At 60.3% G+C, this 55,188-nt stretch carries 61 protein-coding genes (2 of these 61 cut by a window edge); 23 read left to right on the top strand and 38 right to left on the bottom strand.

The features are described from left to right. Positions 1–228 carry the 3' end of a Crp/Fnr family transcriptional regulator gene (locus tag ROH8110_RS00605; RefSeq protein WP_085816905.1) on the top strand. 462 nt of this gene lie to the left of the window's left edge, so only the last 228 of its 690 coding nucleotides appear in the window; its start codon lies beyond the left edge, outside the window; it ends in the stop codon at positions 226–228. Between the two features lie 11 nt (positions 229–239). Here the strand turns inward: ROH8110_RS00605 and ROH8110_RS00600 are convergent, their stop codons facing one another. Continuing rightward, positions 240–455 carry a DUF1858 domain-containing protein gene (locus ROH8110_RS00600; protein WP_085815867.1) on the bottom strand — a complete coding sequence of 72 codons (216 nt, stop codon included), beginning with the start codon at positions 453–455 and terminating at the stop codon, positions 240–242. A 126-nt stretch (positions 456–581) separates the two neighbouring features. Between ROH8110_RS00600 and ROH8110_RS00595 the strand changes: the two genes are divergently transcribed. The 8 genes from ROH8110_RS00595 to hemN are packed head-to-tail and all read left to right on the top strand — an operon-like array spanning position 582 to position 7,621. After that, on the top strand, positions 582–1,034 hold the full coding sequence (locus tag ROH8110_RS00595; protein ID WP_085816904.1) for a c-type cytochrome: 453 nt from the start codon (positions 582–584) through the stop codon (positions 1,032–1,034). A gap of 12 nt (positions 1,035–1,046) precedes the next feature. Next, the gene (locus tag ROH8110_RS00590) at positions 1,047–2,390 is read left to right on the top strand and encodes a cbb3-type cytochrome c oxidase subunit I (RefSeq protein ID WP_085815866.1); all 1,344 of its coding nucleotides are present in this window, start codon (positions 1,047–1,049) and stop codon (positions 2,388–2,390) included. 3 nt (positions 2,391–2,393) lie between these two features. Beyond that, complete coding sequence (locus tag ROH8110_RS00585; RefSeq protein WP_085815865.1) at positions 2,394–3,188, top strand: CbbQ/NirQ/NorQ/GpvN family protein; 795 nt, start codon at positions 2,394–2,396, stop codon at positions 3,186–3,188. 4 nt (positions 3,189–3,192) lie between these two features. After that, complete coding sequence (locus ROH8110_RS00580; RefSeq protein WP_085815864.1) at positions 3,193–5,082, top strand: nitric oxide reductase activation protein NorD; 1,890 nt, start codon at positions 3,193–3,195, stop codon at positions 5,080–5,082. Between the two features lies 1 nt (position 5,083). Beyond that, complete coding sequence (locus tag ROH8110_RS00575; RefSeq protein WP_085815863.1) at positions 5,084–5,293, top strand: hypothetical protein; 210 nt, start codon at positions 5,084–5,086, stop codon at positions 5,291–5,293. Beyond that, entirely contained in the window at positions 5,290–5,514 is a 225-nt protein-coding gene (locus tag ROH8110_RS00570) for an NnrT protein (protein ID WP_085815862.1), read from the top strand. The genes ROH8110_RS00575 and ROH8110_RS00570 overlap by 4 nt, the downstream gene beginning before the upstream one ends. 4 nt (positions 5,515–5,518) lie before the next feature. Next, positions 5,519–6,211 carry an NnrU family protein gene (locus ROH8110_RS00565; RefSeq protein WP_085815861.1) on the top strand — a complete coding sequence of 231 codons (693 nt, stop codon included), beginning with the start codon at positions 5,519–5,521 and terminating at the stop codon, positions 6,209–6,211. A gap of 54 nt (positions 6,212–6,265) precedes the next feature. Continuing rightward, positions 6,266–7,621 carry an oxygen-independent coproporphyrinogen III oxidase gene (hemN, locus tag ROH8110_RS00560; protein ID WP_085815860.1) on the top strand — a complete coding sequence of 452 codons (1,356 nt, stop codon included), beginning with the start codon at positions 6,266–6,268 and terminating at the stop codon, positions 7,619–7,621. A gap of 66 nt (positions 7,622–7,687) precedes the next feature. On the opposite strand, the gene ROH8110_RS00555 is transcribed toward hemN, so the two are convergent. Both ROH8110_RS00555 and nirK read right to left on the bottom strand, forming a co-directional pair. Beyond that, positions 7,688–8,494, bottom strand: coding sequence for an SUMF1/EgtB/PvdO family nonheme iron enzyme (locus ROH8110_RS00555; RefSeq protein WP_085815859.1), 807 nt, complete (start codon positions 8,492–8,494; stop codon positions 7,688–7,690). Between the two features lie 76 nt (positions 8,495–8,570). Further along, positions 8,571–9,692: a copper-containing nitrite reductase gene (gene nirK, locus ROH8110_RS00550; protein WP_085816903.1), complete on the bottom strand. Its 1,122-nt coding sequence runs from the start codon at positions 9,690–9,692 to the stop codon at positions 8,571–8,573. Between the two features lie 246 nt (positions 9,693–9,938). Between nirK and ROH8110_RS00545 the strand changes: the two genes are divergently transcribed. From ROH8110_RS00545 to ROH8110_RS00510, 8 genes are all read left to right on the top strand, one after another. Continuing rightward, the gene (locus tag ROH8110_RS00545; protein ID WP_085815858.1) at positions 9,939–10,988 is read left to right on the top strand and encodes a dipeptidase; all 1,050 of its coding nucleotides are present in this window, start codon (positions 9,939–9,941) and stop codon (positions 10,986–10,988) included. A 22-nt stretch (positions 10,989–11,010) separates the two neighbouring features. Then, on the top strand, positions 11,011–12,606 hold the full coding sequence (locus tag ROH8110_RS00540; RefSeq protein WP_085815857.1) for an ABC transporter substrate-binding protein: 1,596 nt from the start codon (positions 11,011–11,013) through the stop codon (positions 12,604–12,606). Then, positions 12,607–13,662, top strand: coding sequence for an ABC transporter permease (locus ROH8110_RS00535; protein WP_085815856.1), 1,056 nt, complete (start codon positions 12,607–12,609; stop codon positions 13,660–13,662). Next, the gene (locus ROH8110_RS00530) at positions 13,659–14,573 is read left to right on the top strand and encodes an ABC transporter permease (protein ID WP_085815855.1); all 915 of its coding nucleotides are present in this window, start codon (positions 13,659–13,661) and stop codon (positions 14,571–14,573) included. Before ROH8110_RS00535 ends, ROH8110_RS00530 begins: the two co-directional genes overlap by 4 nt. Further along, positions 14,570–15,433 (top strand): ABC transporter ATP-binding protein, encoded by an 864-nt coding sequence (locus ROH8110_RS00525; protein ID WP_085815854.1) that lies wholly within the window; start codon positions 14,570–14,572, stop codon positions 15,431–15,433. Before ROH8110_RS00530 ends, ROH8110_RS00525 begins: the two co-directional genes overlap by 4 nt. Further along, positions 15,430–16,182, top strand: coding sequence for an ABC transporter ATP-binding protein (locus ROH8110_RS00520; RefSeq protein ID WP_085815853.1), 753 nt, complete (start codon positions 15,430–15,432; stop codon positions 16,180–16,182). Before ROH8110_RS00525 ends, ROH8110_RS00520 begins: the two co-directional genes overlap by 4 nt. 236 nt (positions 16,183–16,418) lie before the next feature. Next, positions 16,419–17,975, top strand: coding sequence for a hypothetical protein (locus tag ROH8110_RS00515; protein WP_085815852.1), 1,557 nt, complete (start codon positions 16,419–16,421; stop codon positions 17,973–17,975). Positions 17,976–17,979: 4 nt separating this feature from the next. Then, positions 17,980–19,047, top strand: coding sequence for a glycosyltransferase family 2 protein (locus ROH8110_RS00510; RefSeq protein WP_085815851.1), 1,068 nt, complete (start codon positions 17,980–17,982; stop codon positions 19,045–19,047). A gap of 14 nt (positions 19,048–19,061) precedes the next feature. Here ROH8110_RS00510 and ROH8110_RS00505 read toward each other — a convergent pair whose 3' ends face one another. From ROH8110_RS00505 to ROH8110_RS00480, 6 genes are all read right to left on the bottom strand, one after another. Continuing rightward, the gene (locus tag ROH8110_RS00505) at positions 19,062–19,991 is read right to left on the bottom strand and encodes a lysylphosphatidylglycerol synthase transmembrane domain-containing protein (RefSeq protein WP_085815850.1); all 930 of its coding nucleotides are present in this window, start codon (positions 19,989–19,991) and stop codon (positions 19,062–19,064) included. Next, entirely contained in the window at positions 19,981–20,679 is a 699-nt protein-coding gene (locus tag ROH8110_RS00500; protein ID WP_085815849.1) for a hypothetical protein, read from the bottom strand. Before ROH8110_RS00500 ends, ROH8110_RS00505 begins: the two co-directional genes overlap by 11 nt. A 279-nt stretch (positions 20,680–20,958) precedes the next feature. Further along, positions 20,959–21,288, bottom strand: a complete 330-nt coding sequence (locus tag ROH8110_RS00495) for an AtuA-related protein (protein WP_085815848.1) — start codon at positions 21,286–21,288, stop codon at positions 20,959–20,961. After that, positions 21,275–22,618 carry an acyclic terpene utilization AtuA family protein gene (locus ROH8110_RS00490; protein ID WP_085815847.1) on the bottom strand — a complete coding sequence of 448 codons (1,344 nt, stop codon included), beginning with the start codon at positions 22,616–22,618 and terminating at the stop codon, positions 21,275–21,277. Before ROH8110_RS00490 ends, ROH8110_RS00495 begins: the two co-directional genes overlap by 14 nt. After that, positions 22,615–24,474, bottom strand: a complete 1,860-nt coding sequence (locus ROH8110_RS00485) for a TRAP transporter permease (protein ID WP_085815846.1) — start codon at positions 24,472–24,474, stop codon at positions 22,615–22,617. The genes ROH8110_RS00490 and ROH8110_RS00485 overlap by 4 nt, the downstream gene beginning before the upstream one ends. A 9-nt stretch (positions 24,475–24,483) precedes the next feature. Beyond that, entirely contained in the window at positions 24,484–25,446 is a 963-nt protein-coding gene (locus ROH8110_RS00480) for a TAXI family TRAP transporter solute-binding subunit (RefSeq protein WP_085815845.1), read from the bottom strand. 92 nt (positions 25,447–25,538) lie between these two features. On the opposite strand from ROH8110_RS00480, the gene ROH8110_RS00475 reads away from it, so the two are divergent. After that, complete coding sequence (locus ROH8110_RS00475; RefSeq protein WP_085815844.1) at positions 25,539–26,462, top strand: LysR family transcriptional regulator; 924 nt, start codon at positions 25,539–25,541, stop codon at positions 26,460–26,462. 254 nt (positions 26,463–26,716) lie between these two features. Here the strand turns inward: ROH8110_RS00475 and ROH8110_RS00470 are convergent, their stop codons facing one another. Beyond that, positions 26,717–27,667: a hypothetical protein gene (locus ROH8110_RS00470; protein WP_085815843.1), complete on the bottom strand. Its 951-nt coding sequence runs from the start codon at positions 27,665–27,667 to the stop codon at positions 26,717–26,719. A gap of 10 nt (positions 27,668–27,677) precedes the next feature. Next, entirely contained in the window at positions 27,678–28,619 is a 942-nt protein-coding gene (locus ROH8110_RS00465) for a class I SAM-dependent methyltransferase (RefSeq protein ID WP_085815842.1), read from the bottom strand. A 195-nt stretch (positions 28,620–28,814) separates the two neighbouring features. On the opposite strand from ROH8110_RS00465, the gene ROH8110_RS00460 reads away from it, so the two are divergent. Beyond that, a complete protein-coding gene (locus ROH8110_RS00460; RefSeq protein WP_139837366.1) occupies positions 28,815–29,426 on the top strand; it encodes a sulfotransferase family protein in 612 nt (203 codons plus the stop codon). 191 nt (positions 29,427–29,617) lie between these two features. Here ROH8110_RS00460 and ROH8110_RS18800 read toward each other — a convergent pair whose 3' ends face one another. Further along, positions 29,618–29,821 carry a hypothetical protein gene (locus ROH8110_RS18800; RefSeq protein WP_211330755.1) on the bottom strand — a complete coding sequence of 68 codons (204 nt, stop codon included), beginning with the start codon at positions 29,819–29,821 and terminating at the stop codon, positions 29,618–29,620. Positions 29,822–30,283: 462 nt separating this feature from the next. On the opposite strand from ROH8110_RS18800, the gene ROH8110_RS00450 reads away from it, so the two are divergent. The 3 genes from ROH8110_RS00450 (at position 30,284) to ROH8110_RS00440 (ending at position 32,876) form a co-directional block, all read left to right on the top strand. Next, positions 30,284–30,580, top strand: coding sequence for a hypothetical protein (locus ROH8110_RS00450; protein ID WP_085815839.1), 297 nt, complete (start codon positions 30,284–30,286; stop codon positions 30,578–30,580). Between the two features lie 265 nt (positions 30,581–30,845). Further along, positions 30,846–31,277 (top strand): hypothetical protein, encoded by a 432-nt coding sequence (locus ROH8110_RS00445; protein ID WP_121143641.1) that lies wholly within the window; start codon positions 30,846–30,848, stop codon positions 31,275–31,277. 132 nt (positions 31,278–31,409) lie between these two features. Next, positions 31,410–32,876: a site-specific integrase gene (locus ROH8110_RS00440; RefSeq protein WP_085815837.1), complete on the top strand. Its 1,467-nt coding sequence runs from the start codon at positions 31,410–31,412 to the stop codon at positions 32,874–32,876. Here ROH8110_RS00440 and ROH8110_RS18400 read toward each other — a convergent pair. The 25 genes from ROH8110_RS18400 to ROH8110_RS00310 all read right to left on the bottom strand — a co-directional run bounded on the left by ROH8110_RS18400 (position 32,851) and on the right by ROH8110_RS00310 (position 54,498). Continuing rightward, entirely contained in the window at positions 32,851–33,048 is a 198-nt protein-coding gene (locus tag ROH8110_RS18400) for a hypothetical protein (RefSeq protein WP_139837365.1), read from the bottom strand. The genes ROH8110_RS00440 and ROH8110_RS18400 overlap by 26 nt on opposite strands. A 66-nt stretch (positions 33,049–33,114) precedes the next feature. Beyond that, positions 33,115–34,020 (bottom strand): metallophosphoesterase, encoded by a 906-nt coding sequence (locus ROH8110_RS00435; protein ID WP_170156465.1) that lies wholly within the window; start codon positions 34,018–34,020, stop codon positions 33,115–33,117. 153 nt (positions 34,021–34,173) lie between these two features. Continuing rightward, positions 34,174–34,404: a hypothetical protein gene (locus ROH8110_RS00430; RefSeq protein ID WP_085815835.1), complete on the bottom strand. Its 231-nt coding sequence runs from the start codon at positions 34,402–34,404 to the stop codon at positions 34,174–34,176. Next, entirely contained in the window at positions 34,404–34,730 is a 327-nt protein-coding gene (locus ROH8110_RS00425; RefSeq protein WP_085815834.1) for a hypothetical protein, read from the bottom strand. The genes ROH8110_RS00430 and ROH8110_RS00425 overlap by 1 nt, the downstream gene beginning before the upstream one ends. 90 nt (positions 34,731–34,820) lie before the next feature. After that, complete coding sequence (locus tag ROH8110_RS00420) at positions 34,821–35,180, bottom strand: hypothetical protein (protein ID WP_085815833.1); 360 nt, start codon at positions 35,178–35,180, stop codon at positions 34,821–34,823. Then, positions 35,177–35,734 (bottom strand): N-acetylmuramoyl-L-alanine amidase, encoded by a 558-nt coding sequence (locus ROH8110_RS00415; RefSeq protein WP_121143642.1) that lies wholly within the window; start codon positions 35,732–35,734, stop codon positions 35,177–35,179. Before ROH8110_RS00415 ends, ROH8110_RS00420 begins: the two co-directional genes overlap by 4 nt. A gap of 55 nt (positions 35,735–35,789) precedes the next feature. Then, the gene (locus ROH8110_RS18395) at positions 35,790–38,261 is read right to left on the bottom strand and encodes a carbohydrate binding domain-containing protein (protein ID WP_139837363.1); all 2,472 of its coding nucleotides are present in this window, start codon (positions 38,259–38,261) and stop codon (positions 35,790–35,792) included. Next, positions 38,258–39,922: a hypothetical protein gene (locus tag ROH8110_RS00400; protein WP_085815830.1), complete on the bottom strand. Its 1,665-nt coding sequence runs from the start codon at positions 39,920–39,922 to the stop codon at positions 38,258–38,260. Before ROH8110_RS00400 ends, ROH8110_RS18395 begins: the two co-directional genes overlap by 4 nt. Then, a complete protein-coding gene (locus tag ROH8110_RS00395; RefSeq protein ID WP_085815829.1) occupies positions 39,919–40,434 on the bottom strand; it encodes a ComEA family DNA-binding protein in 516 nt (171 codons plus the stop codon). The genes ROH8110_RS00400 and ROH8110_RS00395 overlap by 4 nt, the downstream gene beginning before the upstream one ends. Positions 40,435–40,442: 8 nt before the next feature. Then, on the bottom strand, positions 40,443–41,852 hold the full coding sequence (locus ROH8110_RS18390) for a glycine-rich domain-containing protein (protein ID WP_139837362.1): 1,410 nt from the start codon (positions 41,850–41,852) through the stop codon (positions 40,443–40,445). Beyond that, a complete protein-coding gene (locus ROH8110_RS00380; RefSeq protein ID WP_085815826.1) occupies positions 41,849–43,372 on the bottom strand; it encodes a phage tail tape measure protein in 1,524 nt (507 codons plus the stop codon). The genes ROH8110_RS18390 and ROH8110_RS00380 overlap by 4 nt, the downstream gene beginning before the upstream one ends. 4 nt (positions 43,373–43,376) lie before the next feature. After that, positions 43,377–43,574 (bottom strand): hypothetical protein, encoded by a 198-nt coding sequence (locus ROH8110_RS00375; RefSeq protein WP_085815825.1) that lies wholly within the window; start codon positions 43,572–43,574, stop codon positions 43,377–43,379. Positions 43,575–43,618: 44 nt separating this feature from the next. Beyond that, the gene (locus tag ROH8110_RS00370) at positions 43,619–44,050 is read right to left on the bottom strand and encodes a hypothetical protein (RefSeq protein ID WP_085815824.1); all 432 of its coding nucleotides are present in this window, start codon (positions 44,048–44,050) and stop codon (positions 43,619–43,621) included. Next, entirely contained in the window at positions 44,047–44,802 is a 756-nt protein-coding gene (locus ROH8110_RS00365; RefSeq protein ID WP_085815823.1) for a phage tail tube protein, read from the bottom strand. Before ROH8110_RS00365 ends, ROH8110_RS00370 begins: the two co-directional genes overlap by 4 nt. Before the next feature lie 63 nt (positions 44,803–44,865). Further along, positions 44,866–45,462, bottom strand: coding sequence for a hypothetical protein (locus tag ROH8110_RS00360; RefSeq protein ID WP_085815822.1), 597 nt, complete (start codon positions 45,460–45,462; stop codon positions 44,866–44,868). Positions 45,463–45,524: 62 nt separating this feature from the next. Continuing rightward, the gene (locus tag ROH8110_RS00355) at positions 45,525–45,947 is read right to left on the bottom strand and encodes a hypothetical protein (protein WP_085815821.1); all 423 of its coding nucleotides are present in this window, start codon (positions 45,945–45,947) and stop codon (positions 45,525–45,527) included. Further along, positions 45,940–46,410, bottom strand: coding sequence for a hypothetical protein (locus ROH8110_RS00350; RefSeq protein ID WP_211330757.1), 471 nt, complete (start codon positions 46,408–46,410; stop codon positions 45,940–45,942). The genes ROH8110_RS00355 and ROH8110_RS00350 overlap by 8 nt, the downstream gene beginning before the upstream one ends. A gap of 29 nt (positions 46,411–46,439) precedes the next feature. Continuing rightward, a complete protein-coding gene (locus ROH8110_RS00345; RefSeq protein WP_085815819.1) occupies positions 46,440–47,012 on the bottom strand; it encodes a head-tail joining protein in 573 nt (190 codons plus the stop codon). Between the two features lie 69 nt (positions 47,013–47,081). Continuing rightward, positions 47,082–48,080 carry a major capsid protein gene (locus ROH8110_RS00340; protein WP_085815818.1) on the bottom strand — a complete coding sequence of 333 codons (999 nt, stop codon included), beginning with the start codon at positions 48,078–48,080 and terminating at the stop codon, positions 47,082–47,084. Positions 48,081–48,091: 11 nt separating this feature from the next. Then, positions 48,092–49,105 carry a head maturation protease, ClpP-related gene (locus ROH8110_RS00335; RefSeq protein WP_170156466.1) on the bottom strand — a complete coding sequence of 338 codons (1,014 nt, stop codon included), beginning with the start codon at positions 49,103–49,105 and terminating at the stop codon, positions 48,092–48,094. A gap of 65 nt (positions 49,106–49,170) precedes the next feature. After that, complete coding sequence (locus ROH8110_RS00330; RefSeq protein WP_170156467.1) at positions 49,171–50,790, bottom strand: phage portal protein; 1,620 nt, start codon at positions 50,788–50,790, stop codon at positions 49,171–49,173. A gap of 1 nt (position 50,791) precedes the next feature. Beyond that, on the bottom strand, positions 50,792–51,049 hold the full coding sequence (locus ROH8110_RS00325; RefSeq protein ID WP_085815815.1) for a hypothetical protein: 258 nt from the start codon (positions 51,047–51,049) through the stop codon (positions 50,792–50,794). Positions 51,050–51,107: 58 nt separating this feature from the next. Then, positions 51,108–53,150, bottom strand: a complete 2,043-nt coding sequence (locus tag ROH8110_RS00320; protein ID WP_085815814.1) for a terminase gpA endonuclease subunit — start codon at positions 53,148–53,150, stop codon at positions 51,108–51,110. Beyond that, a complete protein-coding gene (locus tag ROH8110_RS00315; RefSeq protein ID WP_085815813.1) occupies positions 53,101–53,688 on the bottom strand; it encodes a hypothetical protein in 588 nt (195 codons plus the stop codon). The genes ROH8110_RS00320 and ROH8110_RS00315 overlap by 50 nt, the downstream gene beginning before the upstream one ends. A 240-nt stretch (positions 53,689–53,928) precedes the next feature. Continuing rightward, positions 53,929–54,498 carry a hypothetical protein gene (locus ROH8110_RS00310; RefSeq protein WP_085815812.1) on the bottom strand — a complete coding sequence of 190 codons (570 nt, stop codon included), beginning with the start codon at positions 54,496–54,498 and terminating at the stop codon, positions 53,929–53,931. 124 nt (positions 54,499–54,622) lie between these two features. Between ROH8110_RS00310 and ROH8110_RS00305 the strand changes: the two genes are divergently transcribed. Then, positions 54,623–55,138, top strand: coding sequence for a hypothetical protein (locus ROH8110_RS00305; RefSeq protein WP_085815811.1), 516 nt, complete (start codon positions 54,623–54,625; stop codon positions 55,136–55,138). Here ROH8110_RS00305 and ROH8110_RS18385 read toward each other — a convergent pair whose 3' ends face one another. Next, a protein-coding gene (locus tag ROH8110_RS18385) for a hypothetical protein (protein ID WP_139837361.1) crosses the window boundary here: on the bottom strand, positions 55,139–55,188 show its final stretch. 292 nt of this gene lie beyond the right edge of the window; 50 of the gene's 342 nt are visible here — the last part of the coding sequence; its start codon lies beyond the right edge, outside the window; its stop codon occupies positions 55,139–55,141.

The following is a 55,188-nucleotide window of genomic DNA, read 5'->3' as shown; positions in this document are numbered from 1 at the left end:
GCCTCGGCGGTGCTGCGGCTGGTCAATCAGAGCGGGCGCAAGACCGGCGAGGGAATCGAGATCGCCTTTCCGGTGACGCGGCAGAACATCTCGGACATGACCGGCACGACCCTGCATACGGTGAGCCGCCTGCTGTCGGCCTGGGAGAAAAGCGGGATCGTGCGCTCGACCCGCAAGCATGTGGTCGTGACCGACCCTCACCGGCTGGTGCTGCTGAGCGACGTTTAGCGGACGGCGTGCTAGGACGGCGCGGCCTTGTCGGCCAGCAGGGCGTCGCGGAAATCATCCTCATCGAGATCGTATTCGATACAGGCATCGGTGATCGCGTGGAATGGCGCGATCGGGCAGCCGGGGCAGAGCATGCGTTGTTCGATGAACACCCGCATCAGCTCGGGCCATTGGGCGAAGAGCTCCGATAGCGGCAGGTCGGGATTGTCGAAGTCGCGGCGTTTCATGTCTCTCTCCAGTCGGCCCGACCATTCTGGGCGCGCGTTTCGTCGCCTTCTTTGCGATTGCGCAACAAGCGGCGTCGCGGCGGCGGCTATCCAGAGTGCATTCAAAACGAATGTCAGGACCGCGAAATGTCAGAACTACTTACGAAATCGCGGGCCAGGAACGTGTTCTACGGGGGATCTATTTTCTTCGTTGTCGTGTTCGTGGCCCTGACGGCGCAGAGTCACCGTCACATCACGCAGAGCTCGACCGCGGGCATGGAACTGAGCGATGAGGTTGTCCTCGGCAAGCATGTCTGGGAACGCCATTCCTGCATCAACTGTCACACGCTGCATGGCGAGGGCGCCTATTTCGCCCCGGAGCTGGGCAACGTGATGACCCGCTGGGGCGCGCAGGACGACCCCGAGATGGCCTATGAAATCCTGAACGGATGGATGCAGGCGCAGCCTTCGGGAATCGAGGGCCGCCGCCAGATGCCGCATTTCGAGATCACCGAGGAGGAAATGCGGGCGCTGTCCGAATTCCTTCGCTGGGCCGATCAGACCGACACCCAGAACTGGCCGCCCAACGACGCCGGCTGAGGAGAGAACAAGATGAAATACCAATCCCAAAAGGTGGCCTACGCCTACTTCCTCGTGGCCATGGGCCTGTTTGCCATTCAGGTCATGGGCGGGCTTCTGGCCGGCTGGATCTATGTGGCGCCCAATACGCTGTCGGAGCTTCTGCCCTTCAACATCATCCGCATGATCCACACCAATGCGCTGATCGTCTGGCTGCTGCTGGGCTTCTTCGGCGCGGCCTATTACCTCGTGCCCGAGGAATCCGAGCGCGAGATCTTTTCGGTCAAGCTGGCCTATATCCAGCTGGCGATCCTGGTGGTCGGCACGCTTGGGGCGGTCGGTTCCTACCTCGTCGGCATTCACGGCGGGCGCGAATTCCTGGAACAGCCGCTCTGGGTCAAGTTCGGCATCCTGGTGGCGGCGGTGATCTTCCTTGTGAACATCTCGCTCACGGTGCTGGCCGGGCGCAAGACGGCGATCACCAATATCCTGCTGATGGGGCTGTGGCTGTTGTGCCTGCTCTGGGTGTTCGCCTTCATCAACCCCGACAACCTGTCCTTGGACAAGATGTACTGGTGGATGGTCGTGCATCTCTGGGTCGAGGCGACCTGGGAGCTGGTGATGGCCGCGATCCTGGGCTTCCTGATGCTGAAGCTGACCGGTGTGGACCGCGAGGTGATCGAGAAATGGCTTTACGTCATCGTCGCCACCGCGCTGTTTTCCGGCATCCTCGGGACCGGGCACCATTTCTACTGGATCGGCACGCCGGGCTACTGGCAGTGGGTCGGGTCGATCTTCTCGACCTTCGAGGTGATCCCGTTCTTCGCGATGATGTCCTTTGCTTTCCTGATGGTCTGGAAGGGGCGCAAGAACCACCCAAACAAGGCCGCGCTTCTGTGGTCGCTGGGCGCGTCGACGGTGGCGTTCTTCGGGGCGGGTGTCTGGGGTTTCCTGCACACGCTGCACGGGGTCAATTTCTATACCCACGGCACGCAGATCACCGCCGCGCACGGGCACCTTTCCTTCTACGGGGCCTATGTGGCGCTGAACCTGGCGATGTTCACCTATGCGATGCCGCAGCTGCGCGGGCGCGCGCCGTATAACCAGGTGCTCAACATGGCCTCGTTCTGGCTGATGACGGGTGGGATGGCGTTCATGACCTTCACGCTGACCTTCGCCGGCACGATCCAGACCCACATGCAGCGGATCGTGGGGGACTATTACATGGATGTGCAGGATCAGCTGGGCCTGTTCTACCTGATGCGTTTCGGCTCGGGTGTGGCGGTCGTGCTGGGTGCGCTGCTGTTCATCTACGCCATGCTGGTTGTGCGCCGCGAGGTCGTCCAGCCCGGCCCGATGACCGTTCCGGGAGAATAAGCCATGACCATCATGACCAAACCCGACCTGCCCTTCTACCGGCCCGTCGCGGATGAATGCGATCTCTTCCGCACCGCGCATGAAAACGGTTTGCCCCTTCTTCTGAAGGGGCCGACCGGCTGCGGCAAAACCCGCTTTGTCGAGCATATGGCCGCAAAGCTGGGCCTGCCGCTCCATACAGTGGCCTGCCATGACGACCTGTCGGCGGCGGACCTGATCGGGCGCTACCTGCTGAAGGGTGGCGAGACCGTGTGGGTCGACGGGCCGCTGACGCGGGCGGTGCGCGAGGGCGGTATCTGTTACCTCGACGAGGTGGTGGAGGCGCGCAAGGACGTGACCGTCGTGCTGCACCCGCTGACCGATGACCGGCGGCGGCTGATGATGGACCGCACCGGCGAGGAGCTGGTGGCGCCCAAGGGCTTCATGCTGGTGGCCAGCTACAACCCCGGCTACCAGAACATCCTCAAGAAGCTGAAGCCCTCGACGCGGCAGCGGTTCCTGTCGATCGGCTTCGATTTCCCGCAACCGGGTGTGGAAACCGCCGTCGTGGCGCGCGAAAGCGGGCTGGACGAGGCGCGCAGCGCCGCGCTGGTGCGGCTGGCGGGGCATATCCGCAGGCTGTCGGGCATGGACCTGGAGGAAGGTATCTCGACCCGGCTGCTGATCTATGCGGCGACGATGATCGCGCGCGGCACCAAGGTCGATCGCGCCATCGAAGCGGCGATCATCGAGCCCCTGAGCGACGAGCCGGACGTGCAGCAGGCGCTGCGCGATCTTGCGGCCAGCGTATACGGGTGACGGCATGATCCATCTGCTTGACCTGATGGAGCCGGAGGAAACCGTCGGCAACCTCTGGCATGACATGGCGACCCGGCGCGCGCGCGGCGATGGTGAGGGAGATGAGGACCGAGCCATCGCCTTCGCCGAGATCCGCGCGAGTGCGGCCACGCTTTTCCGCGCGCTTGGCGGCGCGGCGGGGACAGAGATCGTCCCCGCCCCGGCGGCCGCTTCAGATCACCGGCCCGACCGGCTGCGCCGGATCGGCACGCCGCGCGAGATGCTGCATGTGGCGGATTTCGACGGCGAGAAGCTGCGCCTGCCGCCGGTGATGGATGCCTTCCCCAGCCGCGAGATGAACCGCGCGGCCTATCTGTGGCTGGCGGCGCTGGCGGCCTGTGTCGAAATCCCGGCGCGGCACGACGATCCGCTGGCCGCCGACCGGGCCGAGATCGCCGCCATCGCCGAAGCGGCGGATATCGCCTATGACGCCTGTCCGGGCTTGCGCGCGCCTTATGAGGCGCTGTGCCGTCATGTGGCCGGGAACCGGGCGCGCAGCGGATTGCCCGCCTGCGAGCGCGGTGTCGAGCGGCTGATCCTTGACCAGCTCAACGGTCTGAGCCCGGCCGAGGAATGCCTGACCTGCCCTGCCCCGCGCGGTTATCGAACCTATGCGCCCGTGCCGATCTGGCTGCGCCTGCGCACCCGCGAAAGCGGCGCCGGTGCCGCGCCCGATGGTGACGAGCCCGCCGCGAACCAACCGGCCTTCGCCGCGCGGACGCGCAAGGAAGCGCGGCGCGAGGAGCGCGACCAGGCCAATCGCAATGACAGTTTTATAGTCCACCGTTTCGAATCGATCATGTCCTGGGCCGAGAGCCTCAATATCAACCGGATGGTGGATGACGACGATCAGGACAACGCCCAGAAGGCCGCCGAGGATCAGGATCACATCTCGCTCAGCCAGCATTTCAAACGCGCCGCGACGCGCCTGCGCCTGTCGCTGGACCTGTCGCCGCAGGATGCCGAGCACGAGCGGGTTGCGGGCAAGTTCACCTATCCCGAATGGAACCGGCGCAGCGGCGATTACATGCCGGATCACACGCGAGTCCTCGAGATCGAGGCGAAACCGGCCGCGCAATACCGGCCCGACCCGCGATTGGTGGAACGTGTGAAGCGCCAATTCGCGCCGCTGCATCCGCGCCGGGTGATCCTGCCCCGGCAACTGGATGGTGACGATCTGGACCTCGATGCGGTGATCGCATCGCGCAGCGACCTGGCCGCCGGGCATGAGGGCAGCGACCGGGTCTGGCAGGCGGGACGCCCGGTGGCGCGCGACCTGTCGGTGGCGATCCTGCTGGACAGTTCGCGTTCGACCGAGGCGGCGCTGGGCGATCACACCGTGATCGGCGCGGCGCGCGAGGCGCTTTCGGCGCTGGCGGCGGGAATCGACACGGCGGGCGACCGGCTGGCGATCTGGAGCTTTTCGTCGCTGCGCCGCGACCGGGTATTCCTCCAGCGCGCCAAGGCGTTCGACGAGCCGATGTCGCCCGACGTGACCGCACGGATCGGCGGGTTCAGGCCGGGGCATTACACGCGACTCGGCGCGGCGATCCGGCATGTCTCGGCACAATTGGCCGACGAGGGCGCGACGCGCCGCCTGCTATTGGTGCTGACCGACGGCAAGCCCAACGACCTTGACCATTACGAGGGCGTTCACGGGATCGAGGACAGCCGCATGGCGGTGCGCGAGGCGCGCGCGCTGGGACAGGCGATTCACGGGGTGATCGTGGATGCGGACGGACAGGACTGGTTCGCGCGCATCTTCGGACGCGCCGGGTTCACCCTGCTGCCCGATCCCGACCGCCTGCCACGGGCCTTGCCCGAGATTTATCAGACCCTGACAACGGAGACCTGACATGCGTAGAGTTTTTTCACCTGCCCGCCTCGCCCGGCTTGGCCCGCTTGCGACCCTGGTCGTGCTCTTGTCCGGCCAGATCGCGGCGGCGACGTTCGAGAGGCCGATACCGCAACCCCAGACCGACAGTGCCGAAGCCTGGTATTTCATCGCCTCGCTGATGCTGGTGGTGGCGCTGGCGATCGTGCAGGTTCTGGTGAACCGGCGATGAAATCCCGGCCATCGTTGCGCCTCTATGCTGCCCTCTACCCTTTCGGCGCGGGGGCGATGGGCGTGAACCTGTTCTTTGCCACGCTGATCGGCAGCTGGCTGGGTTGGCCGGTGCTGACGCCCTGGCAGGCCGCCGCCGGAGGATTGGTGATCGGCCTGCCCGCGACATGGGCGTTCGCCTGTCATATCGTGAAGCTGATGAATCAGGCCGAGGACAGGTGAGCGCATGGGCGGATGGGGCGAATACGGGCTGGCCATGGGGCTGTTCATCGCCAGTCATTTCCTGCCGCGCATCGGCGGGCTGCGCGAGCGGCTGATCGGTGCGGTCGGGCGGCAGATGTATTTCTCGGTTTACGGTATGCTGTCGCTCTTGCTGCTGGCTTGGGTGATCGTGGCCGCCGGGCGCGCGCCTTATGTCGAGCTGTGGACACAGATGCCGTGGATGCGCTGGCTGCCCAACCTCGCGATGCCCCTGGCCGGGCTGCTGGTGATTTGCGGCGCGGGCGTGAACAACCCCTGGACACTGGGCGGGCGCGGCGACGTGAAGAGCGCCACAGGCGGCGCACCGGGATTCGCGGCGCTGTCGCGCCATCCGCTTCTGGTGGCTCTGGGGCTTTGGGCGGCCTCTCATGCCGTGGTGAACGGCGATCTGGCGCATCTGACGCTGTTCGGGGGATTCGCAGCGCTGGCCCTTGGGGCGATACCGCTGTTTGACATGCGCGCAGCGCGGGCGCTTGGCGGTCAGGCGCCCGCGTTCTTTGAGCGCACGGCGATCCTGTCGCCCGCACCGCTGGCGAATCGGGGCTGGTGGCGGGCGATGGGGCGGCGAATGACGATCCGCGTGACGGTAGCGGCGGCCCTGTGGCTGGCACTCCTGCATCTGCACGCGCCTGTTATCGGTGTTTCACCATTTCCCTGACAAAACTTGATCCGGCGCAAAGTCAGCGCCTCTGGAAACCGGCATATGAGATTCATGAAACAGATCATCCGCCTTGCCGAACTCGGGTTGTTCGACTCGAGAGTGCCCCGCTACACATCCTATCCGACCGCGCCGGTTTTCGCCCCGTCGGTCGGTGCCACGCAACAGGCGGCCGAACTGGCCGCGCTCGATCCGGCGGTGCCGGTGTCGGTCTACCTGCATATCCCGTTCTGCGAGCGGCTGTGCTGGTTCTGCGCCTGCCGCACCCAGGGCACCAAGACCCTGAGCCCGGTCGAGAGCTATATCGGCACGCTTGAGCAGGAGCTGGCGCTGATGCGCGAGGTGCTGCCCGAGGGGCTGCGGATGGGGCGCATGCATTGGGGAGGCGGCACGCCGACGATCCTGCCGCCCGTGCTGGTCCACAGGTTGGCGCAGGCCGTGAAGGCGGTGATCCCGCCAGCGGATGACTGGGAATTCTCGGTCGAGATCGACCCGACGATGGTGGACCGCGCCAAGATCGACGCGCTGGCCAGCGAGGGCATGAACCGCGCCAGTATCGGCATTCAGGATTTCGACCCCCTCGTGCAGGGGGCGATCGGGCGCATCCAGCCCTATGACATCACGAAAGCCTGCGTGGACGATCTGCGCGCGGCGGGGATCAATTCGCTCAATGCCGATCTGGTCTATGGGCTGCCGCATCAGGACCTCGTGCGGATCGACGACACGGTGAGCCGGGTGCTTGAACTGGCCCCGGACCGGGTCGCGCTGTTCGGTTATGCGCATGTACCCTGGGTGTCGAAACGCCAGAAGCTGATCGACGATACCGCACTGCCGCGCGATCTGGACCGCTATCACCTGGCCGAACAGGCCGCTGCGCGGTTCCGCGCCGCGGGGTTCGACGCGATCGGCATCGACCATTTCGCGCTTCATGATGACGGGCTGGCACGCGCCGCCCGTGAAGGGCGCCTGCGGCGCAATTTCCAGGGCTACACGGACGATACCTGCCCGACGCTGATCGGCATGGGCGCGTCGTCGATTTCTCGCCTGCCGGGAGGATATGTGCAGAACGCGGCCGCGACGGCCGCCTATGTGCAGCGCATCGAGGCCGGGGAACTGGCGGGCGCGCGCGGCCATGTGATGACCCAGGACGATCTGCTGCGGGCGCGCGCCATCGAGATGCTGATGTGCGAATTCCGCCTGGACCGCAACGAATTGCAGGCCAGTTTCGGCCCGCTGGCGTCAACGCTCGATTCGACGCTGGCGCTTCTGGCGGAGCGGTTTGGCGATCTCGTGGCGCTGGATGATGATGCGCTGGAGATCCGCCCCGAGGGGCGCGCGCTGACGCGGATCGTGGCCAGCGCGCTTGATGCGCATATGCCGGAGGGTGTGCGTTACAGCCGCGCATCCTGAGCAAGGCGAAACGAAAACGGGTGCAGGGCGGAACCAATGATCCGCCCTGCACCGTTTTTGATCGGATCAGTCCTCGCGCACGAGGCGGAAGCCCAGGAAATCGGGCGGCAGACCGGCGGCGCAGCCCCCGACGCTGGCGTCGCGGATGAAGTCAATCACCGCCGCGCGGTGCCGCCCGCCCGCGATGCGCACGCCGCAATAGGGTTCGGTTTCCTCAAGGCTGCCATCCTCGAGGATCGTGCCGTTGCGGAAGCAGTCATCGGTCCATTCCCAGACATTCCCGGCCATGTCGGCCACGCCGAGGCTGTTGGCGCCAAAGCCGCCCGGTGGCCTGAGCGCGAGATTGGCGCTGCCGCGCAGGAGGATACCGGACTGGTACTGCGCCAGCATACGTTGCCCCGGATCGAGATCCTCGGGCTCTGGCAGGGCATCGCCGTGTCGTTCGGCGGCGGCGCGCTGCCATTCCGCTTCGGTGGGCAGACGCCATGTCATGCCGCTGCGCGCCGAGAACCATTGGGCATAGGCGCTGGCATCCTGCCAGCTGACATGGGTCTGGGGCAGGCTGCCGCCCTGGGCGGGCACCTCGGCGCAACCGCCATCGGCCACGCAAGCGGCATAGGCATCGCGCGTGACCTGGTGTTTCATGATCTCGAACGCCGCGACCGGCACCGTTGTCCAGCCCGGCATCCGGGTCTTGCCCGCATGACTGAAATTTCCCATCGGGCGAAAGGCGATCTCGCCGGCGGGAATCGCGACAGTCACAGGCAGGTCCTTTTGCGGGAGCGAAGGCGCGGGCGCGAGGGACTCGCGCTCGACAAGCACTCCGGCCAGCGCGGTGACGGCAAGCAGTGGCAGCAACAGCATGGATTTCATGATCCCGATCCTTTCAAGGACAAGCGGGGCGGCCGTTTTTCACGACCGCCCCGCCCTGCCCGGTCTTCCGGTTGGTTCAGATTCCGGTCAGTTCGGTCGGCGCAAGAACCTGTTCCATCAGGTCGTTGTTCCAGTCGCCCTCGACCACCACATGGCCCGTCGCGCCAAGGTTCACGGCCTCGATCAGGTTGTGGTTCACATAGGCATAGACGCCCGGCTGAAGGAACTCGTAGAGCGCCGCCCCGGCGGAGCCGCCACGGATGAACCAGGTTTCAAGGTCGCGCTCGGGCGGGTTGTTGAACTTGCCGGTTTCCCAGACGAGGTCGCCATGCCCGCCGATCAGGTGGGGCCGGGTATCGCGGTTGGCCTGGCTGTGAACGAAGAGCACCTTCTCGCCCTGCTTGGCCTTCAGCGCGTTATCCCCGGTCAGAGCGCCGACCTTGCCGTTGAACACCACATGGCTGGGAATCAGCTTGTTCATCAGGTCGACCGTGTCGCCGTAGCTTTCACCGACATCGGCGAAACGCATGTAGCTGCCATCCGCGTTCTTCGGAATGTAGTATTCGTTCTCGCCGATATAGTAGACGCGGTCGTATTTCACCTGCCGCCCTTCATGATCGCGCAACCCGTCGCGCGGCAGCACCATGATCGCACCGGCCATGCCGGACACGACGTGCCAGGGGATCATCGGGCCGCCCGGCGCACAGTGATAGACGAAGGTGCCGGGGCGGGTCGCCTTGAAGCGCAGGATCGTCTTTTCGCCCGGATTGACCAGCGTCAGCGCCCCGCCTCCCAACGCGCCGGTGGAGGCGTGGAAGTCGATATTGTGCTGAAGCATGTTTTCGGGCGGGTTGATCAGGGTCAGTTCGACGTAATCGCCCTCATGCACCACCATCATCGGGCCGGGAACCGAGCCGTTGAAGGTCATCGCCTGCAACCAGGCGTCATCGGCGATCTGCAATTCCTTCTCGATGATCGTCATCTCGAATTCGACGATGCAGGGTTCATGGGTCGCGACCTGCTCGTGTTCATGCACGAAGGGCGGTGCGACCAGCTCGCGGCGGATGCGCTTGAGCTTGGACAGGTCGGCGGGCGCGGCGACCGGCTTGAAAGATTCGTCGGCTTTCGCGGCCTTGGCGAGGATGGGCAGGGACGCCATTCCGGCGACCCCCATCAGTGCGGCTCGTCTCGTCAGCATTTTCATTCTCCTTTCAGGTATGAATGTCGTTTGAAGGGAGAATAGGACCGATGCGGACGCAGAACGTTGTGAAAACGCAATATGGAAGGCGAAACCGCGTAAGCGAGGCGCGCGTCGAATCCGTTTGCAGTTCCGCGCGCTTTGGCCGAGGTTCAGGCAACACACGGTTGAGCGGATTTTCCCCAAGGCGTCTGCCCGCGCCCCGAAATCAGGGCGGCTTCACAACAAGACAATACAGGTGACAGAATGAGCGGATTTCCAGTTTTTGACGGTCACAACGACCTGACCTTGCGGTTGCTTCGCGGTGATGTGACCGCCGAGGGCGTGGCCTCGGGGCTTACGGATGGCCATATCGACAAGCCGCGTGCCAAGCGTGGGGGCTTTGGCGGGGGGATGTTCGCGATCTTCGTGCCCAGTCCCGGCAACAAGGATGTCCGCCATGACGAGATGCGCAACGCGTCCTACGACATCCCTCTTCCCGACCCGATCTCCGAGGATGATGCGCTGACCTGGACCGAACGCGGTTTTGACGTCATGGACGATCTTGAAAACGCGGGTGCGGTGCGTATCTGCCGGACCGCAGACGAGGTGGCCGCGGCGCTGCCGGGCGATGAAATGGCCGCCGTCATCCATATCGAGGGCGCAGAGGCGATTGATCGGGATTTCGAGCGCCTGCATGCGTGGCACGCGCGCGGGCTTCGCTCGCTGGGGCCGGTCTGGAGCCGCGAGACGGTCTGGGGTCATGGCGTGCCCTTCCGCTATCCGTCCGATCCCGATATCGGGCCGGGGCTGACCGAGGCCGGCAAAGCCCTGGTCCGCGAATGCAACCAACTCGGGATTCTGGTCGACCTGTCGCATCTCAATGCGAAGGGTGTCGAAGACGTGGCGCGCATTTCCGACGCCCCGCTTGTGGCCACCCATTCCAATGCCTGGGCGGTATGCCCGCATTCGCGCAACCTGACCGATCAGCAATTGGGCATGATCCGCGACAGTGATGGAATGGTGGGCATCAATTTCGCCAGCGCCTTCCTTCGGCCCGACGGGCAGATGAATGCGGAATTTGAGCTTGACATAATGCTCAGACACTTTGACCATCTGGTCGAGAATTTGGGTGAGGATCGGGTCGGGTTTGGATCTGATTTCGACGGTGCGCTTGTTCCCGAACCGATCGGTGATTGCGCGGGCCTGCCTCATCTGCTGTCGGCACTTCGTGCTCATGGTGTGGATGATGGTCTGATGACCAATATCACGCATGGGAACTGGTTAAGAGTCCTGCGAAAAACGTGGGGAGAATAAAAATGAAACAGGGAGTTACACAATGAAGAAATCATTTGCCGCTGCTGTGGTCGCATCATTCATGGCCGCTGGCCTTGCGGTGCCGGTCGCCGCCGAGACGCCGCCCAACATGCTGGTCATCGCGAACCGGATCGACGACATCAAGACGTTCGATCCGGCGGAGAGCTTTGAATTCGCGGGCGCCGATGTCAGCCGCAATGTCTATCAGAAGCTGGTCAATTTCGACCCGCTCGATCTTGACGCCGGATATCAGCCGCAGCTGGCCGAAAGCTGGGAGATTTCCGAGGACGGCAAGACCATCACCTTCACCATGGCCGAGGGGCATGTCTTTTCGTCCGGCAATCCGGTGACGGCCAAGGATGCGGAGTTTTCGCTGCGCCGGGCGGTGACGCTCGACAAGACGCCGTCCTTCATCCTGACCCAGTTCGGTTTCACGCCCGACAATGTCGAAGAGACCATCGTGGCGACGGACGACAAGACGCTGGTGCTGACGCTGGACAAGCCCTATGCGCTGTCCTTCGTGCTGAACTGCCTGACGGCGACCATCGGCGGGATCGTCGATATGGAAACCGCGATGGCGAACGAGGTCGATGGCGACAAGGGCAGCGAATGGCTGCGCACCAATACCGCGGGCTCCGGCCCCTACAAGGTGGTGGAATGGCGCCCGAGCGAAAGCGTGCTGCTGGATCTCAACCCGAATTTCGGCGGCGAGAAGCCGGCGATGGAGCGGGTGATCGTCCAGCACATCCAGGAAAGCGCCACCCAGCGGCTGCAGCTTGAGCGCGGCGATATCGACGTGGCGCGCAACCTGTCACCCGAAGACGTCGCGGGCCTTGAGGACGCAGAGGGCGTCAAGATCGTCGACGAGCTGCGCGGCCGCCTGATGTATTGGTCCGCCAACCAGAAGAACGAGATGCTGTCGGACCCGAAGGTTCTCGAGGCGCTGAAGCTGGCAACCGACTACGAGGGCATGTCGGGTTCGTTCCTCAAGGGCCAGTATACGGTGCACCAGGCGTTCCTGCCGCGCACGTTCCTCGGGGCGCTCGACGAGACGCCCTATTCGTTCGATATCGAGGCCGCCAAGGCCGCGCTGGCCGAGTCCGCGCATCCCGATTGCGGCGCGATCAAGATTTCGGTGCGCGATGCACAGGAACGTCTTGATATCGGCCAGTCGCTTCAGAACACTTGGGGGCAGCTTGGCTGCGATATCGAGCTGATCGTCGGCACCGGGGCGCAGACGCTGGATCGCTATCGCGCCCGCGAGCATGACATCTATCTTGGCGCCTGGGGACCGGACTATCCCGACCCCAACACCAATGCGGGCACTTTCGCGGTCAACCCCGACAATTCGGACGAGGCTGGCGCAACCGGCCTGCTTGCATGGCGCAATGCCTGGGGCATCCCCGAAATGACCGAGAAGACCCTTGCCGCGGTGGTCGAGAACGACACCGACACCCGCCGCGAGATGTATCTTGAATTGCAGCGCGAGCACCAGAAGGTCAGCCCGTTCGGTATCATGTTCCAGCAGATCGAACAGAATGGCATGAAGGAAAGTGTCGAGAATTTCGTGGCCGGTGGTGCGACCACGGCGGTGTCCTACTGGGTCATCACCAAGTAAATGGCCGATACGACACATGGGGAAGGACGGCGCGCGTCGTCCTTCCCGCCATGGCTGAAGAAGACCCTGGCCACGCTGGCAACCGTGGCGGCGACGATCCTCGGCCTTCTTTTCGTAACATTCATGATTGGCCGGGTCATGCCGATCGACCCGGTTCTGGCGGTTATCGGCGAAAGGGCGACGCAGGCGCAGTACAACCAGACCTTCCGCGACCTCGGGCTGGACAAGCCGCTGCTGACGCAGTTCTGGATCTATGTCACCGATGTGCTTCGGGGCGACCTGGGCGAATCCATCCGCACCGGACAGAAGGTCACGACCGATATCGCGCGGGTATTTCCCGCCACGCTTGAGCTGGCGACGCTCGGCACGCTGTTCGGCGTCGTCCTGGGCGTTCCGCTCGGGGTCATCGCCGCCGTGCGCCGCGGCAGCTGGATCGACCAGCTGGCGCGCTTCGTCGGGCTGATCGGGTATTCGATGCCGATCTTCTGGCTGGGCCTTGTGGGGCTCTTGATCTTTTACGGCATCCTTGGCTGGGTGGCCGGTCCGGGGCGGCTGGGCATCTTCTATCAGGGCATCGTCGAGCCGATCACCGGCATGCTGCTGATCGACAGCGCATTGCGCGGAGAATGGGCGGTGTTTCGCAGCGCGTTTTCGCATATCATCCTGCCAGCGTCCCTGCTCGGTTATTACAGCCTTGCCTATATCAGCCGGATGACGCGCTCCTTCATGCTGGAACAGCTTGGGTCGGAATATGTCATCACGGCACGGGTCAAGGGACTCAGCGAATGGCAGGTGGTCTGGGGCCATGCCTTTCGCAATATCCGCATTCAGCTGATCACGGTGATCGCGCTGGCCTATGCCAACCTGTTGGAGGGCTCGGTGCTGACCGAGATCATCTTCGCATGGCCCGGTCTCGGGCAATACATCACCACCTCGCTGCTGGCGAATGACATGAATTCGGTGCTGGGGGGAACGATCGTCATCGGCACGATCTTCGTGGCGATCAACATCTTCTCCGACCTGCTTTACCGTTTCTTCGATCCGAGGTCCAAATGAGTGCATCCCAAGGGTTACGCGAGTGGCTTCTGGCCGAAGAGCCGACATCGCGGCGTCAAGCGCGCTGGGCGTCCTGGTACAAGGGCTGGCTGACGCTGAGGTCGAACACGCTGGCGATGCTGGGGCTGTTCGTACTGGCCTTCCTGATTCTTGCGGCGATCTTCGCGCCGCTTCTGGCGACGCATGATCCCTTTGCGCAGGACCTGGGCCAGAGATTGCTGGCGCCCGGCGAGAACGGCCATCTCTTCGGGACCGACAGTCTTGGCCGGGACATCTATTCGCGGCTGCTCTACGGGGCGCGGATCTCGATCTATATCGTCGCGCTTGTGGTGATGGTCGCGCCGGTCGTCGGGCTGATCGTGGGAACGGTGTCGGGCTATGCAGGTGGCTGGATCGACGTGGTGCTGATGCGGGTGACCGACATCTTCCTCGCCTTTCCGCGGCTGATCCTTGCGCTCGCCTTCGTGGCCGCCCTCGGCGCGGGGATCGAGAACGCGGTTCTGGCGATTTCGCTGACGGCATGGCCCCCCTATGCCCGGATCGCCCGGGCCGAGACCCTGACCATCCGCAATTCCGATTTCATCCACGCGATCAAGCTGCAGGGTGCGGGGCCGTTCCGTATCGTCACGCGCCATATCTGGCCGCTCTGTATCTCGTCGCTGGTCATCCGTGTCACGCTGGACATGGCGGGGATCATCCTGACGGCAGCCGGGCTTGGCTTTCTCGGTCTTGGCGCGCAGCCCCCCAGCCCGGAATGGGGCGCGATGATCTCGGAGGGGCGCAAATACATCCTCGATTACTGGTGGGTCGCGACGATCCCCGGAATCGCCATCTTTGCCATCAGTCTCGCGTTCAACCTGCTGGGCGACGGGATGCGCGACGTGCTCGACCCGAAAGAGGACCATTCATGACCGATGCCCCCCTTCTGGATGTGGAGAACCTCTGGGTGCGGTTTCGCACGCGCTCGGGCGTCTTTGACGCGGTGCGCGGTGTGTCCTTTACCCTTGGCAAGGAACGCCTTGGCATCGTCGGCGAAAGCGGCTCCGGCAAATCCATGACAGGGCGTGCGATCCTGCGGCTGATCCGCCCGCCCGGCATGATCGAGGCCGACAAGCTGGAAATGCATGGCGAGGATATCCTGAGCGCGCCGGAATCCCGGATGCGCCAGCTCAGGGGCGGGCGCGTCTCGATGATCATGCAGGACCCGAAGTTTTCGCTGAACCCCGTGATGACCGTCGGCCAGCAACTGGTCGAGGCGTTGCGCGCGCATGAGAAGGTCTCGCGCGGCGAGGCACGCCGCCGCGCGCTGGCGATGCTGGACGAGGTGGCGATCCGCGACCCCGAGCGGGTCTATGAGCTTTATCCGCACGAGGTATCGGGCGGCATGGGACAGCGGATCATGATCGCCATGATGCTGCTGCCCAGCCCCGAGATCCTGATCGCGGACGAACCCACATCGGCGCTGGACGTGTCGGTGCAGCTTCAGGTTCTGGACATCATCGACAAGCTGGTGCGCGATCGCGGCATGGGCCTCATGTTCATCAGCCATGACCTCAACCTTGTCGCCAAGTTCTGTGACCGTATCGTCATCATGTATGCCGGGCGCATCGTCGAGACCTGCAAGGCAGATGAGCTGCGCAACGCGCGCCATCCTTATACGCTGGGCCTGCTCAATTCGGTGCCCGATCTGGAACATCCGCGCGAGAGGCTCGAGGTGCTGAAACGCGACCCCGAATGGCGCGAAGCCCCGTCCGTGAGTGCGCGGCAATGAGCGCGCTGACGGTCTCGGATCTGAATGTCTGGTTCGGCGTGGGCGCCGAGCGGGCCTATGCCGTGCGCGATGTGAGTTTCGATGTCGCGAAGGGCGAGAGTTTCGGCCTGGTCGGCGAAAGCGGCTCGGGCAAATCGACAATCCTGCGCGCCATTGCCGGTCTGGTGCCCACCTGGTCGGGGACGATGGTGGTGGATGGTGAGCCGCTTGGGCGACGGCGCAGCAAGGCGTTCTATAGCAAGGTGCAGATGGTGTTCCAGGACCCCTATGCGTCGCTGCACCCGCGCCAGACCGTGGATCGGGTCTTGTCCGAGGTGATGCATCTGCATGGCGTGAAGGACATCAATACCCGGATCGCCCGCCTGCTGGACGATGTCGGGCTTGGGTCGGGGTTCCGCTTTCGCTATCCGCACCAGTTGTCGGGCGGTCAGAGACAGCGCGTCGCCATCGCGCGCGCGCTGGCCAGCGGCCCGTCGATCCTGTTGCTGGACGAACCGACCTCGGCCCTGGATGTATCCGTTCAGGCAGAGATCCTGAACCTTCTGGTGGACCTGCGGAGCGAACACGATCTGACCTACATCATGGTCTCGCACGATCTGGGCGTGGTCGGCCATTTGTGTGAGCGGATCGCGGTGATGCAGCAAGGTGCCTTCGAGGAAGTCCTGAGCGTCGCGGACATGCGCCGCCTCGAGGCGAAATCGCCCTATACCAGACACCTCCTGGAAAGCTCGATCAAGTCGATCCGCTGACTCCGGGCGATATCGGCGGTGCCCTGTGCATCGCGGGCCGTGCGGAACCGATCACGAAGACTGAGGGCGTGATTGGCCGCCCCCTTGTTCCCTTCACGGCGTGCACGCGCTGCTGTCGTCCCGGCTGCGACGATCCCCAGAAATCGGCCGATACCCGTCGCATTTCGGCCAATTTGTTTTTCCAGAATGGAAACAGATTGATGCGGGTCGTCGCATTGCCAGATCGGGCGCTTGGGATGAAGAGTACAGTGAACGAGTATATCAATGGTGGGGCAACCGCGACCGAAAGCACGGCGCGGCTGTTCGTGTTCCTGCCCGCGCTGATCCTGTTGGTGGTCGGCGGCCTGATCCAGAGTCAGACCTACCTCAATCACGATGTCGCATGGGTTCTCGATTCCTCGGAACGCCTGTTGGCAGGCGGCACCTTCGGACAAGATATCGTGGCGGCCAACCCGCCCCTGATCTGGTGGATATCCGCGATTGTGGCCGCGATGGCGAACGGGCTCGGACTCGATCCGCTCGTGATGCTGCGCCTGTGCGTGATCGGTTTGTCCGCCATCGTTCTCGTAGTGCTCGAGCGCGGGCTGCGGGAGCAGATGGAACGACCGGCAATGGCCGGGTTTCTTGCCGTTCTCGCCCTGCTGTTCACTGTCGGCGTGCATCGCGATTTTGCACAGCGCGAACATATGGCCGTCCTGTTGTGCCTTCCATGGTTGGTTGTGACCAGTGCGCGCGCCCAGGGCCATGCACAACCGCCTGTCGCGGCGCTCGCCGCGGGGCTCGCGGCCGGGATCGGCATTGCCTTCAAGCCGCATTTCCTTGCGGTTCTTCTGCTTGTCTGGGGCTACCTCGCTTATTCCCGCCGCTCGATCCGTCCGGTCTTGAGCATGGAGACTTTCGTGCTTCTTCTGACCGGGATCGGGTATCTTGTGGCGGTCTGGCTTTTTGCGCGGCCCTACATCACAGATATCATGCCTTTGATTTCAAAGGTTTATTGGGGGTTCAGCTATCCCCTTGAGAACGTCGCGCGCGCGCACATCCTCGAGATTTCCCTGGTTCTGGCCGCCCTGATCGTCGCCTTTGCCTTCGATGCCCATCATGCTTCGAGACTGACGGTGCTTGCCGCGCTCGGGTTTCTGGTCGCGGCTTTTGCGCAATCAAAGGGCTATTCGTATCATTTCTACCCGGTGCTGGCCTTCGCGATCATCTCGCTTGCGCTTTCCTCATTGACCAATGGGCGCGCGGCACGCCGCATGGCTGGCATGGTGCCGCTTTTCGCCGGTCTGGTTCTCAGTTCGTTGCAGGCTGCGCCGATGCTGGCCTATCGCGGGATGAACGGGGCCTATGGGCAACTGACCTCGTGCCTTGTTGACCTGACCCAGGCCAATGTTTCCGTGAACGGCGGTTTCATGGCGATCTCGACGCATCCCTATCCGGGATTTCCGGTCACGAACTACAGCAATCGGCGCTGGGTTGCCGCAACCAACAGCCGGCTGTTCATGCCCGCCATCGTTCGTCTGCGGGAATTGCCGGCGCTGACGCCCGCCCAGGGCGAGACGCTTGCAGTCGCGCAAGCCGCGGAACGGGCCGCCATCCTCAGCGATCTTTCCCGCAACCCCGAGCTTGTGCTGGTCGATGCCCGCAAGCATCGCCACGCCATAGAGCATTCGCAGATCGACTTCCTTGCCTTCTATGGCGAGGACCCCGCCTTTGCCCGCCGATGGCAGGACTATCAGGAGATAGAATCCTGCGCCCCCGGCATCCGAGCTTTCACGCGTTCCAACGGACACTGAGACCATGCAGAGACCATCCCTATCCAACACCGCTGTCGTGATCCCTTGTTTCAAGGCGGCTGATACCATCGCCACCGTGATCGCCGATATCCCGCCCGAGATCCGCCGGATCTATTGCGTGAACGATGCAAGCCCCGACAACCTTGCCGAGGTGCTGACGCGATGCGCCAAAGAAGACCCGCGGGTGCATGTCATGACGCATGAGGTCAATGGCGGCGTCGGTGCGGCCACAGTCACAGGCTACAAGGCCGCCATTTCCGGGGGTGCGAAGATCATCGTCAAGATCGACAGCGACGGCCAGATGGATCCGCGCCTGATCCCTGCCCTTGTTGAGCCGATCATACAAGGGGCTGCCGATTACGTGAAGGGCAACCGCTTTTTCGACATTGCCAGTGTCCAGCAAATGCCGGTCCTGCGCCTGATCGGGAATGCCGGGCTGTCCTTCATGAGCAAGCTTTCCTCCGGGCTGTGGCACCTCTTTGACCCGACCAACGGATTCACCGCCATTCACGCCGATGTGGCGGGCATTCTTCCGCTCGACCGTCTGCACAAGCGATATTTCTTTGAAAGCGACATGCTGTTCCGGCTGGGAAGCGTCGGCGCCTGTGTGCGCGATGTGCCGATGGAAGCTGCCTATGGCGATGAGAAAAGCGGGTTGAGCGAACTGGACGCGCTCCTGAAATTCCCCGGCCTGCATCTGCGCAACCTGTTCAAGCGGGTGGTTTACAACTACTTCCTTCGGGGATTCAGCACAGCCTCCCTCAACCTGCTTGTGGGGCTTGCCCTGTTGATCGGCGGCGGGGTCTTCGGCATGGCGCAATGGATGGAAAGCGCGCGTCTGGGCGTGCCGGCCACAGCCGGCACCGTCATGCTGAGCGCATTCCCGATCCTGATCGGCGTGCAGTTGCTTCTCAGCTTTCTCAATCACGATGTCGCCGCCTCGCAACGAGAGGCCATTCATACCCAGATCGGACGGGTCAAGGTGTTGCGCGCCCAGCCCCGAGAGTCGGCCCATGGGGCGGCAGAAACTGAAACCCGCCCCGTTCGCGTCAAGCCGCGGGTGTCGGGCTAGAGCCGCGACCGAGCTCAGCGCGCAGAGGCGCGGGCACCCAGCACACACGCCACGAGTTCCAGGACGGCGCTGGCGACGCAATTGGAAAGCAGCAGCAACGGACGCGCGATGATCGCGATTCCGGCCGCGACTGAAAGCGGCGTGCCGAGAAAGACAAGCACACCCGCCGCACCCGCCTCGGCCACACCGAAGCCCGCGATGGAAAACGCAAGCGCCCCCGCGACGTTCAGGCCTGCCAGCATCACGAAACTCTCGGCCACGCTCATGGGGTATCCAGCCGCATGGAAGCCGGCAAGAATGCCCGTGCATGCGAAAACCCAGAGCGACAATGTCAGGCCGAAGATATGCATGCGCTGCGACAGGCTTGCGAACGTCTCCGGCTCGGTCGGGGGGTGCATGGCCTGCGCGCGCGCCCTCATCCGTTTGAAACGGCGCACCAAGACATTTGCGGCACGAATGCTCAGATCAGACCAGAAAAGCGCGGCAAAGCAGAGCACCATCCCGACAAGTGCAGGAACGGGAAAATGCCCCGTCCCAGCGATACCTGCGCAGCCGATGCCCAGCACGGCCAGCACATCGCGCAAGCGGGCTTCGGCGATGAGCCGCGCGGCGGGCAGGGTCTCGAGGCCGATCATCTTACGTGCGAGCACGGGAAACGCCAGGTCGCCTGCGCCGGAAGGCGATATGATAAAGACAAGTTGATGCCGCGCCGACAGCGAGAGCCATGTCGAGAACGGATGCTGCGTCCCGATCGACGAAAGAAGGCGAAAGATCTTCGCCCGGCAGATCAGGACGAGCGAATAGGCCAGCACAGCAGGTATCAGCAGGACGGGCCGGATCTGTGCAAAGTCGATCTCCTGACCCAGGGCAATCCATAGCACCGCTGCAAACAGAACCAGGCTGACGGTAGCGGCCTTGAGGTTGCGTGCCGATTCAGAGGTCATAACCGAAGGCCGCGGCCACCTTCCCGCAAATGGCTCGTTCCAAGGGCGGATCGCGCAGATCGTCACCTTGGGGCGCAGGATTGACGCGCAACTGAAACTCCTCGGATGCGAGCCGCTCCGGAAAGGGCAGATCCAGCGTCGCGAAAATACCGGCAAGCACCGTGCGGCTTCGTTCGGGATCTTCGGAGAACAGGTCTTCGCAGCGGACGCGGATGTAGCTTTGTGCGACGGGCTCCAACGCGGCGATCCGGGTGTTGCACCAGTTCCAGCGATGCAGGCCTTTCGCGAAGGGGCTCAGCCGGTTCCAATCCTTGGGGCGGGGCGCGGGATATGGTTTGGCGAAGGGCACGTAGTCGATGACATGCCGGTAGCGGGTCGAGGCCTTGAACGTCGTCATCGACTGCGCCCAGGCGCCGGGAGATCGGAGCATATGCACGATACGGATCGGCGCCGGAGTCGCTGCAAGAAGGTCCGTAACGGGGCAGAGGAACGGGTTGATTTCGATGTACTTGCCGGGTTTGCCGTGGTGTTTCTCCTGATGGTAGCGCGCAAGGCGGCGCGTCGCACAGGCCATGACGCCCCAGTCGTTGCGCATGTTTCCCAGCATCATCAGATAGCGCGATGGCGATGGTTCATGCTCGGCCGTCACGCCGGGACAGTGACGCGCGATCAGGTTCTCGAGGAACATTGTTCCCGTGCGCCCCGCCGACAGGACATAGAAAAGCGGCTTCGGCTCAACATCGTGAGCGGGCGCGGATGCGGGACATGAGGTGATCTGGGACAAATTCGTTACTATTCTCGAACCGTGCATGTTTCATGGCGTCATGGCGCTACTTAGCAGCAGCGCTTTGAAAGAGGCAATGTTCTTACGCGGCGCCGAGATGGATCGCAGCCGGTCCTGATGCGGGACACGAGCGCCCCTGCGGGTTTGCCGTGGTCTCGATTGCCGGGCAGACAAGTTGCGCAACTATACGCAACTTGGGGCTATATCATCCGATCCGACCTCCAGTTCCAGCAATACCGACGCAAGGCATTTGCCATGCGCGTCAAGGGCGAGCGAACGCGTCACGCCCCCGGCCAAGGCACCGCGGATCACGAAATTCAGTGCTTGAAGCTGCGGGAGTTCAAAGCGGGTGATATCCGTCGCGTCGAATGTACCAAAATGGGCCGCGACCCGCTCTGGCGTCACGATGTCCCGGATCAGGGGCCAGTCCACCGGATCGTAGGCGATTACCGATATGTTCGAGATATCCCCCTTGTCGCCCGTCCGGGCATGGGCAATGTCATACAGTCTCATGCTGAACTTCTTTCATCGCGCAGGTCGCGGCAACGCTGTCTGCAGGCATCAGGGTCGAGGCGATAGCCAGGACTTCGCGTGTGCTCCGCGTGACCCCGCCTCCGCCCGCCGGGCCGGCAAGGTAGAGACCCTCGACTTCTTCTCCGATGGCCTGCGCGGTGTGCAAGTCCAGACAGCGCGCGGCGTAACGCATGCGCACCTCGGCGGGATCGCCGCGGCCTGTTGTCGATGGCCAGACGGAGTTGACGCCGACAAGTTCGCCGCGCTCGTCCAGAATTGACCCTGAGAACCGCGCCAGCCGTTCGCGCACGAGGGTGATGGCAAGATTGCCCCGCTCCACGCAATTCGCCCCGGCGTAGCTGATCTGTCCTTCGCCGAACCAGCCGTCGCGGTATCCGACCGAGACCTTCAGCAAACCGGTGGCCGGTGTGCCCGCAGCGCCCGTTACAGCGACACGGTCCTGCCCCACCTCCTCGAACTGCACGTTCGAGAAATCCGCGACCACATCAGGTTGCAGATAGCGGGCAGGGTCGTGGATCTCGTAAAGCATCTGTTCGATGCAGGTCGCCCGGCTGACGAGCCCTCCCGTCCCTTCCAGCTTGGTGATAACGGCGTCGCCATCGCTGTTCACTTCGGCCAGCGGATGCCCGACATTGGCAAGATCAGGCACATCCTTCTTCCCGGGGTCGGCAAAGTAGCCGCCGGTAATCTGTGCCGCACATTCCAGAAGATGCCCGACGAGAATGCCGCGGCCCAGGCGCGTCCAGTCATCGCGAGCCCAGCCGAATTCATGGACCAGAGGCGCCAGAAACAACGATGGGTCCGACGCCCGCCCGCAGATCACCACATCTGCGCCTGCGTCGAGTGCCGCGACCAGCCCGTCGATCCCGATATAGGCATTCGCCGATACCAGCCGGTCGCCGAGGGCCGCCGCGGGGCTGCCGGTTTCATCCAGTACGAAGCCCCCGATGCGGTCGAGCACATCGTCACCGGTGACGGCAGCGACCTTGAGCCCGAACAATCCGAGTTCCCGCGCGACGGCAAGCGTCCGCTCGGCAGCGGCGGCCGGATTCGCCGCCCCCATGTTGGTCACGATGCGCGTGCCGTTGCGCGCACAGGCCGGAAGCACGGCCCGCATCCGACGTTCGAGCAGAGGATCGTAGCCGTTTGACGGATCCGCGCTGCGCGCTTGCTGGGCATTGGCGATCGTCCGCTCTCCCAGGCATTCGAAGATGAGGTAGTCGAGCTTGCCGCGTTCCGCGAGATCCACCGCGGGCGCGATGCGGTCGCCCTGAAACCCGGCCCCGGCACCCATGCGCAAAACCTTCATGCCAGTGCCCTCCTGTTCACACGGCCCAGGAAATGGGCCGTGAGCAGTATTGCGAGCGCAAGGAACGGCGTCACCGGCTGCGGGTAGATGGCGAGCGCGATGACAACGGCATAGATCGTGATGTCGAGAGACTTTCGCCCGAACAGCCGAGCCCCGGACAGCAACGCCGGCACCGCAAGCACCAGGACAAGCCCGGCGGCCAGCGCTTCGAGAATATCGAGCGGGCTACCGCCCAGAAGCATGCCCGGGTAGAGCAGCAGCAGGAAGGGCACGATATAGGTGACGGCACCCATCCGGACGGCCTCGCCCGCGGCGGGCAGCCAGTTCGTTCCGGCGATTCCCGCGCCCACGAATACGGCAACGCAAACGGGCGGCGTGATGACGGAGATGGTGGCGAAATAGAACACGAACAGATGCGCCGCCAGCGGATCGACCCCCACAACCGTCATCGCTGGGGCGAGGACAGCGGCGACCAGGACATAGGCGGCAGTCGTGGGAAGCCCCATGCCCATGATCAGGCAGACGAGCCCGACGATCATCGCGACCAGAACAACGGAGTCACCTGCCAGATTGACGATCAGCGATGATAGCGTGACGCCGATCCCCGTGAGATTGATCATCGACACCAGCACCTGCGCGCCAGCCAGCAGCACTCCGATGATGACAAGGCCCTTGCCTGCGTCCTCAAGCCCGTTGAGCAGCTTCGTCGCCATCTCGCGCAGGCTCAAGCGCCCGGTCTCGGTCGCGACAAAAGCGATCAGCAGCCCGACGATGCCGTAAAAGGCCGAAGTCGAAATGGAGCGTCCCATCCAGACCCCGACACCAAGGCCCCCGATCGCGCAGAGGATCGGCAGCACGCGGCGCGGGGCGAGGATGCTTGCCCATGCAGGCATCTCCTCTTCCGGCACGGTGGCCAGTCCGCGGCGCAGGGCGACGAAATGCACGGTCATGAAGACCGACAGATAGAACAGCACCGCTGGCAGGATTGCGGCGACGATGATGGTGAGGTACGGCACACTAAGGATTTCCGCCATGACGAAGGCGGCAGCGCCCATGATCGGCGGTGCGATCTGGCCGCCGGTGGACGCGACCGCCTCGACCGCCGCCGCGAAGGGACGTGGATAGCCAAGGCGGATCATCATCGGAATGGTGAAGTTACCGGTGGTCGCCACATTGGCGACGGCCGAGCCCGAGATCATCCCGAAAAGGCCGCTGGCGATGGTCGCGATCTTGGCTGCTCCGCCGGGCTGCTGCCCGCCCAGCCGCATGGCAAGGTCCATGAATGCCTGACCGCCGCCCGTATGCAGCAGCAGGGCTCCGAAAAGAACGAAGGCCGCGATCACCGTCGCCGCGACGCCCGTCAGCATGCCCCAGATCCCGAGGTCACCGAGAAAGATCGTCTCGGTCACGAAAGCCGTGTCGAAACCCCGATGGCGCAGAGGCCCGGGCAGGTAATTCCCGAACAGCGCATACCCCAGCCCCAGCAACACGAGGATCGGAAAGATGATACCGACAGTGCGCCGCCCCAGTTCCAGCACAGCCAGCACCAAGCCGACGGTCAGCGCCTTGTCGAAGGTCGTGGCCCAGGGAAGGGTCGTCATGATCTTGTCGTAGTTCACGACAACATATGCGCAGGCCGCCACCGACACCGCGCAGAACGCGAGGTCGATGGCAATCCCGGCAGGGCGCCAGGATTTCCCGGCACCCAGTGGAAAGAGTGCGAAGCCCAGACAGGTCACGAACGCGAGAAAGAGCGCCCTTTGGATCAGCCCCTCGAAAGGGCCGGTCGCCGCGGTGTAGAGGACGAAGAGGCCGACGAGAATCGCCAGTCCCCGCTGGACGCGTTCGAGTGTCATGGGGCAGCCTTACTCTGTCGGCTTCAGTTTGGCGGGCAGTTCGATGCCCTGCTCTTTGAACCAGCGCGCCGCACCGGGATGCAGAGGGATCGTCCCGAACTGCAAGGTGGTGTCGGCAAGGTTGACGCCCTTGAGACTGGCCATCGCGTTGGCCTGAGCCTCCTTGTCCTCCATCACGGCCTTCACGATCTGATATGCGGTTTCCTCGTCCATCGTGGAGGGCGCAGCGACGCCGACGCCAAAGCTCCAGGTGGTGTAGGCGGGCACACCGTCTGCTGCGCCTTCAGGGATATCGACGACCGAGATATCGGGCATCTCGGCCCTGAGCTTGTCCGCCTGCTCTGACGTCAGACCCAGAATCGCGATGTCGGTGGAGGTAGCGATATCCATGGTGGATCCGTCGAGCTTGTTGCCGGACCCTGATTTGACATATCCGGCCACCCGGTTGTCCTTGATCATGTCGACGACATCGGTGGTCGACCCGCGCACATAATCCGCCGTCAGGCCAAGGGTGTCAAAAACCGCCTCGGTCGTCGCCTCGGTTGCCGACCCCTTGATGCCCGGATTGAACCGGACACCGGCCAGCCCCGACAGATCGGCAATACCCGCATCCGCGCGCATCACCACATTCTGCGGCGCGCCGGTATAGACCCAGAGCAGTGTCAGATCCTGCTGCTTGCCTTCAAATTCGTTGGTGCCTGCGGTCGCGTGCTGGGCGACATTGGTTGTGACAAGCCCAAGGTCAACCTGGCCGCGCTCCATGCGCCGAATGTTGTCCAGCGTTGCACCCGTCTCGACCACCGAAGCGCGCAGGCCTTCAGCGTTTTCGTTGATCAACTGGCCCACCGCGACGAAATAGCCGTAATGGCTGGACGAGGCCGATGTCGACCCGATCAACAGGTCGGTATTCTGCGCGGACAATGGCCCGGCAAGCAGTGTTGCGCCCAGAAAGGCGTGTACGAATTGTTTCATGGTATCCTCCCATTTTGCACCGCATTGCGGGCTGGTGAATTGTGCCCCGAGTCTTCCGTTGCAGAAAGTGCGATATTGTTGATAATTAATGCATGAATCGCAACACGCCCTCGCTCGCCGATTTTCGCGCCGCACTGACCGTCTGCGAAAGCGGGACATTTCGTGCTGCATCCGAGGCCTTGGGCGTGTCCGCCTCGGCGCTCTCGCGACAGATTTCGGCACTTGAGGCGCGGCTCGGGACGCGGCTCTTCGATCGCGACACGCGCAATGTCACGCCAACCAGTTCGGGCCACGCCTTTGCCCGGCTTGCAGAGCGGATGATCAACACCTCGGCGGATGTGATGGCGGAGTTCGACGCGCATCTGTCCGCCAGTAACGGTCGACTGACGATTGCCGGTCTTCCGTCGGTGACGGCCGGTCTGCTTCCGAACCTGCTGGCAAGCTTCTCTCTGGCACATCCGGATATCGACCTGCGCATCATCGACGCGCTGTCCGGCAGTGTCGTGGAGGCGATCGAGACCGGCCGTGCCGATATCGGATTTACCGCCGGCACCATGTCGGCAAGAATGCGGCTGACCTTCCATCCGCTGATGGACGACCCATTTGTCGCTGTCGGTGCGCCCCAGGGGCCGCTCGCGGAGGACCGGGCGTATGACATGGCGGAACTGACCGAAATGCCATTGATAGCGATGGAACCCGGCACGAGCGTCCGCGAGTTGCTTGACGGCGCGTGCCAGCGCATCGACAGGGTGATCTCGCCCAGGTTCGAAGTCGCCCACCTGGCGACAGCCGGCGCGCTGGTCGCCATTAATCTTGGCATATCGCTGCTGCCGCGATTGACGCTGCCGGTCCTCCCGATGGAACGGCTGGTGCAACGCAGCATTTCAGATTTTGGGGCAAAGCGGCGGATTGGCCTTGTTCATCAGCCGGGCCGGTCACTTTCCCCGACCGCATCAGCATTTCTGGCCCATGTTCGGCGAAACGTCTTGACGACTGAGCGGTTCCATTCGGAGTAGAGCGCGGCAGAACGCATCAGGTCCGCATTTGTCGCATCAGTTCGAACCCAAGCGGGAACAACGCCGCCGCTCACCCGTTCAATTCTTTCTCGGCATACCCCTGAAACCGCGCACGAAGCGGCTCTGGCAAAGCTGCTGACATGATCCGATGCTCCCAAGAAGAAGGAATCATAGTCAGCGCCTGCTGGGAATCCCCGGCGTTTCAGGTTTCTATAGCAACGCTTTAAATCGGGGGGCCGCGTGTCCCTCTGCAATCAAGCGAAGTCATTCACGCAGAGAAAATCAAAGATCCGCTCTGTCATGGCCAGAAAACGCGATTTCGGAAACTGGTCACGATCGAGGCCTAAGCGCCCTAGCGACGCCATCGCGTACAAGGCGACTTCTTCATGAGAAATCTCAATCGCATCAGCATAATTTCGAACAATTTGACCAGCAGCCTTCGTGTTGCGGTTCGAGGAATTCGCGAACCGAATAATATCAATACATGGGAAGCCATCTAGCCTTGCAGTGCCCCAGTCGATTATCCGAAAGTCGCCAGTCAGAAATCCAAATCCTGGAAAGGCACCACGAGTCGACAGAATATTTCCAGACCAAAAATCTCCGTGATGAACGGTCGTAAAAAGCTGAAATCTTGTTCCTATATCTGCGCTCAGATACGTTTCAGAGAACTTTCTGATTGCGTTCGGCAGCTTGATCTCCTCTGCAAGATATTCAAAAGGCTCAATGAAGGCTCTTTCTACTTCCTTGTGAGTATCGCAGTAGGTCGTTGTTTGAACCGCCAAAGCTGCTAGCCAATCCGCGATCTTTGGTTGCAAGAACCGCTTCTGGGCGAACCTCAAGGCTTTGTTTTTTGAGAAGCTTTCCAGTCGCGAGAATACCGCATAACTTTGGCCGCCATACACGCCTTCGAGTAGCGGGACCAACACATGACGTTGCTCATTCGCGTCAAGGCGCTGGTGAACCGATATCGCCAGTTCACAAGCGTTTCGGACAGTTTCAGGAAAGTCCTTATTTGAAAGTATTAGAGTTATATCGTTTTTGCGATCTTTCCCGTCGACAAAGAAAATAGAGCTGGCATCAGCGACAGCATCTTTGAATCCCGGACGCTCGAACAATCGAATACTCGACAGATCAAGATCTATTCCCAGGCGTTCCGCGTTGTTTTCGACAATGCCCGCGACGAATTCTTTGAAGTCTACATTCACGGCTAGTGCGCTATTTCTCAGCCAAGAAGGCGATGGAGTTTGAGAGTTGAACCATCAAGAATGTCGGCAAAGAAAGGGCTGCGCGGTCTTTTCTGCTTAACTGCTTACGATCTGGCTTGGAAATTGCGTTTACAGAGAAGCCACCGACAGTTCCTGCGTAGATCGGGAAGCGCGCATCAGGAAAGAAAAAGAGCTTCTTGGGATTATTGAAGCCGACTTCTTTCAGCAGCCTTTCCAGGCCGCGCCAAGAATGTAGATAGCCCGCCGGATGACCTAAATCACGGCTGCCCCTGACCCGTTTATGAAGCCAGTTCGGCAGGGCATTTCCAAAGCGTATACCAGAGTGCTCGTCGACGCTTCCCGTTACGTATTTGAGAGCGAAACGGTTTTTCGTCGATACAAAGAAACGGCCCCCGGGTTTGAGCACCCGATAAATCTCTTTTATGAATCCGCGATGAAACTCATGCGGGTTGTCGTCAGCCCTTCCTGCACACCATTCCAGAACATAATTTAACAGCACAACGTCAAATGTGTCGTCGTCGTAAGGAAGAACTCCACTCGCACCTCCTGCCGAAATATCCACATTCTTCAAACCATCTTGATCGCACCAGAGACGCGCAAACTTTGCTTGCGACTCGACTACTTCCATCGAGGATACAGCCTTGCAAAGAGGCGCAATAAGCCGCGTGTGCTGCCCCATGCTCCCGCCGATTTCAAGCACGTGATCGGATGGCGTCAAATCTACTAGGTCGATATATTTGGCTCGCTTGGTTTCGGTCAGGTAGCTAACGTTGTGATCGTTCTTTGAAAGGCTTTGAATGCACCCTATGTCTTTGGCATCGCTTATGAGTTTTTGGAGCTGCTGGACAGTCTGTTGATCCTCAGTGTCACTGGTATCCGACAAAATCGTTATGCCATCATTACTAATCGCTTGCGGATAAACTTCGCTCATCAGTAAAGTCCTCTTTCAATGAGAGGGACAATACCACTACTTTTGGGCAGCGCAACAAACTGTGTCACCGCATCCGGTGACGCAGATATGTCTGTTTCATTGTTTGGTCAAAACTGTGCCGTGTTATTGAATTCTTGCTGATAACGGAAAGATTGAACATTCCGAGCCGGAGTCCGAAAAGGGATTTGTTTGATTATGAAACCTAGAAAAGTGTTCTGCCTTGGTTTTCAGAAGACCGGGACGTCATCCGTCGGTTTGGCGCTCAAGAAACTTGGTTACTCGGTTGCGAGCTACTACCCCTTTCGTGACCTTGCCAGCAAAGACACGTTGACATGGGATGAGGTTACGGATCGGGCGCTTTCAATCGCTGAATCCTATGACGCTGCGAAAGATACTCCCTGGCCGCTGCTCTACCGTGAACTCGATGCTGCCTTTCCCAATGCGCGCTTCATCTTGATCACGCGCAATCGTGACGCGTGGATCAACAGCGCCGTTAAGGATTTTGCACACCACCCGAACGCGATCCACAACCTGATCTATGACTGCCCCTATCCAGTTGGACACGAGGATACTTGGCTGGCGCGCTATGATCGTCACAACGCCGAGGTAAAGGCCTATTTCGCCAACCGCCCAGACGACTTCATCTCGCTCGACATGAACCAAGGGGAAGTGAACTGGGACAATCTTTGCAGATTTCTGGATGAGCCGGATCCTGGAATCGCCTGGCCACATGCCAACACGCACAGGACCAAGCGGCTGAAAATGAAATACTACAAGATGAAGAGGTGGCTCGGTCTTGAGGGGTGAGATCCGGCCTCTGTTCGCTGCCCGCCATGCGCGCATTGCCCGAGCGCCTTGTTTTTATTCATCAAACCGCCCGTAAGACGAACCTCACGCGCCTGCGGGGGAGCGTCCCGCGCGGGCAACGAATGCAGATGACTGTGCCGTTCGGAAACTCAGGCACGCAGACATTCATCGCCGGCTTGATGGCTGAGACGCTAATCGCGCTTTGAGTGATCAAATGGATGCTGTTTGTCTGAAAACGCCATCCTCGCTGGATTTGTTAAACGCCCACTGCGCAGACGCTTGATTGTCGTGGCCTTGTTCCCAAACGCCTCTCGAAAAGCAAAGGGGAACTGATCGGGGTCGAAACGCTGTGCGGCCAGTGCCGATACGGCCTCTTCCATCTCGACGGCATTCACTCCTGACTCCCCTCAATCCGGCGCGACACATGATGCTCACATTGCCAATCCCTGCAACCGGGCGATGCGCCAGGGAAACCGAAGTTGGGCCTCGAGACGTATTGCATCGAGCAATCATGATGAACCTGCGCTGAATTGGGCCTCGTCCCGACAATTTGAACTGGGCGGCGTAAGATGCCCGACCTATCGCCCAACGAAGCGCAAAAGGTGTATAATAAGGTGGATAACGAATAAGCTAGGTTCTGATTTTTCGTTAAATATCAAGAATTCATTGACGTTCAAATGGTGCCCGGGGGCGGAATCGAACCGGGCTGGGATAGGCGCTAAAAGCCCTTATTTTATTGGGTTTTCGGGATATGGGTGTGATTGAGTGTGTAGCAAAGTGTGTAGCAAAGAGTGGAGTCTGGGTTTGTGTGAGTTGGGTGCGGGGAATAGGTACTCTGTATAGCAACGGAGAATGACATGATCACCCTTTCACAGCAATTGGACGCAATCGCCGACTTGGCGAAGCATGATCCTGATATCGACCGCATCTGCGTCGTTCCTGGCGGCATTGAGATCGAAATGTCCAGAGATCTCGGCGAATGGCAAGGGCTGGAGATTAGCTTTCGTATATCGTGGATCGATCTCCAGACGTTCGGCGTCGATGTGCTTACGATGATCGAATACGAGCGTGGAAAGCTCGATGACAGCCAGAAGCTCTATCAGGAAGGAACCGAGATCCCGGACGGGCTTCCTCAGGTCGCGTATTGGGATTGATCCCGCGTTTTGAACCGCCGATCGCGGGGCGTATCTGTTATCCATCGGCATTGACACACCAGACGGCGGGCCGATCGCCAGGGAGAAAGACCATGCGAAGGCTGCAGCCATACTACAATCCGAGCACCCAAAGGGTGTATGAAAAGAGCCCGTTCGCAGAGGCTCTTCGGGAGACTTTCGGCGTCACCAATCTCCGCCCTTATCAACGAGAGGGTGTCGACGCTTCCTGTAAAGCGATCCGAAAATATGTTTGGAGGATCTGGTGATGACTGACAAACCCACCCCCGAGCAGATCAAAGCCTTTCTTGATGACTTGGCGCGTCTGTCGTTCAAGCACGGTATCGAGATGAGACAGGAATATATGAGCTATGACGATCCAGCATACGTTCTACGCCCCCTCGATACCGCTCTTCTTGGATACAGAGCGGAATTCTATGATGATGAGTTCGTATTCCACGACAATCACGGAGATCTGCACGACTCTGGGGAAATAGACAGCATCGACCTCACCCAGCTCTCCGCCCACGAGCGGCTGGAGATCATGGGCGCCGAGTCGCCCGATCTCGCCCGGATGCTGCGGGATGCGTTCATGGCTGGCGCCGAGGCTGCCGACGCGGAATGGTCTCGCAAGATCGGCCCCCAGTTCGGAGACGAGGCCGCCGAATACGACGCGAAGACCATGGGAGGGCAGTCGTGATGCGCGCCTGGCTTACAGAATGTCGCCGCTGCTTCCGCAGCCCTGCCTTCTGGGAAGGTTTCCGCGATGGCTTCACATGCTGGATGAGGCTGTTCGATATTCCACCGCGTCCGCCTAAGCCGAAGAATCCTGATGCCTAATGAATTGATCCCTTACCGCGCCGATGCTACGTCTCTTGCTACACAAGAGGGAATCTGGATGGCGGGGCTGGCGAAACGCGGAGAAACTTGGCACCTGCGGATGCGGGTGCCGAGGCGATACGATCCGCTATGGGTCGGAATGAAAAAGCCACCGAAAGAGATACATCGTTCGCTGAAGACCGGCGACAAAAAAGAAGCCATGGCCCGCCTGGCAGCGGTCGAGGCGCAAATTCTTGCAGAACTCGACGCGCGACTGGCCGGAGTCGACTTGCCGGGATCCAGGTCGCACTATGAAGCGATCGCGCGACTCACGACTGCACGCGGTTTCGGATACCGGACCGCTGGCGAGCTGGCCGACGGCGACCTTGGCGATGTTCTGAGGCGAGTGGAAAAGGTACAGGAGGTCGAGAAAGAAAAGGCTCGCGGCAAAGACCGGAAGGATGTCAAACCAGCTCACATGACGGAGACCGCCTTGGCCCTTCTCGGCGGCGTCGACCGCCCGCGTGAGACGCTTCTCGAAATTGCAGAGCGAATGGAAGAAATCTCCCCGCTGGATGTGCGCGACAAGAACCAGAAACAGCGCCGTGTCTGGCGAGACAGATGGCTACGGCCGGCAAAAAAGGTCAAGGAACTGCTCGGTCGAGATCCGGTGCTGGATGAGATCTCCCGTGCAGATGCGATCGATTTTCGTGACGCACTTCAAGATCGGATTCTCGATGGGGACATGAAGGGGTCAAGCGCGCAGAAAGACCTTCAGAATCTGAACAGGATGTGGAAGCTCTATCACGCGAGCCTGGGTTATGATGTTGCAGAGATCCCGCCGAGCCCGTTCCGCGGCCTGGGCGAGGGTATGAGCAAGCTGGACGATGAGGGACGCAAGGATGAAGTGCCGATCGATGCTGTCGAGAATATCGTCCATCCTGGAGCGATGGATGATCTGCATCCGGAGCTTCGCGACATCACACTAATCCTGATCGAAACAGGATGCCGGCAATCTGAAGTCACAGACCTTCCGCCGCATCACATTCATCTCGATGATCCGATTCCGCATATCGAGATCCGACGCGCGACAGGCGAGTTCGCGCGCGAGCTGAAGAACAAGCACAGCACCAGAAACGTCCCACTGGTCGGCGTCGCCCTGGGAGCGATGCGCAGGCACCCGGAAGGCTTCCCGAAGTATCGCGGCACAGGCACATATTCTGGTGAAGCAAACAGGTCCCTCCGCGCTGCCGGCCTTCTGCCAGACGGCGTGACTATCGGGGGATTGCGGCATTCATTCGAGACCCGCTTGAAAAATACCGGTGTCGATAGCGATGATCGCGCAGAGTTGATGGGGCATTCGGTGAAACGAGCCCGCGGTCGAGAGTGGTATGGGGATTCTATGCCGCTTGAAAAGCGCTTGGAATATCACCAGAAAATCGAAATCCAGCCGGTCAAGCAGTTGCCCGCGCCCGACTGATCCGTCTTGCCCGTTCAATAGCGCTCTCCTGGGCGGCCACTGCTTCAAGCTCTTTTTCAAGACGATTGAATAGCGGAAGATATGCGGCGCCGTCCGGGCGGTCGGCCACCATACTTGCGACGAATTCATGTGCGGCGGCGAGGCGGGATATGTCTGTGCGTTCGTGTTTCATGCGCGGAAAATTGGCGGGTTTTTCTGAGACAAAGCAGAAAGTGAGAATAAGGTTGACTGGGTGTTTTTATGCGTATGCATGGCGGGCGTTTTCGCGATCTTGAGCTGCCTGGGCGCGGCGGGTGCGGAGCTTCTGCGCGTAGTCTCCTTCGCCGTACTTTTCGAGAACATGATCGTATGGGATCTGGCGAATGCAGAATGACCCGTCTTTCACGTCTTCGAGCATGACAAGGCCCGACCATTCATGTTCACCGGTGCGATGCGGGGGCTTGAATGATCCGGCGCACAGAGCAGAGATTGTCCCGCCGCCGAGAACTGGCTTTTGGTCGAAGCCGAAGGAGTGCGTGTGTCCGAAGACGCAGGAGCGATGCGTCTTATTGAGGATCGTGTTCACTTGGGCAGGCCGCCGCGAGACTCCGGTCGTGAAGTAATGCGAGAAAAGAACGCCGAGGATATCGACGGGCTTCAAGAACGGATGCCAGATCCAGCCGGCCTCTTCACTTTCGCATTGAAGGAAGTCGTGGCCGAGGAGATCGGTTTCGGGATACCGGCGCCAGCGCTCCTCGTGATTGCCCTCGAGGTCGATCCAGACGGGCTCGTGGATGCGCTCTTTATGCCGGCCGCGGCGATGACGCTCATTCGCGTGGCGCGTGGGGCCGGCGATCCGATTAAGAATTTCAGTCCGAAAAAGGGCCTCTTTTCTGACCGCCTTGCCGTCGAACGCGGCGGCGGCTTTCATCTTGTAGGGTGAGAGTGGGTCGAAGTCGGCGAGGTCGCCGAGAGAAACAACGATGTCCGGTTTTTCGTCTCGGATCAATTTTCCGGCGGCGTCGAATCTGTCAAGGTCGGAGAATGACTCCGTCGATCGCCCATGCGCATCAGGGATTACAAGGATGCGCTTTCCGAATTTGAGGTCCATCGCCGGCCCCTTTTTCTGCTTCATTTCCCGAGACATAGGGAAAATTTCCTGCATCCAAAAATTACTCGCAATTTTCTGGAATCGGTCCGTTGAGATTCGCGCAGATTTCGTCATGCACGGCATCGACAGCAGACCACGCGAAAGCTCCAACCGCGCCGTATGTGATAGTCAGCGCGGCGGCGGTCGCGAGGAATGCTTGAAAGCTACTCATTGCAGCGCCTCTCCGTTTTCACGCGCGGCATTGAAGCATTCTTCCCATCCTGTCAGGGCCTCGGCACGGGACCGGGCAAGATCTCGGAATGTGGATCCTTCGAGGAGTCGGGCGCGCTCTTCGGGATTTGGGCATGTCGCGACCTGCACAGGGAGCCGGTCCAGGATCGGTTCGGGCTGCGCGCAGCCGGCCAGGGCCAGGGCGGATATGATGACCAGGGCGCGCATCAGTCGAGCAACCCCGCCGGCAATTCTGTTTCAAGACACTCACCCTTGGCGGCCTCGACGGCAGCCAGGCGGTCGGCCAGGCGGCGGCGGGCGGCGTCGCGTGCGGCGGCCAGGCGTTCGGCGCGCTCGACTGCCGAGGTCACGGCGTCTTCAGCACGGGTGCGTGCTGCGCGTTCAATTTCGAGATCTTCATGAGCCTCTTCAAGCGCGCCCTGGGCGCGATCGAGACGCTCAGACTGAAGCCAAAAGGCGCCCGCGATGAGCGCGACGAGGCCGCCCAGGGCGATCCATTTTCCGAGTCCAAGTGTGCGGAGGAATGCGATCATGTCAGATACCCCGCAAGCAGATACAAGCCGCCGACGATCGCTGCGACAAACCATGCGCGCCCTTCTTTCCGCGCGCGTTCTTTGACAACATCACGAGTCGTCATCGTACGACTCCTCGATCGGTGTCTTGATCTGATGTTGAATTTGTCCGCGGCGCAGCTTCACCGCATCCATGATCAGACCAGAAATAGAGATTCCGGACATCCCGCAGACGAAAGACGCAAATCCAACTGCGTCGTTTCCTGGGCTGATCGCGCCGATAACCGGTTCAAGGATGGGTGCGACGATCGGTCCGAGGTAGATCGCGGTAATGCATCCGACAATGATCGACGCGATGCCCTCGCGCGGATTCTGCTTATTCGTCACCCACGCAACGATACCGCCGGCAATACCGGCGACGGCAGCGCGCCCGGCGTTGTCGGGTAGAAATGATGCGAGATCTTGCTTCATGCAACGCTCTCCCGCGCCGCTTCATAGAGCGCCCGGGCAAGCTCATCTTTGCGCTTGTCTGCGAGAATGCAGTCCCTGGGGTTGCTTCCAAAATACGGCTCGATGAGCGCTGCCGGCGCGTCACCAGTCCAGAGGGATCTCCAACCCCGGCCGCCGCCACGATTCCGGATTTTCACGCCTGCATCATCGAGCCCCATGACTCTGACTTGGGCAGCTTGCAGCCGCTCACAGAGCGCGAGGCTCCCGGCGGTTCCACTCGAAAGTGTGCATGTGTATGATGCCGATGCATCGGCTGCGGCATTGAAGTGAAGTTCGATCGTGACATCCGCGCCCCAAGCATCTGCCCGGGCATAGACATCCTGGATCTGTTTCGTGTAGCCCATGTTGGTCTGGCGATAGAAAATGCGGACCTCGGAATACGGGTCATCTTCCGCATATGCGCGAATCCGGGAAGCCAGGTCGCTGTTCCACTGAAATTCTGTCTTGCCGTCGGTGACGCGCACGGCACCCTGGCCGCGTTTGTTATGTCCGACGATGATGGCGATTTTGCGCACTTTCGGGCCTCAATTCCTTTCTTGGAATATCGGTCCCGCAGCGCCTCGCCGTTCGTCACTTCACTTCTTGAATGTCATGTATCGCTTCTTTCAGCGGAATTGAGATTTTCCACGAATCTGAAGAAGCATCGAAATGGAAGAGATCTCTCGAAATGGGCACCCAACCCATCAAGTCTCCGCTGTCGAGAGCAAGCACACGACGGTCGCCGGCGGTGTCTCCGGCCGTTGCGCTGCGCGGCATTTGTGAATGACTTTCCGGAGAGTCCCATTCCCGGGCTTTTACAAGACCGGGTCCGTCCGCGAGTGAATACCAGACCTGCCTTTTTGCTCCCCAAGACAGACTCGTATCCGGCGCAGCTTCTCGAAGAAGAGACAATGTCGCATCGGTTTCGACGTTGTAAATCTCGCCGTTCTGCAGAACGGCGATCGGACTCGGATTTGCGAGAACCTGCGCGACGCCAGGCTTTTCGACAACGCTAAAAGAAAGTCCTGCATTCGCCGAAATGCCGATTTTCTGCGTGTCTGCGATCACAACATTTCCTGCATGCACGGCCATAAAAAGCGGCTTGAAAGGAATCGGCGCTATGTAATCCGACACACCGTTCTTTACGACATGGATGCTTGATGCTGTCGCGACGAAATGCTGACGGTTAATGAGATCTCTCGCAACGACAGAAACGGTCTCATCTCTGCTTGAATAAACACCGGCAGAAACATTGTCGAAATACACGACTGACTCAGACCCATCGCCCGACAGTCGCACAACCAGATCCTCAAAATTGCCTTCGAGGTTTGCAGAGACAGATCGTCGCGCCCAGTCGTTCGTGCCCCAAGTCGTAGACGTAATCGTTTCTCTGGATGGGCCGCTTTCATTGAAGAATTCAGCGAGAACGGGCGAAGAAGAAAAATCGACAGCAGACAGAAGAAGGTCAAGCTCAAGCGTCACGCGACCGTTTTTCAAAACGACCCCGCAGTCATTGTTTTCTGAGTTTGCACCGACAATCGCAAAAGTGCCGACATTCGCAAATGCATCGGATCCGTCCATTTTTCGCAGCTCGACAAAATCCTCTGCATCGAAAGTCACCGTCTCATGCGCGTCAATATCTCTCAAAACGAGGATCCAAGGACGATCGTAAAGATCACCGTTTTGATATTTCAATGCGACGGTTTTTTGACCGCCGTTACCGTTTTGACCGATGCCGTCCATGCCACCGGACTCGACTTCGAGATCGAGAGACGATCCATCTTGTGCCGTCGCGTATCCGGAAATGATGCTGCCGCTCCAATCCGCCTCAGAGTTGAGAGACGGCAGCACTGAAGCGCGGAGAAACTCGATTCTCGCGAGTCCGCTTTCAGCGAGCACATCCGCGGATACTTGAATCGTATTGCTCTCTGATGGCACTGACACAGACTGCTCGACAGAGAATGCGCTGTCTGCGGATTCCTGATCAGAAGCGAGATAGTACGTGCCGCCGCGCTGCGCCGGCGATACTGTGTCGAGCACAAGCGGATCGGATCCTTCTGTGACATTCCATCCCGTCAAATCGCCGGATTCAAAATCGCCGTTTTCGAGTGTGATCTCCGAGAAATATTCAGTCGGAAATGCAAGCTCTGTGAAATTGATGAGATTGCTTGAGAATAGCGCCTTTCCGCTGACTGTTGAGACAAGAGTTCCTTGCCCCTTCAGAGTCGAGAAATTGTATGGTGAATCTGGACTGGAGAGCCGTCTCCATGTGTGGCCGCCGTCATTCGTTCTTGAGATTGCACCGCTGTGAAGTGCCAGGATCTCGCCATCCGTAGCTGGCGGTTGAACGGGCGTGAGAGGGTCGCCGGTGACTGGATCTGTGTAGCTGTGATCCGGCGTCTCTGACGGATCCGTGCCTTCATCGCCGGGATCTTCTGGAGTCTGGTCCGGCGCATTCGGGTCTTCGTCGGGATTGAGGGGGTCGGACGACTCAACGCCAGCCGCCACAACATTTGCCCACCATTCACCGGTGCGCTCGAAATAGACCAGCTCGAACAAATCCGCCGTTCCTGCGGGCCGCGGATTTTCCGGCGGCCCAGGCATCTCGGAAAGCGTCGCCGGATCGCCGGAAAGTTCATATCCGACGCGTCCCCATTTCACATTCGAGGGCCACGTCACCGTGCTGTCGCTGGCCGAGAATACCAGGGCTGTCACGCGCCATGCTCGATGTCGGTATGTGCCGTCGCTCAAGCGCTGGATTTCGGGCGGCGCAGGGGGCTTTTCCAAAACGATGTCGAGTGTGCCGTCAGCGCGCAGGGTATAGACGCTGTATTCGCCTGTCTGGATCGTGCCAGCATCCGAATATCGGGCGGTTTCAGAACGTGTCCGAAGCTCCAGGAGATGGTGCATTGCCTGATCGAGACTTTTGTGCCCGCGCTTGTCTTCACCCGCCGGACCCGCCGCGCGGATCATGGATCCGGCCTCACGATCTCCTGCAGGCTCGGGACGAAATCCATCCAGGGGCTTGAGTCCCTGGCTGGCGATGCGGCGTTCATAGCTCATACGGTGGCCTGATCTGGTATTGCGATGGTGCCGGACGGCGTGACGGTGATCTCATGTTCGAGCTCAACAGCCGGCGCCGGCGTCGTTTTGATGTCGATGCTTGTCTCTGGAATATCGGTCCCGGCGTCGAATGCCGCTTGCTGCTCCGGGCCTTTGTTTTTGATCTGGACGCTTGCCCTGGCACCAGTTGATGGCGCGCCGCTGGTGTCGATGTCCAGTGACGCATCGTCTGTGCCGCCATTTCCAGGACACGCCGCGATCGTGCCGCGAATTGTGAATCTGTTTTCACCAGACCATTCCAGCGTGTATTCGACCAGACGGCCCGTGATCGTGCCACCCGGGATCTTCGGATGCGCGAGCGTGACCTGGCAGTCTTCCGTGACGCTGTGCGGGTCAGGCATGCGTGCCTCAAAACTCACGCGCACGCAGCGGGAGGCAATCCTGGCGCGGGCCCGGACACGCTCCAGCGCGTGATCCAGGGCCGCCTGTCCGCGGGCCGTAGAGAAGAAAGAAAATGTGCGCCTGGAGTCGATTGAGGCTGCGTCGCCGATCAGAACCCAGTCAGCGGGTGTTCTCTCCTGGAGGGATGTATGATCTCGCCGCGAACGATAAAGACTGCCTCCATCGACAACCTCATCGCCCTCTTCGTAGTCTGTGCCCGGATTCCAGGCCGGCGCATCGCTTCGGGAGATGTCGTTGAGAGTGATATCCTCGATCTCTTCCTCATCGAGAGTCGCGCCATCCTGAAGTCCGGCAGGAAGCTTGAAAGATGCGGTCTGAACTCTGGAAACCTCGCCGGAGTATGTGAAGGCGAGAGAAGCTGTCATGGGCGCGATTTCTGCGATCCTGCGGAACTCGCCGGCGTCGATCCACGCGGGGTCGAGTTCATCCGAGGAAACGGCTTCGATGCGCTCGACCTGCTCACGCTGCGGGCGGTCGAAGGCATCGAGTTCCTCGGCGATGCTGGACTCGGAAACCCGGAAACCTGTGCCGATGACCTGGCCGAGGGTGGGCCAGGCGGAAATCAGGCCCTCGGGTGTCATGGTAGAGAGGTCACGCGTCCAGGACGGATCAGAAATCGTCTGCTTGATGAGCTGACGCCAGGCGACGGTGAGATTGACGCCGTAGGACTTCGCGACGGGCTCGACATCATATCTGATGCTGTCGGTAAGCGGCTTCAGTTCCAGCGTGGTCGCGCCGGAAAGTGCATCGACCGCCGCCACGCCACCACCTGTGCGGCTGTATGCGAGCGTGCGGGGATATCCAGCCAGAACCTCGGCGGGGTCATCCTCTGCCCCGATCGGCACGAAAAGGGAGTCGTAGAATGGGGCCACCTTCAGGCTTTCGGTGAGGCTTGCGATCTGTCCGTCGATATCATCTTCCCTGGCAATGGCTTCGAGCGTAACGGTATCGCCCACGGCGCCGCGGGGCACATATGAGAAACGGCCAGAAAAGACCAGGCCGTCGGCGTCTGAAAGGAATACCCGGGCATCAATCAGGCTGGAAAGCGGCGTGCGAGGATTGCTGACTTCAAGAGACACCTGAGCCAGGCGATTGTCTCGATGCGACATGGTTAGCTGCAACACATCAAGATCGAACCGAGCGTGGGTGACCGGATCGAATGTATCTGTGTCTGGGACGACAGCGACGTAAAGGGTCATTCAGCGGCTCCTGCGAAAGCGTTTGTCCAGTTGTCTGTCGTGGCCGTGCCGATGCCATCGACGCGGGCCGCGAGGTCTTCCAAGGATGCAAATAGTCCCGCGATATCGCGTTCTGAAATGATGGCATGCGCAACCGTTGGACCGACTCCATCAAGCTCATCGAGCGCGATGGCGTCGGCCAAGTTGATATCGAGATGCCATGCCGTCTCACCCTCCGGAATCGCCCAGCCCTGGCCGGCGGGTGCAGGCGGTGGTGACCAGGTTCCGCCGGCATTTAGCGTGTAATCGGGAGCCGGCGCGGGTGAGGCGAAGATGTCGAGATCTGCGTCGTAGAAATCTCCGATTCCGGCGAATTTATTGCGGATATTTCCGCTGTATGACGTCTGCACCCATGTTCCGCCGAGGCCGAGGTCAGTCGCGAGGAAGTCCTGGCCGCGGTGCTCCTGGTCATCCGGAACGCTGACGACTCGAAGGACATGTGAAGTGTCAGAGAGCTCTGCAAAATTTGACATTTCAATTCTCACTCTGCTGGAATTCGATAGCGTATAGCGACGATGCCGGAGGCCCCAGCGCCGCCCTGCGGATTCGAGGTCCCGCCGCATGCGCCACCTGCGTTGCCGGTGTTCTGTGCACCGTTTTGTCCGGGGAGCGAGCCGCCTGTGGCTGGCTGGCCGGCTGCTGCACCGGGGCTGCTTGAATTTTCGCCGCCCGCAGCGCCGGCACACAAAATTCGGCTTTCTTCTCCGAAAAACCAACCCATGTCGACGCCGGTGCCGGCGTCACCGGATTTTACACCGGGTGCGCCATTTCCACCTCGACTCCCGGCACCGCCGCCGCCGCCGGTTGCTCGCTTGTCAGAGTCTCCGTCTTGACCGCCTGTACCGCCTCCATGCCCGTAATAAGGCTTTCCGAGGCCGACCGGGCCGAAAATATCTCTGACTTGACCAGCGCCGGACCCGCCGTCCGGCCATCCGTTCGCTGTCGTGACGCCGCGCCCGCCTCCGCCGCCAGGAGCTTCGATTCCGTGGAATTTCGAGGCGGAACCCTGGGACCCGTTCGAAACATTCGTCGAGCTCGAACCGCCGACAGCTGGAGCCCCGCCGGCGCCGATTTCAACAGCATGGAAGCCGACTTCAACGTCGAATTCTGCGAGAAAAAGTCCGCCTGCCCCGGGTCCGGAGCCAGGAAGGTCGCCGCCGTTGTTATGACCACCACCGCCGCCAGCGCCAGCGACAAGAGCCTGGACACGGCCGCGGGCGGACACAGTAAACAGGCCGCTCGACAGAAACTCGTGCAGACGCCATCGCAAACCCTCTTCGTCCGTATAGTCCGTGACCACCCCGCCGGTTGCTTCGACAAGATCGTCGGGGAGCGGGTTTGGATCTGTGCCGCCAGGCTCACCCGGCTCCACAATCTCCACCGCCTCATCTTCTTCACAGACCAGGGTCCAGGAGACCCGGGCCTTGCCTTCAGTCGAGCGCTTGTCCAGTGGCGCGGTGACTTTGACACCGAAAATCGGACGATACCGGACATACACCGCACCCGGCACATTGACAGTGCGGCTTTCGGGAGACGCCAGGACAGTGCCGTCTGCGGCGTGTGCGGTAATCGTCCCTGGAACGGGCTCCCTGGAGAGTGTGAGCACGCCGCCCGCTTCTGTCTTGTAATCCGGGCTGTGGATCGTCAGCTCGTCGCCTTCCCAGAGGTTATCCAGGGCCGGAGCTACCTGGTCGGATACCGAAACCGTGACTTCAAGTTGACGGAACGCGGGATCACCCAATGAAATCAGGCGGCCGTCGATCGTGCGGGCCGTCTTCGATGCCGACGGAATCGGGCGCGTCGAGATATCAGCCCATCGGTATGAACCCGGCGGAAAAGGGATTTCCAAGCCATTTCTGCGAAAGATGCGGAGTTGAGTCTGAAAGCTCATCGGTTATTCCTCGGTGCGCCAGTGGGCGATGTGCGTCCGCGAAGGCGTTGGTCGCGCTCAAGTGAGATTGCGACGTCTTCAGATGCAGTCATCGGGTAAGTTTGACCGTCGAGATTGATGTTGATCGGGCGCCCGCCCGCGGCTGCCTCGATTTGACGTGTGAGCGGGACGTTTCGAGCGCTATCTGCAGCATCTCCGCCAACTTTCGGTACAAGAAAACCGAACGGCGTCATTGAAGCGAGACGATTAATAGGGCCGCGTTCAGACATGCGGTCAGAAATTTTTTCGACAAGCTTAAGAAGCAATTCAGCAGCCGGAATCAAGACATCCGTGAAGACTTTTCCAACTGTCTTAGCGCCCTCAACGAGTTCAAGAATCCACTTGTTTTGAACGTCCCCGCCTCTTCCCTCCAGAATTGCGACAAGGTCTTCGACCACCGACAGGAGTCCGTCAGAAATAACTTTTGCAAATCCGACCATTTTGTCGCGATTTTCGTCGATGAATTTTCCAATTCCATCGAAGGATTTGGCAAAAGCATCGAAAAACGGCGCACTTGCTTCAAGACGAAGGCCACGAAAGCGCTGGTTCAAGTCATCCAGTCGGTCGTTGAAGCGCTCAGCAGCCTCGCCAACATCGTCAGTAACGACGATACCGAAGCGCCTTGCGGACTCCTCGTAGTCTTCGATACCCTTTTTCCCAATAGAGATCAGGGTCGCGAGATCTGGTCCGGCTTTTGCGCCGAGAATTTCCGCTGCAGATGCCGTCGCAAGGCCGCGATCCTCCATAACGCGCAGAGCCTCAATCACATCCGTAAAAACCTCGATCGTTCTACGGCTTTCTCCGCCAGCATCGCGCACCGCAACGCCCAGTTTCTCGAACTGATCGGGCTTCTTGCGCATATTCACGTCGATGTTCTTGAGGGAACGCAGCAGAACCTCGAAACCCACACCTGACTGCTCAGCCGCGAATGTCAGGCCGGAAAGCTCTTCCGTGGCAACATTCGACCGCCGGGATGCTTTCCTGAGTTGGTCTGCGAAGTCTGCGCTATTGGAGATGCTGGCAAATGCGGCCGCCCCGGCACCTGCTGCCAGCCCAGCTCCGATAAGTGCACCGCGGGATCCGACGCGCAGGACATCCGATGCCGAAATGTTGATGCCCTTGAGCATCTTCTTCACACGTCCTGTGACGCCCTTAAATGTGTCTTCCGTCGAGCGCCCAATCGACTTGTTGATGCGCTCGATTTTTGTCTCCATGGTCTTCTGTGCCCGCGCGATTTCCTCGGCAGACGCGACCCCGGAGTTTTTTACAGTCTCGAATTGATCCCGAAGCCTGGCGATCTGCTTGTTCGCGACGCTCTCGGACTTTACACCAAGGCTCCGCAGGGCCTTTTCTGACTCCTTGCTGGCCTCCTCGGACGCAGGACCGACCTTCTCGACCTCGCCCGAAAGCTTCCTGGCACCCTTTATCGCCCCGGCAACATCCGACACGAAGGCTACAACAAGGGGCTTTTTTCTGGCCATTTCGTCAGTCCATTTTGGAAAAATCTATTGTCGGGATTTCGTCTTCTTGCGTGTCGGTATCCGGATCAAAGCTTTCGATGAAGCGATCGAAGCTTTCATTCGTGGCATGAGAAGCGCGGGCGATGTGTGCCTGCATACGCCACTGTCTCAACTGATCCGCCTGGCCTTCTTCATAAAACGCCAGGCACTGATGCAACGTCATGGCGTAGGGATTGTGGTTTCGACGAATGAGTCCGTCGAATATTGTCAGCCAGGCTCCGACGACTCCCCGGCTTCGTCCAGGGTCTCCGCCGCCGTCTCCAGCCAATCGGCCACGACGGCCAGGAGCTTTCCCCGCAACACCTCAGGGACGCCGTTCTCGAACAGGGCCGTCAGGATATCGACTTGCTCTTCGAGACTGAAATGCGCGGTGCGCACAGTGTCGACGTCTTCGCCGGTGGCGATCGTCAAGAGCTTCTCCAAGATCTCCGGACCAGATTCTGATACCGCTGCGAGCAAGCTGGAAATTCGGGAATCAGCGGCACTTTCGAGCGCGTCACCGAATGCCTGGGACTTGGACAGGAGCCAGCACAGGTCGGCACCGGTCGGTGCGAATACGTCGAGAAGCTGATCTCGCCATGGAATTGTCGCGACCGGAACGCTCGATGGCGCGATTTTTACTGCTTCAGAAAGCTTCATCCGTTCTTGACCTCCTGGAGGATCCCGAAGCGCTTACCCTTCGGCTTGCTGTCGTCCTGGATGACATCGAACGAGACGGGAACGGTTGCCTTTTCGGATCCGCTCGCGTGAAGCGTCAGCGCGCCATCTGGGTAGATGCGGATTTTCGCGGTATACTTGTAACGCTTTTCGCCACGCGGCTGGCGTTGGATTACCATCAAGCGACCCTCAATGCCCTCGGCGGCAGAGAATGCGTTCATCACCGATTGGTTGTCGCCGGATGCGATCGCTGCACACTCATAGACGACATCGAAGGTGGGCTGCGCGGTCAGGAAGGTCAGGATGCCGGCCTCGGCATCGAGCTCATAGTCCGTGCCTTCGACCAGAGGGTCGGTGCCGTCCGTGATCGAGGTGATCGAGATATCGAGACGATCCAGGTCGTAGGTGGACCCAACTCCAGCTGCACCGGAAAGCGTCAGGCCGGCCTCGGCGGATTGTGTCAGCTCGCCGCGCTGCGCCATCATTGCATATGCTACATTCCGCGCGGCGGTCTCGCGCAGAACCATCGAACCCGTCGCTTTCTGCGAAGTCACATCTGTATCGCCGACAACCTCGATGCCGGACTCCGAAACGGTGATGTCTTCGCGAGTCACATCGTGGTTCACATTGATGCTCTCTGTCGATCCCAGCGTGATGTATTCGCTGGCTCCGGTGAGCTCGAAGAAGCCCTCACCGGAAAAATTCCTGATGTTCTTGATGTCCTTGAGACTCATGCCGATACTCCCAGTTCGTTAGTGGGAATATCGGTCCTCCAGGTCAGTCCCGTTCGATCAAACCTACCGTATCAGCAAGTTTGTCGTAGCGGGAACGTCGCCGATTTCGGCTTGGAGCAGCGGCTGGAGCGCCTGTCGAGCCGGGACGAAAGCTTGGGCATATCCGAAAGAGTGCCAGTCAATGTCATCCCTGGCGCCGAGACTATCCTGATGTAGTCGATCGCGCTTGTCTTGGACGATTTCAACTCTTTCCCTAAGACTGAGAACGTCTGCGGGGTCATATTCAGCAACCAGTGCATCCGTCCAGCGCGCTCTTGAGACCCTTGGACCAGCGCTGCCATCGTCTCCTATGTTATGCAGATGATGCGCAGATCCGATCCCCTCGCAAACAGAATAAACCCCGACGCAAAATTCGAAGATCAGAGACTGGAAGTAGGGCTCATACAAGACCTCGCGGCCCGCCAGCCTCTCTCCGTGCGGGATAATCAGTCCGGCCTTCATCTCAAGTCCGGCGAGTATGTGCTTCAGGTTTGACTCAATCCTTCGTCTGACCTGTAAATCAAGACTGCCTGGAATGCTCGCTGAAACCCAAGGCACCCAATCGTTTGAGGCGGATACGTAATCAAAGGATCTGTGTCGCGCCGGGTCGAACTCAGACAAGTAGAAGTGATCTGGCAAAACAGTACCTCATGGCGCTATTGACTCCGATCACCCCACCATAATCAGTCCCGTTCGATCTCGCACTCGATTTCAACAGAGAAGCCAGCGATGCCGGGGCGACCGTCGATCTCTTCTTTCTTCTTCACCAGGCCAGGACGGGATCCACCGCGCACCAGGGCGAGAATATTGCTCTCTCGAATGGCAGAGCGCAGGGTCGACCAGTGCCCAGAGAGCGTCGAACGGATAGTGAGAGGATCATCGGCGCGCACCCAAACCTCGACCACTGGCGCAATCCGCCAAGTCACATCCCAGGCTTCGCGCGGCATGCCCTCTTCGTCGATCAGCTCTTCATCTTGCGTGTGAACGATCACCAGAGGCAGCTCGTCTTCATCGAAGTCATAAGGCTTGTCGGTCTCGACCGGCAGACCGAGGCTCTGCGCAATCGAAACGACTTCATCGACCACGGCATCTGCTGCATCAACCATTGGAAATTTCCTCTTCAATCTGATCCAGGTAATCGTCGAAGTGATCCTCGGCGATGTCGGAAAGGCGCTTGGATTTTGAGACCGCGCGGCGCTTGACGCGCTTTTTCAGTATTGCGATCGGTCGGGCATCGTCGCCTTCGCCGGTGTAAATAAGGGGTGCGCCATCACTGCCAGGAGCGATAAAAGAGCCCTCCTGGCCCCGGGTCCCGGAATCGAAGTCGATCCTGAGCATGCCGCCGTTTTTGGCCTTAATCTCGGCGCCGTATTCACGAACTCGGGCGTCGGGGCCTGAGTCTTTCATGATCAGGCTGCCGGTCTTGCGGGCGACTTTAGGCTTGATCTGCTTCTTGCGGACACGATCAACGCCGCCCAGTGCGCGCTTGGCCTTTGTCGCAATCTTTCGTCCGACTTTTCGGCCGGCACGCTTGCGCGCATTGAGCAAGTCGCGCTCATAGTCTTTCACGAAGATGTTCGGATCCCACCCCTTCAAACTCATACCAGCACCTTCACCATTCCCAGGCCGTCGTTCATCACCCTGGCGGCGCGCCTGGCCTCGCCGTCGACAACAACCACAGATCCTGGCTTCGCGCCTGTAGCATCTGTGGCGCGGATGGCGACCATGATCCTGGATACGACCACACGGCTGCCGTCATCGCCGATCTCTTCGACCTCCACGGACGGGTTCACATGCGCGGGGATCTCGACCCCATCGAGCGTCACCGTTGCATCAAGCGGGATTTCCTGGCTCGCGTCATAGACCGGCATGGCGACGCCGTTCAGGCGCACCAGGGCGAGGTCTGACAGGCCAGGCACGCCGCTATTCATCACCCGGTCGATGCGGTATTCCGTGCCATCCGTCAGCGTCAGGCGGCCACCGCGGCGCACCAAGGCGTTTTTCAGGATGACGCCTGAGCAATCCGACGCGATGAGCTGGTCACGCCGGCTGGTACGAAATGCCTTGTCGGATTCCTGGATTGCGACGCGCAGATCGGCCGTATCCACGCCCCGCGAGTATGTCGCGGAAACGGGGCACATGGCGTCGAGAAAGTCTTCAGCGATGGTCATCCAGGGCTCCAAAGAAAAACCCCGCCCCGGTGATGGGGCGGGGCTGTTGGCGGGGTCAAGGGTCGGGCCTTAGACCGGCTCGATGTTCGACCCACCGATCAAGCACTCAGGGCGCGTGACATAGTGGATGGGCAGAGAGGCCAGTTCGACCTTGTAGCCCTTGCCGAACTCAGCGCGTTCTGGCGTCGCGTAGAGCGGAACGCCGAGGGTGTTTGCCGTCTCCGGGTTGTCGAGCGGAGTGAAGTCCGTCTTGAACAGGTTCGGAACACCGACAGGAACAGCACGCCATTCGTCTTCACCGATGCTCGCGCCGTAGTAGGGCATGTGCATCGCATCGAAGAGCTCGAAGGGCCGACGCTGGCCAAGAGCGCCTTCGCGGTTCACGGAACCGTCCTGGTAGCGCTCATAGAGCTCAGCAACCGGATCGGAGGTGCGGAAGCGGCGCCATGCGCGCTTGCCGTAGATATACATCACGGCCTGGGCAGCATCTGCATCAGCACCAAGACCCGTGCGAACGTGGTCTTCATGGTCGGCGTAGAAATCCATCAACTCGGCCCGCGAGGCGGTCGAGAAGTTGATGTCCACATCAGCAGGAGCAGCAACACCGGCGGCTGTGTAGAAGTTGAAGATCTCGGTCACGCCATCCTTTGCATACTGAACACCCTTTACGGTGCCGAAGCGGAGGTTCTCGTGCGTGTTTTCGATCCAACGGCGAACAGTCCCGGTCTCTTGGTCGAGAACGGTCTGGTAAGTCTCGGCGATGTCTTCTTCACCAAACGCACGAAGGTCCTGGACCTTGTCTGCGGTGATGTTCACAACATCAGCCAGCTTGACGCTGGAGATCGTGAACTGGGCGCGGGAAAGACCGGCGTTCGAGGTTGCGGCCGGGACAGTGCCGCGGGCAACCGGGTCGATCAGCTCGAGACCGGTCGAGCCGCGCTCGATCATTGCCGTGGTCGTGCGAAGGCGACCCGTGCGGAAGAACCGCGAAAGGGTGGTTTCGACGAAGGGGGTCTTGTTGACGCCCGCAGTCAGTGTCTGGAGGGTCCAGTCGTCAGCGTTGAACATATCTTATCCTCTTAGAATTTGCCGAATCCGGCGTTCATTTCGGCGATCCGCTGCCCCCAGGGGGACGGGCCTTTCGCATCTTGAGACTGCGCCGGCTCGGCTGGGCGGGCAGTCACAACCGACTCCTCTCCAGAGTCGGCATTCATGTCGGCGATCAGGGGATCGCCGTTGTTCTCGTTTGCGTTTGCATCTGCATCGGGGGCGGTGCTGCCTTCGCCTTCAGGAGCGTCGCCATTTGCGTCATCGTCCGCGTTCACCTCCGAAGCGGAAGTATCATCGCCTCCGGCTCCTTCATCATCAGAAACGGTATCGTCCTGAGTATCGGCGTCCGAAGCACCCTCATCGGCAGCAACCACCGCCTCACGAAGATCTTCCGGGGCGTTGTCGAACGCGCGGAGCTCGGCCTCGGAGACCTCTGCGACGGCCTCGACATCGAGAACCCGATCGGCGAAGCCTGCATCTACGGCATCCTGGCCGCTGTGATACCAGGTCTCTTCTTTTGCCAAGGCTCGGATATCCTCTTCCGTGCGCCCGGTGCGTGCGACATATGCGGCGATCGCAGTGTCGTTCATCCGACGCAGCCAAGCCGCGACCTCTTCGAGATCGTCAGCGGTTCCGTATGATCCAGAGCGAGCCTCGTGGATCATAAGTCTGGCGTTCTTTGCGATAGTGATCGACCGGCAAGACATCGCGGGAAGAGTGGCGGCGCTGGCGCAGATCCCGAAGATGAAGCAGTCGAACTCAATGTCCGAGGCAGCGATTGCATCGTAGATCGCAATGCCCTCAGTGATGGATCCGCCGCCGGAGTTGATCTCCAGGCGAGCTTCTTTTGCGCCAAGCGATTTCAGACTGTCATGAGCTTCCATGAAGTCTCTCGAAGAGCCCTGCATGTCGGAATACATCGGACCAGAGATCCGGATAGTCGGGATATCCTCGCTCATGTCTGCAACGACGGAGCCAACCCTGCGCACTGCTTGAGTTGCGTAGAGCGCGACGGGATCCGGAGTTGTGATCTCTTTAGCCATCAGTAAATCCTTTCTGTGGGGAATATCGGTCCCGCATTGGCGGTTCGTTCGATTAATCTTCGATTTTATCGGGTAGCTGAGACTGTCGGACGGCTGCGTTTTCGCCAGGCGTCGATTTTGGCTTGATCCCATCCAACATTCTCGGCGACATCTTCGTCCGTCCAATGCATTGGAGGCTCGGACAAACCCGCACGGATATCCGACACGAGATCTGCGAGACGCTCTTTCCGGACGCGTTCGGGGTCATCGCCTTGTCGGCGGATAATGTCGGAGCGTGTGCAGAAGCCCGCCTCGACCTCCTCCTGCCAGGAGGAGACCTCCTGTGCGCGGTGAAGATTGGGGAACGGTTGACCGACCCAATCGACATCGAGCCAATCCTCCAATGTCGTGCCTTCAGGTGGCGTCCACTTGCCCTCTTCCACCGCAAGTTTGACGAACGCATTCCAAACCGGATTGAGGAACATGGCCGCGAAGTCTGCGCGCCACATTTCAACCTGACGCTCGAACTGCTGACTGATGCCCTTGTAGATCCGGTCCTGGACGCCCGCCATGTCGAGCAGGAGATACTCGACGGGGATGTTGAGAGACGCGGAGAGCTGCAGAGCAATCTGACGCAGGAAAGGGCTAAAGCTGTTTCCCGACTCCGCCGGCGCAGTCATGTTGATCTTGGCGCCCGGCGGTAGCGACGCAACAGACCCCTCTTTGGGTGCCTCTACGGTGTTCTTCTTCGGAGGCTCGACCTCATTGCCGTCGCTGTCGACGTATTTTCCGCTCGAAGGATCGAAGAATACGTCTGCGAGACGCTCCTTCTCCTCCTCTGTGAGATCTGGAAGCTCCACCCAATACGCGATGTTCGCCGAAAGGATCTTCCTGACCATCTCAGCATTCAGGTATTTCTTGAAATCGTGAATATCGACCAAGGACCGGGCAAGTGCGCTTTCACCGCGCAGTGCGCCAGCTTCGCGCTGACGCATGACATGCAGGATCAGTCTCGATGAAACGCGAACCACCTCTTTCGCGGATGCTGCCACCAGGTTCGATCTGTCGCCCGGGTGATGCTTGTAGACATAGTAGGCGGTTGTCTCGCGGAGATTGCTCAGGACTTGACCGGCGCGGATGTTGTCGCCGGTCAGGAAAGGCAGCTCAGTAGGCACCATTTCTGTCGGCATAACTTGAAGCTGAAGGCCAACAGGAAGATCCTGGCCACCGCTTTGGCGACGGCGCCTCATGTAAACGAAGCACTCACCGACGTTGAAATACTCGCGCCAGGCAAGCTCCTGGACGAAACGCATATCGCCGAGACCTTCAGCCCCACACCGCTTTGCCCAGCGATTGTAGAGTCGCATGAGTTTCTCATCCTGGCACGCCGGCGCCATCCCTTTGCCGATGACCATTGTAGCCGTGACATCGCCAGGACGCGCAGCCAGACCGTTCATCCGCGTGGCGTATCGAACCATGCGCGTGATCTGCGGATGGGCACGTGTCAGTGCGGAGACGATAGCCTCGCCCGATCCTGTCGGAATATCGTTTCGATCTCGAAGGATTTCCCCAAAGCTGTAATCCATGCGCGCCTCGCGCACGAGATCCGCCGCGTTGTGAACGGCCGGAATATAAGACACATTCTGACGCACGCCCGGGGCGCGCTTGGTTTCCGTCGGTGCGGCCTCAGAGATTGCTTCTTTCATGTCAACTTCCTGCCAGGGGCCGCGTGATAATCGGCCCATTCAAATCCACTGGTTGGAGTCCAAGATCGTCGGCCATGCGGTGACGGATCTCTCGAGTGATCTCGTCGGCAACACGCATCATCGCGTCGGGCGAGCTGTATGTGAAAGACTGCCCGTTGTAGGACCAGGACGAGACACCCTTAGCACGCTGCTCCAGGATGCGCTTCCGCATTGCGCGCAAGTCTTCGAGGGTGAAGCTCTGGGAATCGTAGACAGCCACGGGCGGGATACTCCTTGGGTTCTCTTGGAATATCGGTCCCGCCCTGGCTGTTCGTTCGTTAGAACCTGCTGATTCTTATGAGCCCCGGCTTAGGAGCTGTCGTCTTGGCTGGCTCTTGAGTGGACGCAGTCTCAGATTGCTCACGCGGCGCCGTAGCTGCAGCACGTTCTGAGAGGGACGCATCTTCCTGATCAGGGGAAGAAGGAAGGCGATTGTCTGGAGCAAATGCCCGGCGCCAGCGAAGCCCGCCTGGGAGGTTTTCCATCGCGTATGTCAAGATCGTTGCATACACGAAGCAATCGAAAGGCTCATTGCCATCGCGGCCCCTTCCTTTCGGACCCACCCATTTCGTCCCGCCGCCAGGGACGGGATACCGCTTTTCTGAGAGCATTCGTTTCACGAAACGCTCCAACTCATCCGCATCAGAAAGACAGACAGAACCCTCGATCGAGTTGGAATTGAACTCGATAAAACCGGACGACAACCACTCCGCAATCTCGTCCTTAGCCAGGTCAACATCGACAGTGTAGAGGAACTCCCCGCGCTTCGATGAGGTGCGGGGCCAGATGGATTTCCCGCGCTTACCGTTTCCCTTCGACTCGCCATTCAAAGCAAACCAATACTTCCGGCCGGGGATCTTGCGCATACGCCGCACCCAGTCGTTCACGGTCTGGGTAAGCCCACCGTTATGGTCGATGCCCAAGCCGTCCGCTTTGCGCGGCCTTCCATTCGTGTCAATGAACGTCCTGGTTGCAAGTCTCTCAAGCTCATCCCAGCATCGTCTATCGGTCTGCGGAAACTCATCGAGCACCCAATGCCCAACCTGAAAGGGCCGGCGACCAGGACCAAAAGCCCATAGCGCAGCTTCGAGATATGACTCGCTCCAATCGGCGCCGCCCTTCTGCCGGTCGACACCCCACACCAAGGCCTTCGCCCATGCCGGAACCTCGGCATCGCCAAGGTCCGTCACCGCTTGATAGAGGGTCTCTTCGTCTGCGGTCTCTGTGGCGGCGGCGGTGCTGAATGGAAGTCCCAGAACCTCGTTCTTGAAAGACTGGATCTGCGCCGCGCCTGTTCGGCACGCCTCCAACCACTCCGCCACCATCGCTTGCCAGGATGCTTTTGGAGCAAAGGAGATGATCTGGTTCAGGTAGTATCCGCGACGACTCTTGACCTCAGGCTTGTGAGGGACCCATCGGCCGCGCTCCACCATTCCCTTCTTATCGTGGTGCTCGATCACGCAGCCATTCTCGGGGCACTCATACCAAACTTTCGTGGGATCAGCGTCATCCCATTTCATTCCGCCAGGATTTTCGGCATCTCCCCAGACCGGCGTGAACTCATGGCCACAATGTGGACACGGGACATAGTAGTGCCGCTGATCGCTCTCGAGGAATAGAGCATGGATCCGACCGCCCTCCTCTGCCGGCGCCTTCGGAGTCGAGATCGCAACAACCTTCGAGTCCCAGAACTGATATCCACGGCGGCGTGCCATGTCGTACTTGTTGCCGCCGCCTTTCGTGGGCGCGAATCCCAAGGCGTCGAGTTCGTCCAACGCAATAAACTTGAGCGTGTGATCCCGAAAGTTATCTTCGGACTCGGCACCGAGAACCATTAGCGAGGCGCCGTTCCTGAATGCGCGCTCGGTCCGTTTTTCTTTCCTCTTGCCAGAAGATGACAGGAACAGAAGCTCCTTGACCTCAGGAACGGCACGCGACCTTGGATCGAAGCGCTTCTCCATATAGCGCTCAGCGTCCGCCTCCTTCGGGCGATACATGCCGATCGCGCACGGCTCAATATGAATGCGGCGCTGGACCTCGTGGTTCAAGCATTCGGAGATCCCCATCCGCGCCGACTTCATCACCGCAACCTCTGGAATCGTCGTGTCAGCGAACGCGTCGAGTATCTCTTTCTGGAGAGGGTATGTCCTCCACTTTTGCACCTTGCCGCCATCAATAAGCACGCCGAATTCGTCGGCATACTCGCTCCCTGTCATCTGCAGGGGAGCGGCGAAAAGCTTCCTGGTGACGTCGCGGAACCTACCTCGGGCGTTATTCCGCATCGCCTCCCGGAACTGGGTGCTCGATGTCTGTATCGTCATTGAGGAACTCTTGCGGAACTTCTTTCGTGACCGGGCGACGCGGATTATCCGTGTCGAGTGTGACGTGCTTGAACGCTCTCTCGCGCGACGCTCTCAATTCGATGGCAACTTCTGCGGGCTCAAGTATCCTTCCGGAAAACTTGTCGACAAGCTGGTTCTCTTCGCCCTCGAGCGCCGCCCGAACGGATCCGGCCTCTTCAGCCAGAAGAGCACAGGCGTCTTCGATCATCACGATCTCGCCGTGCAGAATAGCCAGGGCAGCGGCATCCTTGTCGGCCCGGATCTTTGTCCAGCGCCTTTGCTCTTTTACAAGCGCGGCCTTGTCATCGACCACCTCTCCGCCACCACCATCTCGCATAAGCGCCAGGTAGTTAGAGATCGTTTCAAGGGCATTGTATTTCCCCCTGGCTTCACGAACCGCAACGCCCTCATCGACAAGTTGCTGCAGGCGACGATCGCTCACACCGAGAAACGCAGCCATGTCCTGCGTGCCCCAGAGGAGCTTCGGTTTCGTCGCTTCTTCGTCTTTAGATGACACCTTGCCTAAGCCTTGCTTTCATTGGGTTATTTGCTTGCCATTGGTTTGCGGATTGCCGTCAATGCGAACCGAAACGCGTTTCTAAAATTTGTTCACAGAGGAAAATAACGGCCACTCGCCCCCCTGCATAACAACACCCCGGGGGTCCAGGGTCCCCAGGGGCTTACTGTGTTGAATATCGGTCCTAAATGCGCGGTTCGGTCAAAGAAAAACCCCGGCGCGGTGGCCGGGGTCTGTGGGTCAGGGCTTGGCGAGGCGGATGACTTGCTCGAGCTGGGCGGTTGTGAGTGAGTGAAGGCGATCCAGACCCTCCTCTTCATAATCACAAAAGCCTGGCAGTCCGGTGATTTTATCAAGAAGATGAGATCGGCGTGAAGCCTCAGTCATGGCAATGATATCCGCCGGCAAACTCGGACAGCAGTCATCGTCGCCGCAGCTGACCTCCTCTTCGGCGCGCTCTCCAATTGGCTTGAGCTGCCTCTCTGCCCGGTCAAATATAGAGTTCACATTTTTCCGCGCCAGCTTGATGCTATGACGCGCGACGCGATCTGAGATGCCGGACACATCGCCGGTCACGATCCAATGTGGAAGTCCAATGCGAGAGCAAATGCGGCGCTCGACTGCGGACTCGAAGATCTCGCCACGCTCGCGTTCCATCTCATTCATCGGGATTGCCTTCCCATCGGCCTCTTCCATTAATCCCTGGACCAGGCGCTTATGCTTGACGCCGTGTCCCTGCGCCCCAAGACGCAACGCATCACGCAAGACCTGCTCAAGATCCGCCCGCTTCAGTTTCACCATATCTTTCATAACACTCTCCCGTGTTTGTCTGTTTCTCTAAGGGATTTACGCCCCGGAAGATGGCCGCCAAAACGACACACTCGAAAAAATGGAAAAACCTGATAGCCTCCTCGCGTGAACGAGAGGTATCTTCATGCTCAAGACATTTTCCCTGGCAGTCGCAATGCTTGCGGCATCATTTGCGGCCGCCCCAGCTCAAGAGATCATTCACGCGATTGAGCAGGGTATCGAAAGTCGAACCTGGAACGTCGAGGGCGTGATGTCTGAGGGCGAGATCGTCGACATCTTGTCGAGCCAAGGCTGGTCAGCCGACGAAGCCTCTGCAAGCCTGTCTGGCGCCGACGAGTTCTCACTGTATACGCGTAACCCGGCGCCTGGGGTGACGATATATCTTGCGGTCCCACGTGACGGCGGCCCGCCAATCGAGTTCGCGCCACCGTTTATCAACGGCGAGTTCAGTCAATCCTCGATGCTTGCTTATTACTCCGCCGAAGACATCCAAGATAAAATTGTAGAGGCCATGCAAGCCGCCATCGACGGCCTCTGCACCATGCGCGCTCGACCACAGACAATCCGCGCGAAAGCATCGGCTTTAGGCGTTGTTGAAGTGGAAGCAACCTGGCAAGCGGCCGAGGTCTGCGAGCGATAGTCAGCAACGTGCGCGCGCAAAATGCGCGATGGCCTCCAGCCGCTCATGCG

The organism is Roseovarius halotolerans, from assembly GCF_900172255.1.
GTDB classification, from domain to species: domain Bacteria; phylum Pseudomonadota; class Alphaproteobacteria; order Rhodobacterales; family Rhodobacteraceae; genus Roseovarius; species Roseovarius halotolerans.
The sequence above is the reverse complement of the archived record's forward strand: the minus strand, read 5'-3'. Positions and strand labels throughout refer to the sequence as shown.

Excerpts from the sequence above, each read along its gene's own strand:
- ROH8110_RS00435 (WP_170156465.1), bottom strand. The coding sequence starts at position 34,020 with ATGCAGGAAATTTTCCCTATGTCTCGGGAAATGAAGCAGAAAAAGGGG.
- ROH8110_RS00445 (WP_121143641.1), top strand. The coding sequence starts at position 30,846 with ATGACTGACAAACCCACCCCCGAGCAGATCAAAGCCTTTCTTGATGAC.
- ROH8110_RS00370 (WP_085815824.1), bottom strand. The coding sequence starts at position 44,050 with ATGAAGCTTTCTGAAGCAGTAAAAATCGCGCCATCGAGCGTTCCGGTC.
- ROH8110_RS00495 (WP_085815848.1), bottom strand. The coding sequence starts at position 21,288 with ATGAGACTGTATGACATTGCCCATGCCCGGACGGGCGACAAGGGGGAT.
- ROH8110_RS00345 (WP_085815819.1), bottom strand. The coding sequence starts at position 47,012 with ATGACCATCGCTGAAGACTTTCTCGACGCCATGTGCCCCGTTTCCGCG.
- ROH8110_RS00520 (WP_085815853.1), top strand. The coding sequence starts at position 15,430 with ATGAGCGCGCTGACGGTCTCGGATCTGAATGTCTGGTTCGGCGTGGGC.
- ROH8110_RS00595 (WP_085816904.1), top strand. The coding sequence starts at position 582 with ATGTCAGAACTACTTACGAAATCGCGGGCCAGGAACGTGTTCTACGGG.
- ROH8110_RS00395 (WP_085815829.1), bottom strand. The coding sequence starts at position 40,434 with ATGTCAAATTTTGCAGAGCTCTCTGACACTTCACATGTCCTTCGAGTC.
- ROH8110_RS00440 (WP_085815837.1), top strand. The coding sequence starts at position 31,410 with ATGCCTAATGAATTGATCCCTTACCGCGCCGATGCTACGTCTCTTGCT.
- ROH8110_RS18400 (WP_139837365.1), bottom strand. The coding sequence starts at position 33,048 with ATGAAACACGAACGCACAGACATATCCCGCCTCGCCGCCGCACATGAA.
- ROH8110_RS00310 (WP_085815812.1), bottom strand. The coding sequence starts at position 54,498 with ATGAAAGATATGGTGAAACTGAAGCGGGCGGATCTTGAGCAGGTCTTG.
- ROH8110_RS00555 (WP_085815859.1), bottom strand. The coding sequence starts at position 8,494 with ATGAAATCCATGCTGTTGCTGCCACTGCTTGCCGTCACCGCGCTGGCC.
- ROH8110_RS00575 (WP_085815863.1), top strand. The coding sequence starts at position 5,084 with ATGCGTAGAGTTTTTTCACCTGCCCGCCTCGCCCGGCTTGGCCCGCTT.
- ROH8110_RS00545 (WP_085815858.1), top strand. The coding sequence starts at position 9,939 with ATGAGCGGATTTCCAGTTTTTGACGGTCACAACGACCTGACCTTGCGG.
- ROH8110_RS18390 (WP_139837362.1), bottom strand. The coding sequence starts at position 41,852 with ATGAGCTTTCAGACTCAACTCCGCATCTTTCGCAGAAATGGCTTGGAA.
- ROH8110_RS00585 (WP_085815865.1), top strand. The coding sequence starts at position 2,394 with ATGACCATCATGACCAAACCCGACCTGCCCTTCTACCGGCCCGTCGCG.
- ROH8110_RS00380 (WP_085815826.1), bottom strand. The coding sequence starts at position 43,372 with ATGGCCAGAAAAAAGCCCCTTGTTGTAGCCTTCGTGTCGGATGTTGCC.
- ROH8110_RS00355 (WP_085815821.1), bottom strand. The coding sequence starts at position 45,947 with ATGGTTGATGCAGCAGATGCCGTGGTCGATGAAGTCGTTTCGATTGCG.
- ROH8110_RS00335 (WP_170156466.1), bottom strand. The coding sequence starts at position 49,105 with ATGGCTAAAGAGATCACAACTCCGGATCCCGTCGCGCTCTACGCAACT.
- ROH8110_RS00340 (WP_085815818.1), bottom strand. The coding sequence starts at position 48,080 with ATGTTCAACGCTGACGACTGGACCCTCCAGACACTGACTGCGGGCGTC.
- ROH8110_RS00485 (WP_085815846.1), bottom strand. The coding sequence starts at position 24,474 with ATGACACTCGAACGCGTCCAGCGGGGACTGGCGATTCTCGTCGGCCTC.
- ROH8110_RS00420 (WP_085815833.1), bottom strand. The coding sequence starts at position 35,180 with ATGAAGCAAGATCTCGCATCATTTCTACCCGACAACGCCGGGCGCGCT.
- ROH8110_RS00320 (WP_085815814.1), bottom strand. The coding sequence starts at position 53,150 with ATGACGATACAGACATCGAGCACCCAGTTCCGGGAGGCGATGCGGAAT.
- nirK (WP_085816903.1), bottom strand. The coding sequence starts at position 9,692 with ATGCTGACGAGACGAGCCGCACTGATGGGGGTCGCCGGAATGGCGTCC.
- ROH8110_RS00375 (WP_085815825.1), bottom strand. The coding sequence starts at position 43,574 with ATGACGTTGCATCAGTGCCTGGCGTTTTATGAAGAAGGCCAGGCGGAT.
- ROH8110_RS00365 (WP_085815823.1), bottom strand. The coding sequence starts at position 44,802 with ATGAGTCTCAAGGACATCAAGAACATCAGGAATTTTTCCGGTGAGGGC.
- ROH8110_RS00465 (WP_085815842.1), bottom strand. The coding sequence starts at position 28,619 with ATGAGCGAAGTTTATCCGCAAGCGATTAGTAATGATGGCATAACGATT.
- ROH8110_RS00400 (WP_085815830.1), bottom strand. The coding sequence starts at position 39,922 with ATGACCCTTTACGTCGCTGTCGTCCCAGACACAGATACATTCGATCCG.
- ROH8110_RS00530 (WP_085815855.1), top strand. The coding sequence starts at position 13,659 with ATGAGTGCATCCCAAGGGTTACGCGAGTGGCTTCTGGCCGAAGAGCCG.
- ROH8110_RS00330 (WP_170156467.1), bottom strand. The coding sequence starts at position 50,790 with ATGAAAGAAGCAATCTCTGAGGCCGCACCGACGGAAACCAAGCGCGCC.
- hemN (WP_085815860.1), top strand. The coding sequence starts at position 6,266 with ATGAAACAGATCATCCGCCTTGCCGAACTCGGGTTGTTCGACTCGAGA.
- ROH8110_RS00580 (WP_085815864.1), top strand. The coding sequence starts at position 3,193 with ATGATCCATCTGCTTGACCTGATGGAGCCGGAGGAAACCGTCGGCAAC.
- ROH8110_RS00425 (WP_085815834.1), bottom strand. The coding sequence starts at position 34,730 with ATGATCGCATTCCTCCGCACACTTGGACTCGGAAAATGGATCGCCCTG.
- ROH8110_RS00565 (WP_085815861.1), top strand. The coding sequence starts at position 5,519 with ATGGGCGGATGGGGCGAATACGGGCTGGCCATGGGGCTGTTCATCGCC.
- ROH8110_RS00510 (WP_085815851.1), top strand. The coding sequence starts at position 17,980 with ATGCAGAGACCATCCCTATCCAACACCGCTGTCGTGATCCCTTGTTTC.
- ROH8110_RS00600 (WP_085815867.1), bottom strand. The coding sequence starts at position 455 with ATGAAACGCCGCGACTTCGACAATCCCGACCTGCCGCTATCGGAGCTC.
- ROH8110_RS00450 (WP_085815839.1), top strand. The coding sequence starts at position 30,284 with ATGATCACCCTTTCACAGCAATTGGACGCAATCGCCGACTTGGCGAAG.
- ROH8110_RS00535 (WP_085815856.1), top strand. The coding sequence starts at position 12,607 with ATGGCCGATACGACACATGGGGAAGGACGGCGCGCGTCGTCCTTCCCG.
- ROH8110_RS00430 (WP_085815835.1), bottom strand. The coding sequence starts at position 34,404 with ATGCGCGCCCTGGTCATCATATCCGCCCTGGCCCTGGCCGGCTGCGCG.
- ROH8110_RS00500 (WP_085815849.1), bottom strand. The coding sequence starts at position 20,679 with ATGTTCCTCGAGAACCTGATCGCGCGTCACTGTCCCGGCGTGACGGCC.
- ROH8110_RS00480 (WP_085815845.1), bottom strand. The coding sequence starts at position 25,446 with ATGAAACAATTCGTACACGCCTTTCTGGGCGCAACACTGCTTGCCGGG.
- ROH8110_RS00515 (WP_085815852.1), top strand. The coding sequence starts at position 16,419 with ATGAAGAGTACAGTGAACGAGTATATCAATGGTGGGGCAACCGCGACC.
- ROH8110_RS00490 (WP_085815847.1), bottom strand. The coding sequence starts at position 22,618 with ATGAAGGTTTTGCGCATGGGTGCCGGGGCCGGGTTTCAGGGCGACCGC.
- ROH8110_RS00305 (WP_085815811.1), top strand. The coding sequence starts at position 54,623 with ATGCTCAAGACATTTTCCCTGGCAGTCGCAATGCTTGCGGCATCATTT.
- ROH8110_RS00540 (WP_085815857.1), top strand. The coding sequence starts at position 11,011 with ATGAAGAAATCATTTGCCGCTGCTGTGGTCGCATCATTCATGGCCGCT.
- ROH8110_RS00590 (WP_085815866.1), top strand. The coding sequence starts at position 1,047 with ATGAAATACCAATCCCAAAAGGTGGCCTACGCCTACTTCCTCGTGGCC.
- ROH8110_RS18395 (WP_139837363.1), bottom strand. The coding sequence starts at position 38,261 with ATGAGCTATGAACGCCGCATCGCCAGCCAGGGACTCAAGCCCCTGGAT.
- ROH8110_RS00525 (WP_085815854.1), top strand. The coding sequence starts at position 14,570 with ATGACCGATGCCCCCCTTCTGGATGTGGAGAACCTCTGGGTGCGGTTT.
- ROH8110_RS00570 (WP_085815862.1), top strand. The coding sequence starts at position 5,290 with ATGAAATCCCGGCCATCGTTGCGCCTCTATGCTGCCCTCTACCCTTTC.
- ROH8110_RS00460 (WP_139837366.1), top strand. The coding sequence starts at position 28,815 with ATGAAACCTAGAAAAGTGTTCTGCCTTGGTTTTCAGAAGACCGGGACG.
- ROH8110_RS00475 (WP_085815844.1), top strand. The coding sequence starts at position 25,539 with ATGAATCGCAACACGCCCTCGCTCGCCGATTTTCGCGCCGCACTGACC.
- ROH8110_RS00505 (WP_085815850.1), bottom strand. The coding sequence starts at position 19,991 with ATGACCTCTGAATCGGCACGCAACCTCAAGGCCGCTACCGTCAGCCTG.